The following is a 56,609-nucleotide window of genomic DNA, read 5'->3' on the forward strand; positions in this document are numbered from 1 at the left end:
GACCTGTCCGTGATCCCCTCTCTCGCCGCCCTGCCCGTGGCCCGCATCGACGCCGAGGTCGACGGGCGGTTGCGTGACGCCGGGGCCGCGCCCGAGCTGCGCGGGACGGCGGCCCTCGCCGTCGCCCGGCTCGTCTACCGGCAGTACGAGGAAGGGCTCGGCAGCGCGCGCTGGCGGGTCCTGGCCGCGGCCGGGGCCCGGCCGCAGCGGCTGATGTGGGCCGTCGGCTCCGGCGTCCCGTACGTCGAATCCCTGGTTGCCTGGGGCACCGTCAGCGCGATGTCCGAGGCCGCGCTCGGGGCCGTGGTGGAGCGGGGGCGGCTGCGGGGCGACACGCTGACCGGGCAGGACGGTGCGGCGCGGGCGGCCGTGGCGCGGCTGGAGCGGTGCGGGGTGTCGTTCGGTGAGGTCGCTAAGACGCTGGAGGCGGATAGCGCGAAGCACCGGGTGTCCTCCTGGCGGGCGTTGCGGGGGGTGGTGGGTGAGCGGCTGCGGGCCTGAGGGGGCGGGCGCGTGCGGGGTGCGGGGCCGGCGCCTCCGGGGCAGGGGTCCGGGACCGTATATTTACGGGCCCGTTCCCCTTGTTCCTTTTGCGCCCTCTTCCTCATCGGGCCCGCAAATACACGTCAGCGTCCCGGACCCCTGCCCCTGCGGCCCCGGCCCCTCCCGTCTCGTCGTCCACTGACCGCCGGTGGGTCGTCAGATCCTCACCGCGTGCCTCGACGGCCTTCTGTCCGGGAACGGCTTGCCCGTCAGTGTGGTGAGGGGGGCCGCCTTCACCGCTGTTTCCTCGTACTCCTCTTCCGGGTTCGAGAGGGCTATGATCGCGCCGCCCACTCCGTAGCGGACGTGGTTCTCGGTTACCACCGCCGTGCGGATCACCACGCTCAAGTCCGCTGCTCCTGTGAGGGAGAAGTAGCCGATCGCCCCCGAGTACACGCCCCGTGGGCCCTCTTCGAGGGCGTCGATGATCTGCATCGTGCGGATCTTGGGCGCTCCCGTCATCGAGCCCGGCGGGAAGGCCGCCCGCACGCAGTCGACCGCGGAGTGGTCCTCGCGCAGCTTCGCCCGTACGGTGCTGACCAGTTGGTGGGCCTTCGCGTAGCTCTCCACCCGGAAGACGTCCTTCGCCTCGACCGAGCCGATCCGCGCGCAGCGGCCCAGGTCGTTGCGGACCAGGTCCACGATCATCAGGTTCTCCGCGCGGTCCTTCTCGTCCGTCGCGAGGTCCGCCGCCAGTCGTGCGTCCTCCTGCGGCGTCGCGCCGCGCGGGCGCGTTCCCTTGATCGGGCTGGATTCCGCACGGCCTGTCGCGTCGATCCGCAGGAACCGCTCGGGCGACGTGCTGAGCACCGACAGCTCCCCGAAGCTCAGCAGGGCTCCGAAGGGGGCCGGGCTGGTGCGGCGCAGGAAGCGGTAGCCGTCCCAGGGGTCCAGCGTGCCGGTTGTTTCGGCCATGTTGGTCAGGCAGATCTCGTACGACTCCCCCGCCGCGATCTGCTCCTGGCACGTGTCGATCAGCCTGAGGTACGCGTCGCGGTCGTGGCGCAGCTCCAGGGCGCCGAGGGTGTCGGGGCGGCGGGCCGGAAAGGGGCGCATCCCGGTGAGCGCCGCGAGCCTGCGGGCCGTGGTGTCGAGCCAGGTGCGGGCCCCGGACTCGTCGCCGTCCTCGGCCAGGGCGAGGAGGTGGGTGGTGCCGGTCGCGTGGTCGAGGACGAGTGCCCGGTCGGCGAAGACCATCGTGGCGTCGGGATCGTCCGAGCGGTGGCCCCGTTCGCCGCCGCACTCGGCTTTGAGTCCGTAGCCGAGGTAGCCCACCCAGCCGAGCGCGAAGTCGAAGGGCAGGGGCGGTGCTTCGGTGCGGGTCGCGCGCAGGTCCCGGTCGAGCCAGTCCAGGAACCGTCCCGTGACCACTTCGGTGGTGTGCCGCGAGCGGACCGTCACCGTGCTGCTGTGGACGTCGGCGGTGGCCGTGCGGGCCAGCGGGCCGGATGCGTCCCCCATGATGGAGAACCTGCCCGTCCGCTCGTCCCGGCTGCTGCTGTCCAGCCAGTACGCGTGCGGGCCCCTGCGGAACAGGCGGTCGAAGGCCACCTCGTCGTTCCAGTTCGTCGGCAGCGTCGCGGTGATGATGCGCAGGCGGCGGATCCTCTGCGGTGCCTCTTCCGGCTTCGGGCGCCTGAGCTGCTTAGGCCGTGGCGCCTTGCCTTGTCCCTCGTGGCGTTCCGTCAGCCTTCTGAAGTTGTCCAGAATGCGGTGCCCGTGCTCGCTTCCGACCGACTCCGGGTGGAACTGCACGCCCCACAGCGGGCGCTCACGGTGCCGCAGTCCCATGATGATGCCGTCGGGCGTCCGCGCCGTCACCTCCAGGTCGGCGGGCAGCCTGCGGGCGGCGAGGGAGTGGTAGCGCACGGCCGGAAAAGGGGACGGCAGCCCCTCGAACAGGCCCGTGCCCTCGTGGACCACGGGCGAGACCCGGCCGTGGTACGGCTCCGGGGCCCGGCCGACTTCGCCCCCGTACAGCAGGGCGATGCCCTGGTGCCCGAGGCACACCCCGAGCGTGGGTATGCGGCCGTGCCGCAGGATTTCCGTGCAGATGCCGAAGTCCGCTTCCCGTTCCGGGGTTCCGGGGCCGGGTGAGATGACGACGTTGTCGAATGCGGCGAGGTGCTGGGGTTTCCAGGTCCGGTCGTCGTGTGTGACGACTTCCGGTTCCCGGCCGTTGACTTCGGCCAGGTAATGGAACAGGTTGTAGGTGAAGGAGTCGTAGTTGTCGACTAATAACGTACGCACGTTTCCCCCGTTTCGGCGTTATCGGACGACTTCCGGGCGGCGCGAGAATTCCGCCGCCGGCGTCACTTCCATCAGCAGGTGCTCGACCTCGTGCGGGCCTTCCCGTACAGCGGTGCGGCGGACCACGTCCAGCCGGCGGCCGCACGCGTCCGCGATCCGGTGCAGGGCGGGCACGTCCCCCCTGGTGCTGAAGTGCAGCAGGACCTTGCCGCCCGGGGCGAGCCGGTCCGGCGCCTCTTGCAGGAAGCGGCGGTGCGCGGCGTAGCCGGGGTCGACGTAGGCCCTCTCGTGCATGGTCCTGGGCCGGTAGTCCGGCGGCGCCAGGACGAAATTCGAGTGCCAGAAAACCGTGTCGAATCCCTCCTGGCCGGTGAGGCTTTCGAAGAGGTCGCTGTGCAGGCCGGACACCCTGTCCGGCACTCCGTGCCGGGCCGCGTTCATCTCGGTGTTCAGCACTGCCGCGGGATTGATGTCGGTCGCGATCACCCGGGTGCAGCCCGCCAGCGCCGCCGTCACCGCCACGACGCCCGTGCCGCAGCCGATCTCCAGGAGCGATCCCTTGCGGAGGACGGCGGATTCGGCGGTCTTTTCCGTCAGGTCCAGGAAATCCAGCGTGATTTCCGTCGCGGGCGAGTAAATCGGAGCAAACACCTCCGGTAACAGATCCCACTCGCGGCCGCACATCGCGAAAACGTCCGGCCGGTCCTCCCGCACGAGCGCCCGGCGGCTGCGCTCCAGAGAGAGCCTGTAGTCCCGTACCCCCGTCATACCGATCCCCCTGAATCAGCGACAACTCCCGGGTCCGGGCCCGGTGTTCATCAACCTTCACCTATAGGGACGCTAAAGAGGAAGGTGATCCAGTAACACACCCGCGAGTTTCGGCGGTGGTCCGGACACCACCGTGCGGGGCCCCGCCGCACGGCGGGACCCTCCTTGATCGGGAACGGTTGACGCGCCACTGCCGGTGTGCATAGCTTCCCGGCATACCGTGCCGCGGCTCTATCCGTGCGGCAGAGCGCACCGGACCCGGGGGGCATCGTGTCGCAAGGCATGTCCGAGGACGGCATATTCGCCGTGCTGGAGCTATTGGCCGCCGGGGCGCCGGCCCAGGAATACGAAGCCCTCGCGCAGCGGCTCCGCGCTTCCGGCGCGAGCGCCGCCGAGCTCGCGCGGCTCGGCCGGGCGGTGCGGCTCGGGCTGACCATACGGACCTGGACGGAGCGTCAGCAGCAGCGGGAGGCCGGCATGTCGGCCCTCATCGACACCGCGCGCGACCTGGCCACCCCGCACGACGTCGACACGCTCCTGAAGGTCATCCTGCGGCGCGCCCGGCTGCTGCTCGCCGTCGACATGTCGTACATCGGCATGTACGACGAGGGGGAACGGTACGTCACCATACGCGCCTCCGACGGCCACACCACCGCCTTCAACGTGGGCCTGAGGCTGCCCGGCGGCAGCGGGCTGGGCTCCGCCGTCATGTCCAACCCCTCCCCGTTCTGGACCCCGGACTACCTCGCCGACGAGCGCATCCAGCACAGCGGCGACATCGACTACGTGGTGAAGGCCGAGGGCCTGCAAGCCGTCCTCGCCGTCCCGCTGAACCGCGGCGCGCGCCCCTTCGGCACGCTGTACGTGGCCGAGCGCAAGGTCCGGCACTTCACCACGGACGAGATAGCGCTCCTCAGCTCGCTGGGCGACCTGGCCGGCGTGGCCATAGAGAAGGCCGAACTGCTGGACCGCACCACCGCCCTGGTGGCCGAGCTGGAGCAGCACTCCACGCGGGTCGAGGCCGGGCTGCGCAGCGCGCAGGAGCTCAGCGACACCCAGCACCGGCTCATCCAGCTGGTGCTGGGCGACTGCGACCTGGACGCCCTCGCCCGGGCCTCGGCCGGCGAGCTGAACGCCGCCGTCCAGGTGTGCGCCGCCAACGGCACGATCCTCTGCGCCTCCGGGCACGTACGGGACGAGGGCGCGGACCCCGAGTCGCTGCTCGTGCCCGCCGCCATGGACGCCCACGCCGCACGCGAGCCCGTCGCCCTCGACGACGGGCTGTGGGCCGTGCCGATCTCCGCGGGCACCGGCAGCAACCTCGGCACCCTGCTGCTGCGCCCCGACCGGCCCGGCGCCGTGCAGGACGAACGGCTGCTGCGGCTGGTCGCGCAGGTCATGGCCGTACAACTGCTGGTGGAGAGCAGCCGCACGGCGATCGCCGAAGGACAGGTCCGCGACGACTTCCTCGCCGACCTGCTGGCCAGCCCGCAGCGCCCGCCCCACCAGCTCGAACAGCACGCGCGGCGGCTCGGCATCGACCTGAGCAAGCCGCACGTCGTCGTCGTGGCCCGGCCCGAGGGCGACGCCCGCGGCAAGATGGCGATCTGGGCGTCGTCGTACGCGCACCGGCTCAGCGGGCTCAAGAGCATGCACAACGGCTGCGCGGTGCTGCTGCTGCCGGGCGGCGACGCGGGCGGCGCGGGCCGCGCCGTCTCCGCCGAGCTGTCGCCGCTCCTGGGCCACCCGGTGACGGTGAGCTCCGCCGGACCGGTCGCGGGCCCGGCCTCGGTGCACCACGCCTTCCAGGAGGCGCTGCGCTGCCTGGACGCGATGACGTCGCTCGGGGTGATCGGCCGGTCGGCGTCGGTGCGCGAGCTGGGCTTCCTCGGGGTGCTGCTCTCCGACAACCACGACGTCGAAGGGTTCGTCGACTCGGCCATAGGGCCCGTGATCGACTACGACCAGCAGCGGTTCACGGACCTGACGCGCACGCTGGAGACGTACTTCGAGGCGGGCGGCAGCCCGACGAACGCGGCCAAGAAGCTTCATGTGCACCCCAATACGGTGGCGCGGCGCCTGGAGCGGATCAGCGAGCTGCTGGGGCCGCAGTGGCAGCAGCCCGAGCGCGCCCTCGAAGTGCAGCTGGCCCTGCGGGTCTTCCGGGTGCGGCACAGCCTGCGGCTGGGCGAGCGGGGCGCGCCCGCCGAGGCCGGCGGCCCCCCGGAGGCTCAGGAGACGTAGCCGAGTTGCAGGCGCTCCTCCTCGGGCCGGCCGGTGAGCGCGGCCACGGCGTGGGCGGCGGAGGCCAGCGTGACGTGCCGGTGCCAGCCGCTGAACGCACGGCCCGCGAAGTCCCGGATGCCGACCTCGTCGGCGATCTCGGTGAAGTCCCGGTCGACCCGGTCCAGGAGCTTGCCCAGCCGGACGAGGGCGGCGGGCGGGACGTTGACCAGGTCCGTCAGCCACAGCTCGGCCGGCCAGCGCCGGCCGTTCTCCCCCACGCCCAGCAGGAGTAACTCCCGGCGGCGCGCCGGCCCGGGCACGGCCGCCGTGCGCAGCGCCGGCAGCCCCACGCGCACCGCCGCGATCAGCGAGGTCCGCACGACCCGCGACGGGCCGTGGTCGCGCCACATCACCGGGCGCCGCATGTCGCGCGCCGCCCCGAGGATCTGGTGGGCCGGCAGCGCCTCCGCACCGCGCCCCGGCACGGCCTGGCCGGACACGGTCAGCCGCAGCGAGGGGCTGACGCGGACCATGGCCGGCACGCCGCAGGCGCGCAGCCGCAGCAGGGCCGCCGGGGCGTCCATGTCACGGGCGTCCAGCACCAGGGGGCGCAGCGGCAGCCCCCAGTCGCGCATCATCCCCGTGTACGCCTCGACCGTGCACTCCCCCAGGGTCTCCGGGCGGACCGAGTCGGGGATGGCGGCCTGGCTGCGCCGGAGCCCGTCCTCCAGCCAGGCGTCGGACAGGTGCAGCCGCCAGTTGACGGGGGTACTGCGCTCGGCGGAGGCGGCCCAGACGCCGACGGCCTCCTGCGCGTTGAGCACCTGGCCGACGGCGGGGCAGAAGCGCCGGTCGACGCCCACCGAGTTGTCGCCGGCCTTGGGGATGACCATGGGGCGCACGACCCACGCGTGCGGCGGCGAGACCCGGGTGAGGTAGTGGGCGAGCGCGCGGCGCACGGGGATCCAGTCCCAGGTGGAGCTGGAGATGAAGTGGTGCAGGCTCTGCTCGGCGGCCTGGCCGCCGATGAGCGCCGCGATGTTGCGGATGGACTTGCGGCCCTGGGTGCCCAGCAGGCCGCGCACGTAGGCCTCGCCCCGGCGCCGCTGGTCGCTGCGCGGCAGGGAGGCGAAGAGGGCGGCGCACAGCTCGGCCAGGACGGCGTCCTGGGTCTCGGGGCGGGCCGGGGCGGAAACGGAAGGCCGGGCGGGCCGGGCAGGCCGTGCGGTCCGCCGGTGGAGAGCAACACCACTCATCGTCAATCCCCCATCTCGGCAGCTGGGTGGCTTTCTCCACGGTCCTGCCGCGCACCCCCCGCCGCCCAGGTGTCAAGGCCACCCGCATGCCCCTCCCGATGGTGGTCTCACCACCACCCGGGGGTCCGTGAGGGGCCGCACGGCGCCTTGGAGGGCCCCCGGTGTGTGCCCGGACCACCATTCCGGCGGCGGCGCGGGGGGCCACTCGGAGGACGGGGTCGGAGCGGCGCGGGGCGGTGCGGATACGGTGGTCCTGTGCACCGGTGCGGTCGGGCCCCTCGCGGCAGCCCGCACCGGGGACCGCGGGCAAGCATTCGGTATTCGGTCACGCGGTGCGCAAAAACCGGGAAGGAACACGTGAGCAGGTTGTTGGTGCAGGTCAGCGCGGTAGTCCGGAGCGTGGGGTAAGCGTCGTGCACATTGTGATCATGGGCTGCGGGCGCGTGGGCTCGGCCCTCGCCCAGACCCTTGAGAAGCAGGGTCACACGGTCGCCGTGATCGACCAGGACCCGACGGCCTTCCGCCGCCTGGGCTCCGGGTTCGGCGGCCGCCGCGTGACCGGCGTCGGCTTCGACCAGGACACCCTGCGCGAGGCGGGCATCGAGGAGGCGGGCGCGTTCGCGGCCGTCAGCAGCGGTGACAACTCCAACATCATCGCGGCCCGGGTGGCCCGCGAGATGTTCGGCGTCGAGAACGTGGCCGCGCGGATCTACGACCCGCGGCGCGCCGAGGTCTACCAGCGCCTCGGCATCCCCACCGTGGCGACCGTCCGCTGGACGGCCGACCAGATGCTGCGGCGGCTGCTGCCGTCCGGCGCGGAGCCGCTGTGGCGCGACCCGAGCGGCGGCGTGCAGCTCGCCGAGGTCCCGGCGTCCGAGGCCTGGGTCGGCCACAAGATCAGCAAGCTCCAGGAGGAGACCGGCGTGCGGGTGGCGTTCCTCACCCGGCTGGGTGAAGCGATGCTGCCGACGTCCTCGACGGTGTTGCAGGAAGGCGATCTGGTGCACGTGATGATGCGCACCGACGAGGTCGAGAAGGTCGAAGCGGCGTTCTCGCACGGCCCCGAGGAGGCGCACTGATGAGGGTCGCCATTGCCGGTGCCGGTGCCGTCGGCCGCTCCATCGCGGGCGAGCTGCTGGAGAACGGCCACGAGGTACTGCTCGTCGACAAGGCCCCGACCGCCATCTCGGTCGAGCGGGTGCCGCTCGCGGAGTGGCTGCTGGCCGACGCCTGCGAGATCACCTCGCTGGACGAGGCGGCGCTCCAGCGCTGCAACGTGGTCATCGCCGCCACGGGTGACGACAAGGTCAACCTGGTCGTCTCGCTGCTGGCCAAGACCGAGTACGGGGTGCCCCGGGTCGTGGCCCGGGTCAACAACCCCAAGAACGAGTGGCTGTTCAACGAGTCCTGGGGCGTCGACGTGGCCGTGTCCACGCCGCGCCTGATGTCCGCGCTGGTCGAGGAGGCCGTGAGCGTCGGCGACCTGGTGCGGCTCATGCGCTTCAGCCAGGGCGACGCGAACCTGGTCGAGCTGACGCTGCCGCCCGAGTCGGCCCTGGCCGGCACCCGCGTCGGCGACGTGGACTGGCCGGACGACACCTCGCTGGTCACGATCATCCGCGGCACCCGCGTGCTCACCCCCAGCCGGGAGGACGTGCTGGAGGCCGGCGACGAGCTGCTGTTCGTGGCCGCACCGGCGCGCGAGGAGCAGCTGGAGGTCCTGCTGTCGGCGACGCGCGAGGCCTAGCCCCGCGCCGTACCGTACGACGACGCCGGGCGGGCTCGGGATTCCGAGCCCGCCCGGCGTTTCGTGTTGTACGGGTCATACGGGGGAAGCTAGCTGCTTGTACGGAGGGCGCTAGCTGAGGGCCTTGCTGTTCTCCGCGCCTTCGGCGCGCTCCGCGGCCTCGGCCGCCTCCGCCGCCTCCATCTCCGCGATCACGTCGATCGGCGGCGGCGCCTTGGCCAGGAAGATCCAGGTCAGGTAGACCGACAGCAGCATCGGCGGGATGCCGAGGGCCACCTTCACCCAGCCGAGCTCGGTCGCGTCGCCCCACCAGTACAGCGGGAAGAGGATCGCCGACTTCGCCAGCAGGATCAGGCCCCAGGCCCAGCTCGCCTTGGTGTAGGCCACCTTGCGGCCGGGGTTGCGGGTGCGCCAGGAGAGGTTCTCCTTGAACACCGGGCCCAGGATCAGCCCGAGCAGCGGATAGCCCGCCAGCGACGTGACGATGTACGCCACGGCCAGGCCCAGGGTGTAGAGCATGCCCGGCAGGTGGAAGTTCTTGGCGTCGCCGGTCATCATCGCGAAGACCGCGCCGATGGCGACCCCGAAGACGCCGCTGAAGGCGTGCTTGACGGTGTCCTTGCGCAGCAGCCGGGCCACGCCCATCAGCAGCGACAGGCCCAGCGCGGCGATGGCCGCGGTGTGGATGTCCCGCTGGGCGGTGAAGATCGCCACGAAGACCAGGCCCGGCACGGTCGTCTCGACCATGCCCCGCACCCCGCCGAAGGCCTCGAACAGGGCCGCTTTGGTGGCCGCCGACGCGTCGGCGTCACCGCCCGTTCCCTGCTGGTCAACGATCGGCTTGTCGAGAGACGTCACCCGCTACTCCTGTCCGAGCGGTCGGAGTTCGTACTTGGGATTGAACAGCACCCGGCGGCCGCGGCTCATCGAGATCCGGCCGGAGGCGATCAGCTTACGGCCGGGCTCTATGCCGACGATGGAACGCCGGCCGAGCCACACGACGTCGAGCGCGGCCGAGCCGTCGAACAGCTCGGCCTCCAGAGCGGGGACTCCGGCGCGCGGACGCAGAGTGACGGTCCGCAGCGTACCGGTGACCTTGACTATCTGGCGGTCGTCGCAGTCGCATATCCGCGTGCAGCCCGCGGCCTCCGTGTCCTGCTGCAGCTCCGCGTCGTGCAGCTCCTCCTGGGAGGTTGACAGCCGGTCGAGCATCCGGCGGAAACGGCCGGTCGGCTTCTCGGAACGGGGTACGGCACTCATGAACCCAGCGTACCGGCAGCGACATGGGGCGCCGTTGGGTCCGGGGTCCGGGGCGGAGCCCCGGTCACATTTCGAACCGGTAACCCATCCCCGGCTCCGTGATGAAGTGCTTCGGGTGCGAAGGGTCACGTTCCAGCTTGCGCCGCAGCTGGGCCATGTACACCCGCAGGTAGTTCGTCTCCGTGCCGTACGAGGGCCCCCAGACCTCCTGGAGCAGCTGCTTCTGACTGACGAGACGTCCCGTATTGCGGACCAGGACCTCCAGCAGGTGCCACTCCGTCGGCGTCAGCCGCACGTCCCGCCCCTCGCGGTTGACCTTCTTCGCCGCGAGGTCGACCGTGAAGACCTCCGTCTCGACGATCGCGTCGTCCCCCGCGGCCGCGGGCCCCGTCGGCTCCGCGCGCCGCACCGCGGCCCGCAGCCGGGCCAGCAGCTCGTCCATGCCGAACGGCTTGGTGACGTAGTCGTCGGCGCCGGCGTCCAGCGCCTCGACCTTCTCGTCGGAGGTGTGGCGGGCCGAGAGCACCAGGATCGGGACCCGGGTCCAGCCCCGCAGCCCCTTGATCACCTCGACGCCGTCCATGTCAGGCAGGCCGAGGTCGAGGATGACCACGTCGGGGTGGCGGGCGGCGGCGAGCTGGAGCGCGGTCGCGCCGTCGGGCGCGGCGTCGACCTCGTACTTCCGCGCCTTGAGGTTGATCACGAGGGCGCGGACGATCTGCGGCTCGTCATCCACCACGAGCACCCGGTTCATCGGTATCCACCTCTGCTGGTCGTGCGGGCCCGTCCACGGGGCCCGGGGTCGGGGACTGCTGGTCTGTCGGTGTGCCGGGGAGGCCTCACGTGGTGGCCTGCGCCGGGAGGTCCCCGCGGACGGGGGCGACCCCCGCGGCGGCCCGCAAGGTGAGCACCATGGTCATGCCGCCGCCGGGCGTGTCCTCGGCGGCGAGGGTGCCGCCCATGGCCTCGGCGAAGCCGCGGGCGACGGCCAGGCCGAGGCCCACGCCGGCGCCCCGCGGCGCGTCCCCGTAGCGCTGGAAGGGCTCGAAGATGCGGTCCTTGGCGCTGTCGGGAACGCCGGGGCCGCGGTCGGCCACCCGGACCTCCACCCGGTCGCCCAGGGCGCTGGCGGCCACGTGGACGGGCGTCCCGCCGGGGCTGTACTTGACGGCGTTCTCGACGACGTTGGCGACGCTGCGCTCCAGCAGGCCCGGGTCGACGGCGACCATCGGCAGCGACTCGGGGATGTCGAGGGTGACGCTGCCCTCGGGGACGCCGCCCAGGGCCATGGGCACGACCTCGTCCAGGTCGATCTCCCGGATCAGCGGGGTGACCGTGCCGGTCTGGAGCCGCGACATGTCGAGGAGGTTGCCGACGAGGTGGTCGAGGCGGTCGGCGCCGTCCTCGATGCTCGCCAGCAGCTCGGCCTCGTCCTCCTCGGACCAGGCGACGTCGTCCGAGCGCAGGGACGTCACCGCGGCCTTGATCGCGGCGAGCGGGGTGCGCAGGTCGTGGCTGACGGCGGCGAGCAGGGCGACGCGGATGCGGTTGCCCTCGTCCAGGCGGCGGGCCCGCTCGGCCTCGCCGACCAGCCGCTGCCGGTCCAGGACGACGGCGGCCTGCGCGGCGAAGGCGGCGAGCACGCGGCGGTCCTCGGCGGGCAGGACGCGGCCGGAGAGGGCGAGCGCCATGTTGTCGCCGACGGGCATGTCGACGTCGGCGTCCTCGGGCCGCAGCAGGGGCTTGCCCGAGCTGGTCACGACGCTGGCCGCGCAGGTCCACGGGTCGACCTCGCTGGCGCGCTCCAGCAGGGCCACGGACTCCATCGCGAAGGTCTCCCGGACCCGCTCCAGCAGCGCGTCCAGGCTGGTGTCGCCGCGCAGGACGCTGCCGGCCAGGAAGGAGAGGATCTCGGACTCGGCGCGCAGCCGGGCCGCCTGGTGGGTGCGGCGCGCGGCCACGTCCACCACGGACGCCACGGAGACCGCGACGAAGACGAAGATCGTGATGGCGACGATGTTCTTGGGGTCGGTGATCGTCCAGCGGTGCAGGGGCTCGACGAAGAAGTAGTTCAGCAGCAGCGAGCCGAAGGCCGCGGACGCGAGGGACGGCAGCAGGCCGCCGAGGAGGGCCGCGGCCACCGTCATGCACAGGAACAGCAGCATGTCGTTGGCGAGGCCGAGGTCCGGGTCGATGTGCGTCAGCAGCAGGCTGAGCAGGGCGGGCCCGCCCAGGCCGACGAGCCAGCCCGCGACGATGCGGCCGCGGCCCAGGCGGGCGCCGCGCGCGACCGGCAGGCCGCGGCCCTTGGCGGCCTCCTCGTGCGTGACGATGTGCACGTCGAGGTCGGGCCCGGAGTCGCGGGCCACGGTCTGGCCCACGCCGGGGCCGAAGATGTACTGCCAGGTCTTGCGCCGGCTGGAGCCGAGCACGATCTGGGTGGCGTTCACGCCACGGGCGAACTCCAGCAGCGAGGCGGGCACGTCGTCCCCGATCACGTGGTGGAAGGTGCCGCCGAGGTCCTCGACCAGGGTGCGCTGGACGGCCAGCTCCTTCGGCGACGCCGAGGTGAGCCCGTCGCTGCGGGCGATGTAGACGGCGAGGATCTCGCTGCCGGAGCCCTTGGCGGCCATGCGCGCCGCGCGGCGGATCAGGGTGCGGCCCTCGGGGCCGCCGGTGAGGCCCACGACGATGCGCTCGCGGGCGTGCCAGATGGTGGAGACGCTGTGCTCGGTGCGGTACTGGCGCAGGTACTCGTCGACGCGGTCGGCCGTCCACAGCAGCGCGAGCTCGCGCAGCGCGGTCAGGTTGCCGGGCCGGAAGTAGTTGGAGAGGGCCGCGTCGACCTTGTCGGGCTTGTAGATGTTGCCGTGCGCCATGCGGCGGCGCAGCGCCTGCGGCGACATGTCGACCAGCTCTATCTGGTCGGCGCGGCGCACCACCTCGTCGGGCACGGTCTCCTGCTGCCGCACGCCCGTGATCGACTCGACGACGTCGCCGAGGGACTCCAGGTGCTGGATGTTGACCGTGGAGACGACGTCGACGCCCGCCTGGAGCAGCTCCTCGACGTCCTGCCAGCGCTTGGTGTTGCGCGAGCCGGGCACGTTGGTGTGGGCGAGCTCGTCGACGAGGACGACGGCGGGGCGGCGGGCGAGGACGGCGTCGATGTCCATCTCGGTGAAGACCGTCCCGCGGTAGGCGATCTCCCTGCGGGGCACCTCCTCCAGCCCGTGCAGCATCACCTCGGTGCGCGGCCGGCCGTGGTGCTCGACGAAGCCGACCACGGCGTCCGTGCCGCGCTCCACGCGGCGGTGGGCCTCGGAGAGCATCGCGTACGTCTTGCCGACGCCCGGTGCCGCGCCGAGGTAGATCCGAAGCTTGCCGCGTCCCATGGCCCCATTGTCTTTCACGCTCCGCGGTGGTGTCCGGCCGGTTCGTGACGGCCGGCAGTGCCGATGTGCCCGCACTGCCGCGTACGGCCGACCTTACGGCCAAAGTTCTGGACATATGGGGCACCCGGGGGTGCCGGGCGCGGTATTGACGCAGCTCTGACGCCGTATGCCGTGTCCTTCGCGGACCGCGTACGGCGGCATGATGGCCGTATGACCGACATCCGCACGGCCCACACCTCCGATCTGACCGGTAAGGAACTCTCCGCGGTCCGCGCCCTCGTGAACGAAGCGTTCGAAGGGGACTTCTCCGACGACGACTGGGACCACACCGTGGGCGGCATGCACGCCCTCGCGTGGGAGGACGGCGAGCTCATAGGCCACGGCTCGCTCGTGCAGCGGCGGCTCCTGCACGGCGGGCGCGCGCTGCGCACCGGCTACGTGGAGGCCGTCGCCGTCCGCGCGGACCGGCGCCGGCAGGGCGTGGCCTCGGCCGTGATGGCCGCGCTGGAGCGGGTTCTGCGGGACGGGGCGTACGAGGTGGGCGCGCTGGGCGCGGCGGACGAGGCGGTCCCGCTGTACGAGGGCCGCGGCTGGCAGCTGTGGCGCGGCCCGTCGTCGGTGCTCGCACCGACGGGCCTGCGGCGCACGGAGGAGGAGGACGGCTGCATCTACGTCCTCCCGCTCGGGGCGGCGCTGGACCTGGACGGCGCGGTGGCGTGCGACTGGCGTCCGGGGGACGTGTGGTAGCCCCGACGTCCCCCGCCGACAGGCGCGTCACCGGTCCGGAGCCCCGGGCCCTTCGCCGGGGCCGAGCCCCGCTCCCCGCCGCAACGGCGACCAGCCACACGTGCGCAACCCGGCGGTGCCCAACCGGCCCCAGGCCGCCGGGCACCGCCGGACACGCCCGTAGGGGCTGATCACCGCCGCGGCGGAAGACAGGGGCGGGCCCCACCCCTACCACCAGCCGGGCCGGCACCCCTCCCCCGCCGCAACGGCGCGCAACCACATGGCCGCAACCCGGCGGTGCCGAACCGGCCCCAGGCCGCCGGGCACCGCCGGACACGCCCGTAGGGGCTGATCACCGCCGCGGCGGAAGGTGCGTCGCCGGGCCGGCGGCTCGCCCTTGGGGCGCCGGCCCGCCGGCTGCGCCGGGCGCGGGCCCCGGGGCGTGGTCGCCCCGGAAGTCAGCGCGGCCGACGCGTCAGCGAGGCCTCGGAACCGGGCGGCGGCCCAGGAGGTCGGCCAGGCCCTGGCGGGTCGCGGCGACGAGGACGCGGTCCTGGCGCCGCAGCACGTAGTCGCCGGGCAGATCCCGTAGCAGGACCGTCTGCCGCCCGGACGCGTCCGGCCGCACCATGGTCAGCCCGAGCACCCGCCACGCCCCCGGCGCGAACGCGTCCGCGGCGGCGCGCCCCTCCAGCCCCGCGTGCCCCACGACCTCGATCGCGGCGATGAGGACGACGCTCCGCTCCACCGGCACCGCCCCCAGGATCTGACGCCCTATCATCGCGCTGGCGAAGGCCGGGGCGACCAGGAACGAGACGCTGCGGCTGCGCGTCCACGCCCGCGGGTACGTGTCGCGCAGGGTGCGGTAGACGGCCTTGGCGAAGCGGTCGTCGTAGAGCCGCATGACCACGCGGACGTCGGGCTTGACGGCCCGCGCGTACAGCGCGGCCTCCAGGTTGGTGATGTCGCTGCTGGTCAGCGCCATGAGCGTGCCGCTCTGGCCGATCTTGGCGGCCTCCAGGACGCCTTCCTCGGTGACGTCGCCGATGATCGTGGGCACGCGCAGGGAACGGGCGACCGCGACACCGCGCGCCTGCGGGTCGCGCTCGACGCAGACGACGGGGATGCCGAGCTCGCGCAGCCGGGCCAGCACACGGGTGCCGATCTTGCCGAGCCCGAGCAGCACCACGTGCCCGGAGAGGCCGCGCCGCGGGCGCCGCAGCGTGGAGGCGGAGCGGAAGGTGCCGAGGCCTTCCAGGGCGGCGGCCACGAGCAGGGGGAGCAGCAGCAGTCCGGTGAAGCCGGAGAGGAGCTGGAGGATCTGCCGGCCGTGGCCCTCGTGGATCGCGGGGTCGTTGATCGCGAAGAGGTCGAGCAGCGACAGGTAGACGGCGTGCGTCGGGTTGTTGCTGCTGACGCTCCAGGACGCGACGGCCAGCCCGCACACGGCGGCGATCAGCAGCCCGAGGGCCCAGCGCAGGCGCCGGGAGAAGAACGAGCCGAGCGGCAGGCCGCGGACGGTGGGCCGGCTCGGCGGCACGGACGGCACGTCCATCGGCACCGCCTCCAGGACGACCCGGGAGCGCCCCTCCGCGCCCGGCGGCGGCACGGCGCCGGGCAGCAGCAGGGGCCCGTCGGCCTCGGGACCGTAGGCGTCGGCGGGCCGCTGGGCCGGGGCGAGCAGGGCGACGGTGCACAGCTCCTGCGGCCGCCCGGGGGCGTCCGCCAGGGGCGGCCGCTCGGCGGCTCTCAGGAGCCTGCTGCCGACGTCGAAGACCCGGCTGTGCCCGGAGACGGCGGCGGTGACGAGGACGGGGGCGGCGGTGTCCGCGTCCGACAGGACGGTGGTGGTGGCGTCGGTGACGGGCTCGGCGTCCGACGTGGCGGCGGCCAGCAGGGCGGCCTGGTCGAGGACTTCCTCCAGGTGCTGGCCGAGCCGCCGGTTGTAGAGGCGGATGACGAGCCGGACGCGCGGGTTGAGGCGGCGGGCGAGCAGGGCCGCCTGGACGTTGGTCTCGTCGTCGTCGTAGACGAGGGCGAGCGCGGTGGCGTGGGCCACCCCCGCCTCGGCGAACGCCTCCTCGCCGGGCTCGGCCGCCTCCACGACCCGTACGAGGCCACTGCCGGCGGGGGCGGTGCCGTTGCGGTCGGGGGCGCCGGCGCGGCCGACGACTCCGGTGACACGCCCGAACAGGGCCGCGGCGCGGCCGACCATGGGCGCGGGGCGCCGCCGGGCCTCGCGCGCCGGCGGCAGGACGACGGTGACGCGCTCGCCGTACACGCCGGAGAGCTCGGCGGCGAGCCGGTGCACGAGCCCGTCGTCACCGCACACCACCATGTGCGGTGCGTCCGGCGTGACTTGGGGCTGCTGGTTCAGTGTGGCCACACCGTCAGCCTGCCCTGCGCCGGTCGAACATTCACCGGAATTGGTACGGAGATACGGGGCATACCGGATCGGCGGGGCCGGAGCACAACCCTCCACCCCCGGAACCCGCCCCTCCACGGACCGCGCTCCGGAGCGCACGCCCGCCGCGTCTCCGGAGCACCCGCCCGCCACGCACCGCGGCCCGCCCTCTCACAAGGAGAGGGCGGGCCGCATGTCAGTTCGCGCCGGGTGTCACTGCTTCCCGCCGGTCCCGGCGAGCTCCCGCAGGGCGATGTTCAGCTTCAGGACGTTGACGCGCTCCTCGCCCATGAAGCCGAGGACGCGGCCGTCCACGTGGTCCTCGACGAGCTTCTCGACCTTGTCCGCCGGCAGGCCGTTGGCCTCGGCGACGCGCTTGGCCTGGAGCCGGGCGTACGCCGGCGAGATGTCCGGGTCGAGGCCCGAGGCGGAGGCGGTCAGCGCGTCCACCGGTACGGCCGACGGCTCGACGTGGTTGAACGCGGCGGCGTCCGCCCGCCGCTGCTTGACGGCGTCCAGCAGGGTCTTGCTGTCCGCGGCCAGGTTGGAGGCGCCGGAGACGATCAGCTTGTACCGGGTGTTCTCGGCGTTCGGGCCGGCCGCCGACGGGCGGGGCTGGAAGAACTTCGGGTCCGGCAGCGGGTTGCCGTCCTTGTCCTTCTTGTCGAGCGTGTAGCTCTGGCCGAGCCGCTCGGAGCCCACGGACTTGCCGTCCACCGTGACCTCGGAGCCGTTGGCCTTGCCGTGGAAGGCCGCCTGGGCGATGCCGGTGACGACCAGCGGGTAGATCACCCCGCAGACCACCGTGAGGACGAGCAGGGCGCGGAGCCCCGCGCCGACCAGGCGGGCCGTGCTGCGTACGGAGTTGTTCATGGTGACGTCACCCGATGCCAGGGATGAGGGAGATGAGCAGGTCGATGATCTTGATGCCGATGAACGGGGAGATCAGGCCGCCCAGTCCGTAGATCAAGAGGTTGCGCCGGAGCATGGCGTCCGCGCTCATCGGCCGGTAGCGCACGCCCTTGAGGGCGAGCGGCACCAGCGCGACGATGATCAGCGCGTTGAAGATGACCGCCGAGAGGATGGCCGACTCGGGCGAGGACAGGCTCATGATGTTGAGCTTGTCCAGGCCGGGGTAGGCCACCGCGAACATCGCCGGGATGATGGCGAAGTACTTGGCGACGTCGTTGGCGATCGAGAAGGTCGTCAGGGCGCCGCGCGTGATGAGCAGCTGCTTGCCGATCTCGACGATCTCGATGAGCTTGGTGGGGTTGGAGTCCAGGTCCACCATGTTCCCGGCCTCCTTGGCGGCCGAGGTGCCGGTGTTCATGGCCACGCCCACGTCGGCCTGCGCGAGCGCGGGGGCGTCGTTCGTGCCGTCGCCCGTCATCGCCACGAGCTTGCCGCCGGCCTGCTCGCGCTTGATGAGCGCCATCTTGTCCTCGGGCGTCGCCTCGGCGAGGAAGTCGTCGACGCCGGCCTCCTCCGCGATGGCCTTGGCCGTCAGCGGGTTGTCACCCGTGATCATGACGGTCTTGATGCCCATGGCGCGCAGCTCGTCGAACCGCTCGCGCATGCCCTCCTTGACGACGTCCTTGAGGTGGATGACACCGAGGACGCGGGCGCCCCGGGCGTCCTCCACGGCGACCAGCAGCGGGGTGCCGCCGGCCTGGGAGATGTCGTCGGTGAGCGTACGGGCGTCCTCGGCGACGGTGCCGCCCTGCTCCTCGACCCAGGCGAGGACCGAACCGGTCGCGCCCTTGCGGACCTTGCGGCCGTCCACGTCGACGCCGGACATCCGGGTCTGGGCGGTGAAGGGGATCCACTCGGCGCCCACGAGCTCGCCCTCGTGGCGCTCGCGCAGGCCGTACTTCTCCTTGGCGAGGACGACGATGGAGCGGCCCTCGGGCGTCTCGTCGGCGAGCGAGGAGAGCTGGGCGGCGTCGGCGACCTCGGCGGCCGTGGTGCCCTTGACGGGCACGAACTCGGCGGCCTGGCGGTTGCCGTAGGTGATGGTGCCGGTCTTGTCGAGCAGCAGCGTCGAGACGTCGCCCGCGGCCTCCACCGCGCGCCCGGACATCGCCAGGACGTTGCGCTGCACCAGCCGGTCCATGCCCGCGATGCCGATCGCGGACAGCAGGGCGCCGATGGTGGTCGGGATGAGGCAGACCAGCAGCGCCGCCAGGATGATCATCGACTGCTCGGCGCCCGCGTAGATCGCGAACGGCTGGAGCGTGATGACGGCCAGCAGGAAGACGATCGTCAGCGAGGCGAGCAGGATGTTCAGCGCGATCTCGTTGGGCGTCTTCTGCCGGGCCGCGCCCTCGACCAGGTTGATCATGCGGTCGATGAAGGTCTCGCCGGGCTTCGTCGTGATCTTGATGACGATGCGGTCGGAGAGGACCTTGGTGCCGCCGGTGACCGCCGAGCGGTCGCCGCCGGACTCGCGGATGACCGGGGCCGACTCGCCGGTGATGGCCGACTCGTCGACGGAGGCGACGCCCTCGACGACGTCGCCGTCGCCCGGGATGATGTCGCCGGCCTCGCAGACGACCAGGTCGCCCACGCGCAGGTCGGTGCCGGGCACCGACTCCTCGGTGTCGCCGGCGAGGCGCCGGGCCACCGTGTCGGTCTTGGCCTTGCGCAGCGTGTCGGCCTGGGCCTTGCCGCGGCCCTCGGCGACCGCCTCGGCCAGGTTGGCGAAGAGGACGGTCAGCCACAGCCACACCGTGATCGCCCAGCCGAACCACGAGCCGGGGTCCTTCAGCGCCAGCACGGTGGTGACCACCGAGCCGATCAGGACCACGAACATCACCGGGGCCTTGACCATCACCCGGGGGTCGAGCTTGCGGAAGGCGTCCGGCAGCGACTTCAGCAGCTGGGCCGGGTCGAAGAGGCCGCCGGAGACCCGGCCGGGATCCGGGGAGCCCTGCGGGCGGGCCTCCTCCTCGGACGCGGTACGGACAGGGGTGGTCGTGCTCATGAGAGTCCCTCCGCCATCGGGCCAAGGGCCAGGGCCGGGAAGTAGGTCAAGCCGGTGATGATGAGGATCGCGCCGACGAGCAGGCCCGCGAAGAGCGGCTTCTCCGTGCGCAGGGTGCCGGCGGTCTCGGGGACGGGCGTCTGCTCGGCCAGCGAGCCGGCCAGCGCCAGGACGAAGACCATCGGCAGGAAGCGGCCGAGCAGCATGGCGAGGCCGATCGTGGTGTTGTACCAGGGCGTGTTGGCGTTCAGGCCGGCGAAGGCGGAGCCGTTGTTGTTGGCGCCGGAGGTGAACGCGTAGAGGACCTCGGAGAAGCCGTGGGCGCCGCTGCCGTCCACCGAGTTGCCCTTGACGTTCAGGATCGACTCGGGCGGCCCGGACAGCGCCATGGACAGGGCGGTGAAGCCCAGCACCAGGGTCGGGGTGATGAGGATGTAGCACGCGGCGAGCTTGATCTCGCGGGTGCCGATCTTCTTGCCGAGGTACTCGGGCGTCCGGCCGACCATCAGGCCCGCGATGAAGACCGCGATGATCGCCATGACGAGCATGCCGTAGAGGCCGGAGCCGACGCCGCCGGGCGCGATCTCGCCCAGCATCATGCTCAGCAGCGTGATGCCGCCGCCGAGGCCGGTGTAGGAGGAGTGGAAGGAGTCCACCGCGCCGGTCGAGGTGAGCGTCGTGGTGGTGGCGAAGATGGCCGAGGCGCCGACGCCGAAGCGCTGCTCCTTGCCCTCCATCGCGCCGCCCGCCGCCTGGAGCGCGGGACCGTGGTGCGCGTACTCGGTCCACATCATCAGGGCGGTGAAGCCGAGCCAGATGACGCCCATCGCGGCCAGGATCGCGTAACCCTGCTTGACGTTGCCGACGAGCTTGCCGAAGGTCCGGGTCAGCGCGAAGGGGATGACGAGGATCAGGAAGATCTCGAAGAGGTTGGAGAAGGCGTCGGGGTTCTCGAACGGGTGGGCGGAGTTGGCGTTGAAGTAGCCGCCGCCGTTGGTGCCGAGCTCCTTGATGACCTCCTGCGAGGCCACGGCGCCGCCGTTGACCTGCTGGGTGCCCCCGGCGAGCTGACCTATCTCGTGGATGCCGGAGAAGTTCTGGATGGCGCCGCAGGCGACCAGGACGACCGCGCCGACCACCGAGAGCGGCAGCAGGATGCGGACGGTGCCGCGCACGAGGTCGGCCCAGAAGTTGCCGAGCTCGCCGGTGCGCGACCGGGCGAAGCCGCGGACGAGCGCGACGGCCACGGCCATGCCCACGGCCGCGGAGACGAAGTTCTGCACGGCGAGGCCGAGCGTCTGGACGGCGTGGCCCATGGCCTGCTCACCCGAGTACGACTGCCAGTTGGTGTTGGCGACGAACGAGGCGGCGGTGTTGAACGCCTGGTCCGGGCTGATCGCGGTGAAGCCCAGCGACAGCGAGTCGGGCAGGACGCCCTGGATCCGCTGGAGCAGGTACAGGAAGAGGACGCCGACGGCGGAGAACGCGAGGACGCCGCGCAGGTACGCGGGCCAGCGCATCCCGGCGTCCGGGTCGGCGCCGATGGTGCGGTAGATCAGCTTCTCGGCGCGCAGGTGCTTGCCGGAGCTGTAGACCCCGGCCATGAAGTCGCCGAGCGGGCGGTACGACAGCGCCAGCGCCGCGATGAGCGCGAGGAGCTGGAGGACTCCGGAGAGTACGGGGCTCATATCTGTGCTCAGAACCTCTCCGGGAAGACGAGGGCGAGGATCAGGTAGCCCAGCAGGGCGACGGCCACGACCAGGCCGACGATGTTCTCGGCAGTCACAGCTTCGTCACCCCCTTGGCGACGAGAGCCACCAGCGCGAAGACCGCGAGCGTGGTGACGACGAAGGCCACGTCGGCCATCGTGTGCTCCTAGAGAGGGTTCGGATATGAACGGACCATCACAGGAAACCGTTCGCGGACCCTCCCGGGCGCTCCGTTGACGCCCTCTATACGGCCATTAGCGCCCCCTTGACGGAATCCATATGGATCCGCCTTTGACCTGCAAAAACGCCGCTGGGCCGCAACCCCGGTCAGGGGTTGCGGCCCAGCGGAAGGCCGTAATCCAGCCGCCGGCGAGGGTGTTCGCCGGTGGCTGCGCGCGTCCGTCAGCGCACTTCGGTGATCTCCGGACCGCGCTCCAGGCGGTCCACGCCGCCCGCGAAGCGCGAGCGGTCGTCGTCCGTCTGCTGGAGGCCCTCGGCGACCATCTGGGCGTCCTCGGGCAGCTTCAGGACGATCGGGTCGCGGGGAGCCATCGGGGACTCGCCGCGGACGACGACGGTGTCCCGGAAGATCTGCTCCAGCAGGCCGGCGGTCTGCGGCTGCACCGCGCCCTGGCCGGAGATCACGCCGCGCAGGAACCAGCGCGGCCCGTCGCACCCGATGAAGCGCACCATCTGCACGCCCTGCGTGCCGTCCGGCAGCGCCACGGGCACCTGGGCCCGCAGCTCCCAGCCGAGCGGCCCCTGGACCTCGTCCACGACACCGCCCTGCTGGGTGATGCCGGAGGCGATCTCCTCGCGGACCTCGCCCCAGATGCCCTCGCGCTTGGGGGCGGCGAAGCCCTGGAGCTGCACGGCGCTGTCGCGGAGCACGACGGTGGCGGCGACGATCGCGTCACCGGCGACCTCCACGCGCAGCTCCATGCCCTCGACGCCCGGCACGAACAGGCCGCCCAGGTCGACCCGGCCCTCGGCGGGGTCGCGGACCTCGGAGAGGTCCCACGGCCCGTCGGGGCGCGGCTCCGGCTCCAGCCGGACCCGGCTCCCGGCCTCGGAGTCCGACGCGGCCGGCGACTCCTCAGCCAAATCCTCGGAGGTCACGTCGTCGGGACGGGAGTCCTCGACCACGTCCTCACTGCGCTTGCGGCGACGACCGAACACGTCACTGTCCTTCCCGGTCGCTGGCGACCGAAGCGAATCCATACCCCACGGCAGCGTGGCCACCGGTGGACCCGAAGCCCCCTTCGGCCCGTGCCGAGCCCGGAAGCTCCGCGACCTCGTGGAAGCGGACCTTCTCTACTTGCTGGACGACCAACTGGGCGATGCGGTCGAACCTCTCGAACCGGACGGTCTCCCGCGGGTCCAGATTGACCACAATCACCTTGATCTCTCCACGGTACCCGGCATCGATGGTCCCCGGGGCATTCACCATGGAGACTCCGCACCGGGCGGCGAGGCCCGAACGCGGGTGCACGAAGGCCGCGTAGCCGTCCGGCAGCGCGATGGAGACGCCCGTCGGCAGCACCATCCGCTCCCCCGGGGCCAGCTCGGCGGCCTCGGTGGTCACGAGGTCGCAGCCGGCGTCACCGGGGTGACCGTAGGAGGGGAGGGGCACCTCGGGGTCCACTCGGCGGATGAGGACGTCCAAGGGTTGACGCGTCACGGGTTCACCTCGAAAGCTCGCGCGACCTTCACCTGGTCGGGGTTGGCCAGCGTGGCCTGGATCTCTGCGGGACGGCCGTGCTCGATGAAGTGGTCGACCTTGACCTCGACGAACACCGCTTCGGCGCGGAGTGCGAGCGGGCCCTCGGGCCCGCCGATCCGGCCGGTGGCCGCGGCGTAGATCTTACGGCCGTGCACGGCCGTCACCTCGGCGTGCAGGTGGAGCACGGTGTCCACGGGCACGGGCAGCAGGAAGTCGGTCTCCAGCCGGCCGGTCACCGCGATCACCCGCAGCATCCAGCCCAGCGAGCCCAGCGTCTCGTCCAGCGCCGTCGCCAGCACCCCGCCGTGGGCGAGGCCGGGGGCGCCCTGGTGCGCTTCCTTGACCCGGAACTCCGCGGAGACGCACACGCCGTCGCCGGCCCGCACCTCGACGTGCAGCCCGTGCGGGACGCCGGGGCCGCAGCCGAAGCAGTACTCGTAGTGCGACCCGATGGTCTCGCCGGGCGCGGGCGCGTCGGGGTGCCGCACGGGGGGCACGGCCCCGTCCGGCGGCGTCGGCGCTGTCGTTCGTCCACTCACAGGGGCTGACCTTACCCGCGCGGGCGGGGCCCGGTCCCGCTCGTGTCAAGCTTGGGCCCATGCAGGCTTACGAAGAACGTCTGACCGCGCCCCGTTCCTGGTGGTTCATCGCGGTTCTGACCGGGGTGGCGATGGCGCTGATCCTGCTGCCCCTGGGGACGGTGCCCATGCTCGCCGGCCTCGTGGGCGGCGGCGCCCTGGCGGCCACGGCGGTCAGCTCGTACGGCTCGGTGCGCATCCGCGTGGTGGGCGGCGCGCTGGTCGCGGGCGACGCCCGGATCCCGGTCAAGGCGCTGGGGACGCCGCAGGTGCTGGACGCCGAAGAGGCCCGCGCCTGGCGCACGTACAAGGCCGACACCCGCGCCTTCATGCTGCTGCGGGGCTACGTGCCCACGGCGCTGCGGATCGAGATCACCGATCCGTCCGACCCGACGCCCTACGTCTACCTCTCCACGCGCTCCCCCGAGCGGCTGGCCGCCGCGCTGACGGCGGTACGGGCTTCCTGACGGGCTTACGGGCTTCCCTGGCGCAGTGGTGGCAGTACGGGCTCGCTGAGGGGGCTTCCCGGCGGGTTCGACGGCTCTCCCGGCGGTACGGGAAGGGCCGGGCCCCGGGCCCGGCCCAGAGGCCGCTACAGGAGCGGAAGAGGGCCCTCAGGGCCCTCGGGGAGCGCCTCCCACGGCACCTGCCGAGCGCGCAGGTCCTTGCGGACCTTGGCCGCCAGCCTTCTGGTGTCGCGGCGGTTCATCACCGCACCCACGGTCGCGCCGATCATGAAGGGCGTGAGGCTGGGCAGATTGCGGAACGTGCGCTTGAGGATCTGCTGGCGCAGCTCGCGCTTGAGCTGGCCGCCCAGGGCCGCGTTGACGGTGGTGGGGGCCGTGACGTCGATGCCGCGCTCGTCAGCCCAGGCGGCCAGATAGGCCAGGGAGCGCTGCCGGAGGTTGCCGGGAGCCCTCAGGCCGTACACCTCGTGGAGCTCGGCGATCAGCTTGAACTCCACGGCGGCGACGCCGGCGATCTCCGCCGCCAGTTCGGCGGGCATCGCGGGCGGCACCGGCAGCATCGCCGCGGCACCGACTCCGGCGCCCACCGTGGAGGTGCCGTGGGCCGCGCCCGCCACCAGCTTGTCGGCGAGCTCCTCCGGGCCGAGGCCCGGGAACTGGGCCCGCAGCGTCGCGAGGTCCCGCACGGGGATGCGCGGGGCGTTCGCGATGATCCGGTCGGCAAGGGCGGTCAGGCCCGCCCGTGCTCCCCGGCCGCCCTTGGCGGCGCCACGGCCGACCGCGGCGGCGAGCGAGGCCGTGCGGCCCCGCTCGACGTGATTGCCGGCCGTGTCACCAGGGGCGGATGCGTCCTGCCGTGCGGCGTCCCCGCCGGGCCCGGTGGTCAGTTCGGGCTGCCGGGAGCGCCGCTTCCGGAACGGGGTCGAGCCTGCCATCGCAGACCCGGTCCTCAGTCGCAGTCGCGGCAGATCGGCTGGCCGTTCTTCTCGCGCGCCAGCTGGCTGCGGTGGTGCACGAGGAAGCAGCTCATGCAGGTGAACTCGTCGGCCTGCTTGGGCAGGACCCGGACGGCCAGCTCCTCGTTGGAGAGGTCCGCGCCGGGCAGCTCCATGCCCTCCGCGGCCTCGAAGTCGTCCACGTCTACGGTCGACGCCGACTTGTCGTTCCGGCGGGCCTTGAGCTCTTCAAGGCTGTCCGAGTCGACGTCGTCGTCGGTCTTGCGTGGGGTGTCGTAGTCCGTTGCCATGTCGCTCTCCCCCTCTGGGTGTCTGCGGTGTCTCCAGCGCACGTAACGCGTGAGAGGCCGGACTTGTGCCCGACCCGAGGCGGAGATTTTGCCTCACATCAAGGTCTGTTACTCAATCGACACCCAACCGCACACCTGAAGAGGTGATGGGGTTGGATGGCGAACCGGACCGTACACGGTCCGGATGCCGCATGCGGATGCGCCATCACGTGTACTTCCCGTGATCACGACCAGCAGAAACCCCCATTTTCCCGGCGTTCCGGCGAGTCCATTGATCACGGAGAGTGGATGGCCGGAAGTTTGCGTGTGTGAGCGATTCCACACATCCACAGCAAGGGGCGGAACGTGAAAATTCCGCCCAAAGCGAACCTACGGCCGCCCTATTCTCGCAGAAATTTTCAGGTGGGCAGGACCACTCTCATGATCAACCCGCCTCCCTCGCGCGGCACCGCGGTGATCCGCCCGCCGTGCGCGCGGGCCACCGAGCGCACGATCGAGAGCCCCAGGCCGACGCCCTTGTCGCTGCCCGTGCGCTCCGTACGGAGCCTGCGGAACGGCTCGAAGATGTTGTCCAGCTCGTACGCGGGGACCACCGGGCCGGTGTTCTCCACCACCAGCACCGCCTGCCCCGGCTGCGCCTCGGTGGTGACCTCGACCCAGCCGTCCGGGGCGTTGTAGCGCACGGCGTTCTGCACGAGGTTCAGCGCGATCCGCTCCAGCAGCACGCCGTTGCCCTGGACCACGGCGGGCTGCCGCGTGCCGCGCAGCTCCACGCCCTTGCCCTGGGCCTCCGAGCGCGTCTGGTCCAGCGCCCTGGACGCCACCTCGGCGAGGTCCACGGGCTTGCGGTCGACGATCTCGTTGTCGCTGCGGGCGAGCAGCAGCAGGCCCTCCACCAGCTGCTCGCTGCGCTCGTTCGTGGCCAGCAGCGTCTTGCCGAGCTGCTGGAGCTCCGGCGGCGCCCCGGGGTCGGAGAGGGTGACCTCCAGCAGCGTGCGGTTGATCGCGAGCGGCGTGCGCAGCTCGTGCGAGGCGTTGGCCACGAACCGCTGCTGCGCGGTGAAGGCCCGCTCCAGCCGGTCCAGCATCTCGTCGAAGGTGTCGGACAGCTCCTTCAACTCATCCTCCGGCCCGCCCAGTTCGATGCGCCGGGAGAGGTCGGTGGCGGCCACCCGGCGGGCGGTCCGCGTCATCTTGCCCAGCGGCGAGAGGACCCGGCCGGCCATGGCGTAGCCGAAGGCGAAGGCGATCACGGCGAGGCCCAGGAGGGCCAGCAGGGAGCGCTTGAGGAGGCCGTCGAGGGCGATGGCCCGCTGGTGCTCCATGCACAGCCGCAGGCCGTTCATGAAGGCGTCGCTGTTGGTCGCGGAGCCCTGGGGCAGGCTCCGGCAGCTGGCACTGGTCTCGACGTTGGCGTTGAGGATCCGGAACGGCAGCTGGTTGCCCTGGGTGAGGGCGTCGGCCGCCAGCAGATAGATGATCGTCAGCAGCAGCACGCCCGCCATCAGGAACATCCCGCCGTACAGCAGGGTCAGCCGTATCCGGATGGTGGGGCGCAGCCAGGGGAACGGGCGCACGACGGGCTGCCGCGGGTCCCAGGTGGGCTTGGGGGGCGCTGCGGGGGGTGCGGGCGCGGGGGAGGTGGACATCAGGGTCAGATCCGGTATCCGGAGCCCGGCACGGTGACGATCACCGGGGGCTCGCCGAGCTTGCGGCGCAGGGTCATCACGGTGACCCGGACGACGTTGGTGAAGGGGTCGGTGTTCTCGTCCCAGGCCTTCTCCAGGAGCTGCTCGGCCGAGACGACCGCGCCCTCGCTGCGCATGAGGACCTCCAGGACGGCGAACTCCTTGGGGGCGAGCTGGACCTCCCGGCCGTCGCGGAAGACCTCGCGGCGGTTGGGGTCGAGCTTGATGCCGGCGCGCTCCAGGACGGGCGGCAGGGCCACGGTCGTGCGGCGGCCGAGGGCCCGCACGCGGGCGGTGAGCTCGCTGAAGGCGAAGGGCTTGGGCAGGTAGTCGTCGGCGCCGATCTCCAGGCCCTCCACGCGGTCGCTGACGTCGCCGGAGGCGGTGAGCATCAGGACGCGGGTGGGGATGCCGAGCTCGACGACCTTGCGGCACACGTCGTCGCCGTGGACGAGGGGCAGGTCGCGGTCGAGGACGATCACGTCGTAGTCGTTGACGGCGATGCGCTCCAGAGCGGCGGCACCGTCGTACACGACGTCGACCGCCATGGCCTCCCGGCGCAGTCCGGTGGCGACGGCATCGGCGAGCAGCTGCTCGTCCTCGACGACGAGTACGCGCACGGCGTTGATCCTTCCCTTTGGGCCCGGGCGGGCAGGCTGGAGATACCCCTGTGGGTTCCTCCATCCTGCCTCGAACCTCGGTAAACCGGCTGTAAGGGGCGCCGGGGCCGACCTGCCGGCCGGTCGTTCCGGATCGCCGCCGGGGTGCGGCTCCGAGCTGTTTCCGGTCCGCTCGTGGATTGGTTCCGGACGGGAGGTTTCCCCGCGCATGGGGCTGGGGAAGACGTCTGCACACCCGCGATCACGCCCAGTGGCGGCACGCCACTACGGCACGCCCGCCCGATCCAGGGGCAGGGGCGCGATCGATTCGCCGTCGGCACACCCCCGTGCCATCGACCCACGACGAGGGGGCGCAGCACCATGGACGCGTTCACCGCTGGCATTCTGCAGCGCATAGAGACCACCCGCAGCGACCGGGACCAGGCCCGCAAGCTGGGCGATGAGTACACGGCCGAGGTGGAGCAGTCCGCCCTGGACGATCTCCACCGCCTGGCCGCGGAGCACGGCGTCAAGGTCTCGGCCGCCTGATCCTGATCCGGCGGCGACGCCCCGGCACCCACGTGGGTGCCGGGGCGTCGTCATGCCCGGGGGAAGGCCCCTGAGGGCCCTGGGAGGGGCGCTCAGCCCTGCCAGGCCCCCAGCTCCTCCAGCCGGCCTTGCAGCCGCTCGAAGAGGGCCGGCGGGGCCGCCACCGTGAGCTCCGTGGAGGCGGGCTCGCCCGGGCGGCCGCCCGTCAGTGCCCCGGCCTCGCGGGCGATCAGCGCGCCCGCCGCGTAGTCCCAGGGGTTCAGGCCGCGCTCGTAGTAGCCGTCGAGCCGGCCGCAGGCCACGTCGCACAGGTCGATCGCGGCCGACCCGCCGCGCCGGATGTCGCGCACCTGCGGCAGCAGGGAGCGCAGGACCTCCGCCTGGGCGGCGCGGCGCGAGGCGAGGTAGCCGAAGCCGGTGCCGATGAGGGCCTGGTCGAGGCCGGGCGCGGGCCGTACGGCCAGCCGCCGCTCGCCCAGGAAGGCGCCCTGGCCGAGCACCGCGTGGTAGGTCTCGCCGCGCATCGGGGCGGCCACGACGCCGACGACGGCCTCGCCGTCGATCTCGGCGGCTATCGACACGCACCAGGACGGCAGGCCGTAGAGGTAGTTCACGGTGCCGTCGACGGGGTCGATGACCCACCGGACGCCGGTGCTGCCCTCGCTGCTGGCGCCCTCCTCCCCCAGCAGGCCGTCGCCGGGGCGGCGCTCGGCGAGGAAGCCGGTGATCAGCTTCTCGGCGGCGATGTCCATCTCGGTGACGACGTCGATCGGGCTGGTCTTCGTCGCGGCGACGCCCAGGTCCGCCGGGCGGCCGTCGCGGAGCAGCGCTCCGGCGCGGCCGGCGGCCTCAAGGGCTACGGCCAGGAGTTCTGCCTTCAGAGTGTCGCTCACGGTGCTGGTGCTCCTTGGACGGATTGGACGGAAAGGGCGGGCGTACGGGAAGGGTCAGGCGTACGGGCTGTCGGCTCCGGCGGCGGCCGGGCGAGGGGCCCTGGCCGGGCAGCAGCCGACGGGACAGAGGTCGTGCGAGGGGCCGAGGGCCCCCAGGGCGCACCGCGCGGGGTGCTCGCCGCGCTCGGTCGCGGCGCGCTCCAGGACGAGCTCGCGGACGGCGGCGGCGAAGCGGGGGTCGGCGCCGACGGTCGCCGCGCGGGCGACCGGCAGGCCGAGCTCCGCGGCCTTGGCGGTGGCCTCGGTGTCGAGGTCGTACTTGACCTCCATGTGGTCCGAGACGAAGCCGATGGGGACCATGACGACGGCAGGGACGCCGGCGGCGTGGGAGGCCTCCAGGTGGTCGCAGATGTCGGGTTCGAGCCAGGGGATGTGCGGGGCGCCGCTGCGGGACTGGTAGACGAGCTGCCAGGGGTGCTCCCGGCCGGTCTCCGCGCGGACCGCCTCCGCGATCGTGCGGGCCACGTCGAGGTGCTGGGCGACGTAGGCGCCGCCGTCGCCGTGGCCCTCCGCCGGGCCGGAGGAGTCCGCGGCGGCGGTGGGGATGGAGTGGGTGGTGAACGCGAGGCGGGCGCCCTCGCGGACGGCCTCGGGCAGCTCGGAGAGGGCCGCGAGGACGGCGTCGGCCATGGGGCGGACGAAGCCGGGGTGGTTGAAGTAGTGCCGCAGCTTGTCGACGCGGGGCGGGGTGACGCCCTCGGCCTCCAGGGCGGCGAGCGCGTCCGCGAGGTTCTCGCGGTACTGGCGGCAGCCCGAGTACGAGGCGTAGGCGCTGGTGGCGAGGGTGAGGACGCGGCGCCGGCCGTCGGCGGCGATCTCGCGCAGGGTGTCGGTCAGGTACGGCGCCCAGTTGCGGTTGCCCCAGTAGACCGGGAGGTCGGTGCCGTGCTCGGCGAACTCCTTGCGCAGGGCGCCGAGCAGCGCCCTGTTCTGGTCATTGATGGGGCTGACGCCGCCGAAGAGGAAGTAGTGCTGACCGACCTCCTTGAGGCGCTCGCGGGGGATGCCGCGCCCGCGCGTGACGTTCTCCAGAAAAGGAACGACGTCGTCCGGGCCCTCGGGACCGCCGAAGGAGAGCAACAGCAGGGCGTCGTAGGGGGCGTGCGCTGGCTGATCCGACATGAGTCCGATCCTGCCACTCGTCACTGACCGGCAGGAAATGGCGGTGCGCCGCACAAACGTACCCCCGTAAGCTGTATCAGCCACCTACATCCCTTACGGCACCCTCGATCCGTCCCGTCCCCGACCTCCCTGGGAGCCGTCGTTGTCCAGTCCGTACCGCGCGATCTTCGCCGTCCCCGGAAGCAAGGGCTTCTCGGCCGCCGGCCTGCTGGGCCGGATGCCGCTGTCCATGTTCGGCATCGGCGTGGTCACGATGGTCTCCCAGATCACCGGCCGCTACGGCCTGGCGGGTGCCCTCTCGGCCACCCTGGCGATCTCGGCGGCCGTGGTCGGGCCGCAGATATCCCGGCTCGTCGACCGGCACGGGCAGCGCCGGGTGCTGCGCCCGGCGACGCTCGTGGCCCTGGCCGCCGCCGTGGGGCTGCTGCTGAGCGCGCAGCAGCGCTGGCCGGACTGGACGCTGTTCCTCTTCTCGGCGTGCTGCGGGTGCGTGCCGAACGTGGGCTCCATGGTGCGGGCCCGCTGGGCGGCCCTGTACGGAGGCAGCCCGCAGCTCCACACGGCCTACGCCTTCGAGTCCGTCGTCGACGAGGTGTGCTTCATCGTCGGCCCGATCCTGTCGATCGGGCTCTGCACACAGTGGTTCCCGGAGGCCGGCCCCCTGCTGGCCACCTGCTTCCTCGCGGTCGGGGTGTTCTGGCTGACCGCGCAGCGCGGCACCGAGCCCGAGCCGCACCCGCAGGCGAAGGGGGCGCGCGGCGGTGCGCTGCGCTCGCCCGGCCTCCAGGTCCTGGTGGTGGCCTTCACCGCGACGGGCATGATCTTCGGCACCTGCGACGTGGTGACCGTCGCCTTCGCCGACGAGCAGGGGCACAAGAGCATGGCGAGCGTGGTGCTCGCGACGTACGCGCTGGGCTCCTGCGCGGCGGGGGTGGTTTTCGGACTCCTGCCGCTGAAGGGGGAGCTGGCCCGCCGCTGGCTCCTGGGCGTGTGTGCGATGGCCGTGAGTATGATCCCCCTCCTACTGGTCGGGAGCCTGCCGTTCCTGGCCGTGGCGCTCTTTGTCTCGGGGCTGTCGATCGCGCCGACCATGGTGTCGACGATGGCCCTGGTCGAACAGCACGTACCGCGCGCGCAGCTGACCGAGGGCATGACCTGGACGAGCACGGGGCTCGCGGTCGGCGTGGCGCTGGGGTCGTCGGCCGCCGGCTGGGTGGTGGACACCCGCGGCGCGGCCGCGGGGTACGAGGTGTCCGCGGTGGCGGGGGCGCTCGCGGCGGCGGTCGCGCTCCTGGGGTACCGCCGGCTCCGCACGCAGGCAGAGCAGCGGCCGGGGGCACCTGTGCCGCAGGCAAGGGGAGGGTCTGACGCGCATGACGGAGACGACCGGAACGACGGCCGGCACGAAGGCCGGGACGAGCGCAGCAAGGGCATCGTCGCCTAGGGCGGCCGGATCGCCCCCGTGGCGCAACTGGGCGGGGAACGTCAGCGCCCGCCCCGCGCGCACGGCGGCCCCGGCGACCGCCGGGGAGGTCGCGGCGGCGGTCGTCCGGGCCGCCTCGGACGGCCTGAAGGTGAAGGCGGCCGGCACCGGCCACTCGTTCACCGCAGCGGCCGCCACCGACGGCCTGCTGCTGCGCCCCGAGCGCCTTACGGGCCTGCGCGCGGTCGACCGCGCGGCGGGCACCGTGACGGTGGGGGCCGGCACCACGCTCCGGCAGCTGAACGAGATGCTGTCCGCGCACGGCCTGTCGCTGGCCAACATGGGCGACATCATGGAGCAGACCGTCTCCGGCGCCGTCAGCACCGGCACCCACGGCACCGGACGCACCTCGGCCTCGCTCTCGGCCCAGGTCCGCGGCCTGGAGCTGGTCACCGCGGACGGCTCGGTGCTCGCCTGCTCCGCCGACGAGAACCCGGAGGTCTTCGCGGCCGCCCGGCTGGGGCTCGGCGCCCTCGGAGTGATCACCGCGCTGACCTTCGCCGTGGAGCCGGAGTTCCTGCTCCGGGCCCGCGAGGAGCCGATGCCGCTCGACCGGGTTACGGCCGAGTTCGACCAGCTGGTCGCCGAGAACGAGCACTTCGAGTTCTACTGGTTCCCGCACACCAGCAGCTGTGTCACCAAGCGCAACAACCGCAGCGCGGGCCCCGCCGCCCCGCCCGGCCGGATCGGCGCCTTCGTCGAGGACGAGCTGCTCTCGAACGGTCTCTTCGGCGCCCTGTGCGCCGTGGGCCGCGCCGTCCCCGCCGCGATACCGGGCATCGCCCGCATCGCCGGCCGCGCCCTCTCCGCCCGCACGTACACGGACGTCCCGTACAAGGTCTTCACCAGCCCGCGCCGGGTCCGCTTCCTGGAGATGGAATACGCACTGCCGCGAGAGGCCGCGCTGCCGGCGCTGCGCGAGCTGCGGGCCGCGATCGAGCGCTCGCGGCTGCGCGTGGCCTTCCCCGTGGAGGTCCGCACGGCTCCGGCGGACGACATCCCCCTGTCCACGGCCTCCGGCCGGGAGACCGCCTACATCGCCGTGCACATGTACCGCGGCACGCCCTACCAGGCCTACTTCCGGGCCGCCGAGCAGATCATGACGGCGCACGGCGGCCGGCCGCACTGGGGCAAGCTGCACAGCCGCGACGCGGGGCACCTCGCGGCGGCGTACCCGCGCTTCGAGGAGTTCACCGCGATACGGGACCGGCTGGACCCGCAGCGCGTGTTCGGCAACGACTACTTGCGGCGCGTGCTGGGGGCGTAGACCCCACCCCCACAAGTGCACCCCGCGCCCCGTAAGGGGCGCGGGGCTGTATCGATCTGCGGCTCCGCCGCGCGGGCGCGACCAGCCACACACGGCCCGCAGCCGAGGGAGCACCCGGCCGGGCCGCGCCCTACGAGACCGTGCCGGCCGAGGCCGCGCCAGCCGCCGCGTTCTGGCCCTGAGCCGGCGGCTTGGGCGTCGTCTGCCCACCCGTGGCGCCGGCCCCGCTCGTGCTGCCGCCCTTGCCGTCGCCGCCCGTGCCGCCGTCCGGGGACGTGGACGGGTTCGGCGAGGGGTCCGGCTTGGTGCTGGGCGTGGAGCCGCCGGAGGACGGGGACGTCGACGGGTCGGGCGACTGCTTGCCCGGGTCGCCGCCCTGGCGGGACGCGTCCGGGTCCGGCGTGGAGCCGGTGCCCCCGCCGGGCCGGTGCTGCTCGCCGCTGTCGCCGTCACCGTCGCCGTCGTGGGAGCGGCCGGGACCCGGGCTCCGGTCGGGCGCCGGGTCCTGCTTCTTCTGCGACTTCCCGCCGTCGAAGATCTGGCCGACCGTGGTCGAGCCGCCGCCGTCCGCGCTCGAACCCTTGACCAGCTCGACCGCGGTGACCGTGCCCATGGCGAGCACGAAGACCGCGCCGGCCGCGATCAGGGGGCGCTTCCAGCCGCGCACCCGTGTGCCGTGGGTCGTGGCCGGGGTGTACGTGTCGGTGTACGGGCCGGGGTGCGCGGCGGCGTGCGTGTCGCCGTACGCAGAGGAGTGTTCGTCGGCGCGCGCCCCAGGATGCGCGCCCGCGTGCGCGCCACCAGGCTCCGGCGCCTGTCGCCCCGTGTACACCAGCCGTGTCGCCGCGTCGCCGTCCGCCGCGGGCAGCATCTGCGTCGCATCGGCCTGCGGGAGCGCGCGGGTCGCGTCGTCGTGCGCTGTACCCCGGCCGGCGGGCCCGCCGCCCCGTACGGCCGCGGCCGCACGGCTGACCGCCCGGCCCGCGTCCTGCACGGGCACCTGGCGCATGGTCGGCTTCGCCGACTGCGCGGTCGCCTCGCGGAGCTGTTCCCCGGTCCGCTTGAACAAGTGCTGGAAGATCGTGCCGCCCGAGGTGGCCACGACGCTCACGACACCGGCGCCGATGACCGTGCCGTACACCCCGAGCTTGCCCGCGAGCAGTGCGGCGATCACCGCCGCGAGGGCGCTGCCGGCGACCTGCGCGAGGCTCAGGTCCAGACGCTTGTTCTTCGCTTTTGCCTCGCTTTCGCCTTTGTCGTCCATCTCCTGCCTCTGTGTAGCCCTTGGGTCTGCCTTGTAGCTAGAAGAGACATTCGAGCGTAACGAACAGTTCCGAATCTGGCGATTGTGTGAACCTCGACACCCGTGCAAGCGGCTCCGCACTCGATAGGTACGATCAACTCCCTTCTCCCGCGTGAACTTCGATGGCGCGCCATTCCACCCCCAGTGGCCCGAATGGAGTACTGTGGCGAGCCCTGGCCCCGGTGTCCCGTCCGGCTGCCCGGACCCAACGGGCGGGGCCCCAGCGGCTCTCACCCCCGTCAACTCGGCAATGTTGTGGCAGGCTGCACCCGGGCAGGCCACACTCGACTAGCGGAAGCAGCGACGCACGTGACGTCGGCAGGCACCACCCGGGAGGTCCCCATGCCCGAACTGCGTGTCGTGGCCGTCTCCAACGACGGCACACGGCTGGTGCTCAAGGCTGCGGACAGCACGGAGTACACCCTTCCCATCGACGAGCGGCTGCGCGCCGCCGTGCGCAACGACCGTGCGCGCCTGGGGCAGATCGAGATCGAGGTGGAGAGCCATCTCCGCCCCCGCGACATCCAGGCGCGGATACGCGCGGGAGCCTCCGCGGAGGAAGTCGCGCAGCTCGCGGGCATCCCCGTCGAGCGGGTGCGGCGGTTCGAGGGCCCGGTCCTGGCCGAGCGCGCGTTCATGGCCGAGCGCGCCCGCAAGACGGCCGTGCGCCGCCCCGGCGAGAACACCGGCCCGCTCCTCGGCGAGACCGTGGCCGAGCGGCTCATGCTGCGCGGGGCCGAGAAGGACACCGCGCAGTGGGACTCCTGGCGCCGGGACGACGGCACGTGGGAGGTCCTGCTCGTCTACCGGGCGGCAGGTGAGCCCCATGCGGCGAGCTGGTCGTACGACCCGCCGAGGCGGATCGTTCAAGCGATGGACGACGAGGCCCGCGCGCTCATCGGCGAGACCGACGACACGCCCGAGCCGAGCTTCCCGTTCGTGCCCCGGATCGCCCGGCTGCCCCGGGACCGGCCCCTCGACCGGTCGCTGGACCGGCAGCAGGCGTCGTCCGGCCCTCCGGCCCCGCCTGAGCCGGAGGCCGAGTCCGCAGAGGAGCCCGGCAAAGAGCGGGATTCGCTGACGAGCCTGCTCGAAGCGGTGCCCAGTTTCCGCGGTGACATGGTCGTGCCCGAAACGGCTTCGGCCGCGGCCGCGCAGGCCGCTGACGAATCGTCCGAGGTGCCGGAGGCCGTCGAGCCGCCGGCACCGGCCGCAAGTGCGGGAGCCGCGTACGCGGACGTCCTCATGCCGCGGTCCGTGGCCGGTCACCGCGACCGGCTGACCGGCACGACGGACCGTCAGGCCGAGGCGGACGGGGTCCGGCCGGGCCGGCGCGCGGCGGTCCCCAGCTGGGACGAGATCGTCTTCGGCACCCGCCGCAAGAAACAGGAGTAACGCCTACGAGAGTGACTCCCCGTCAAGCCCCCGGCTCCGTCCGGGGGCGTCGGCGGCAGCGCGCCCGGCCCGAAGCCGGGCCGGAAGGCCGTACATGCGGCCGGCTCGGCACCGCCGGTCCGCGCCGCGGGGGTTTTCCACCGCCGCGGCGGAAGAGAACGCGGGCGCCCGGCACCCCTCGTACGCGCGGTCGGCCCGGCATCGCCGTCCGGCTGCGCGTAGGGAAGCAGACGCCCGGCATCCTCCCGCTGCCGCGGCGGCGCTCGACCACGACGGTCCTGCCCGGCGGTGCCGTCCGGCCCCCGGCACGGGAGCACGCGCCGGACCGCCGGGCCACCGGCTCAGCCCGGCTGCGGGCCCGTGGCGACGGGGCGGGACGGGTCGGAGGACCACTCGCTCCAGGAGCCGACGTACAGCGCCGCCGGAATCCCCGCCACGGCCAGCGCCAGCACCTCCTGTGCCGCGGAGACCCCCGAGCCGCAGTAGACACCCACCTCGGTGCCGTCCGCGGCCCCCAGCGCCGCGAAGCGGGCCGCCAGTTCGGCGGCGGGGCGCAGCAGCCCGTCCTCGGCCACGTTCTCCGTGGTCGGTGCGGAGACCGCGCCCGGGATGTGGCCCGCGACGGCGTCGATCGGCTCGGCCTCGCCCCGGTAGCGCTCCCCCGCCCGCGCGTCCAGCAGCAGCCCGCGGCGGGCCAGCGCCGCCGCGCCGTCCGCGTCGAGCAGCGGCAGCGCCCCCGGCGCGGGGACGAAGTCGCCCTCGCGCACGGCCGTCCGCCCGTCCGTGACCGGCCCGCCCTGCGCCCGCCAGGCGGCGAGTCCGCCGTCGAGGACCCGTACGGACGGGTGCCCGGCCCAGCGCAGCATCCACCACGCCCGCGCGGCCGCCCAGCCCTGGCCCCCGTCGTAGACGACGACGTCGCCGGAGGAGCCGACGCCCGCCCGGCGCATCGCCGCGCCGAAGACGGCGAGGTCCGGCAGCGGGTGCCGGCCGTCCTTGCCCGCGGGCCCGGCGAGCTCGCCCTCCAGCTCGACGTAGACCGCGCCGGGAATGTGCCCCGCCTCGTACTCGGGCCGCCCGGGCGGACCCCCGAGCTGGTAGCGGACGTCCAGCAGGACCGGCGGCTGCCCGCCCGCCGACGCGGTCATGAGTTCGACTGCGGTGATGATGGCATTCATGGCCCCCATCCTGGCGTAGTCGGACGTGCGGTCAACCGGCCTCTGGCGGGGCCGCGCACACCTGATCGATACTGGGCGCCCCCGCCCTCCGCAGCTTGCGCGGGCGCCGGAACGGTACGGCCCGGCGATTGCGGGCATTCTCCTGCGGGAACCCGGGAATCCCGGCGCGGCCGGGGGGCGCGTGACGGCCGGTGGTGCAACCATCTGGTCGTGCCCCGTCCCGTACCACCTCCGCGCGCCGCGGCCCGGCGCGGGACGCGCGGCCACCACGATGGTCCGAGGAGAGAGTGACATGACCGAGGTTTGGGGCTCCCCCCGGCCAGGAGCACGTGAGGCCCGGCGCGCGCCGGGCACCCCGTGCTGGACGAGTCTCCTGGCGCACGACCTGGAGTCGATCCAGGACTTCTACGGCGGTCTGTTCGGCTGGGCCTTCTACAGCCCCGGGCCGCGCCAGCTGGGGCCCTACGTCCGCGCCACGGTCGACGGCCGCGACGTGGCCGGCCTCGGGGAGCTCGCGCCGGGCGTACGGCTGCCGACCGCGTGGGCCACGTACCTCGCCGGCGACGACGCGGACGAGGCCGCGGAGTGGATCCGCTGCCTCGGCGGCACGGTCGGGGTGGGCCCGCTGGCCGCGGAGGACGCGGGGCGGCTGGTGCTCGCCAGCGACCCGGCGGGCGCGCCGTTCGGCATCTGGCAGGGCCAGAAGCTGACCGGCACGCAGCTGACGGGCGTGCCGGGCACGCCCGCTTGGCACGAGCTGGTGACCCGCAGGGCGTCCGCCGTCGTCGGCTTCTACCGGGCCCTGTTCGGCTACGACGTCAAGCCGGCGGACGCGGAGACCAGCGACTACCTGACGCTCCAGCTCGGCGACAAGCCGGTCGCGGCGATCCGCGGGGCCGGGACGGCGCTGCGGAGCCCGCACTGGATGACGTACTTCGAGGTCGCGGACACCGACGCCGCGGCGCTGCGCGTGGAGGAGCTGGGGGGCCGGGTGCTGCGGCCGCCGCACGAGGGGCCGGCCGGCCGGGTGGCCACGGTCGCCGACCCCGAGGGGGCCGTCTTTACTCTGCTGCGGACAGTCCGCTGACCGGGTCCCCGGCGGAGTCGGGGTCCACGGGCAGCACGTCGGGCGAGAGCGCCGCGGCGCGGGCCGCGGCGGCCGTCAGCCTGCGGCGGTGGTGGCGCCGGCACAGCACTTCGTAACCGACCACGGTCTCGGGCTGGTTGACGTCGCCGACGACGACCTGCGCGCCCTCGACGACCATCTGCCCGCCCACCGTACGGGCGTTGTGCGTGGCGCGCGCGCCGCACCAGCACAGCGCCTCGACCTGGAGCACCTCGATGCGGTCGGCGAGTTCGACCAGGCGCCGGGAGCCGGGGAAGAGCCTGGTGCGGAAGTCGGTGGTGATGCCGAAGGCGAAGACGTCGAGCTCGAGGTCGTCGACGATCCGGGCGAGCTGGTCGACCTGATCGGGGTCGAGGAACTGCGCCTCGTCGGCTATGACGTAGTCGGCGCGGCGGCCCGCGGAGAGGTGGGCGACGATGTGCGCGTAGAAGTCGAACCCCTCGCCCGCCTCGACGGAGTCGGTGACCAGGCCGAGCCGCGAGGAGAGCTTGCCCGCGCCGGCGCGGTCGTTGCGGGTGTAGATCATCCCTTGCAGTCCGCGGGCCGAGCGGTTGTGCTCGATCTGCAGAGCGAGGGTGCTCTTTCCGCAGTCCATCGTTCCGGAGAAGAACACCAGCTCGGGCATGGGGAAGCCAATGCCTTTCATAGGTCGGGGCGTTGTGGGGGGCGTCGGGTGAGCGTACGTACGGATCGGGGTCGTACGGGGTTACGGGTCAGGGCCGCACTTCGAGGAGCGGCACGAGCTGCTCCACGGGCGTCATGGAGCCGTGCAGCCCCACCATCGCGGATTCGTTCGGCTCGGTCTCGGTGGCGACGATCGCGATGTCGTCGCGGGCGGCGGCGACCACGTCACCGATCCGGCCGTAGACGCGGTCGTCGACGCCGTCGCCGGGCCGGCCGAACCAGCCCGCCTCGATGGCCTCGTCGCGGCTCGCGATCCACATCTGCTCGCCCAGGACCTCCCGCCACACGGCGAGGACGTCGGCGGCGGCGCCGGGCACGGCGTAGACGTGGCGGGCGCGTGCCTCGCCGCCGAGCAGGGCGACGCCCGCGCGGAGCTCCCAGTCCTCGTCGAAGTCGATGCGCGACTCCGGGTCGAACGGGATGTCGATCATGCCGTGGTCGGCGGTGACGTACAGGGCGGAGCGGGGCGGCAGCTGCTCGGCGAGGCGCTGGGCGAGGCGGTCGACGTACATCAACTGGCCGCGCCACTCGTCGGAGTCGACGCCGAAGCGGTGCCCCTTGCCGTCGACGTCGCTGTAGTACGTGTAGACGAGCGAGCGGTCCGCGGCGCCGAGCCGGTCGGCGGCGAAGTCCATCCGCTCCTCGCCGGAGAGCCGGCCGTGGAACGTGCCGCCGCTCAGCGCGATCTTCGTCAGCGGGGTGTGCTGGAAGTCCGGGGCGGAGACCTGGCAGGTGTGCACGCCGGCCGCGTCCGCGAGCTGGAAGACCGTCGGGTACGGCTGCCAGGCGTGCGGGTCGGTCCAGGGGCGCCAGCGCAGCTGGTTCATCAGCTGCCCCGTGGCCGGGTCGGCCACCGTGTAGCCGGGCAGGCCGTGGGCGCCCGGCGGCAGGCCCGTGCCGACCGAGGCGAGGGAGGTCGCCGTGGTCGACGGGAAGCCCGCGGTCAGCGGGGCGGAACCGGTCGTCAGCGAGTGCAGGAACGGCGCCTCGGCGGGATGGGCGCGCAGCAGCTCCCAGCCGAGGCCGTCGATCAGGAACACGCACACGCGGTCGGCCGGGGTGAGCTCCAGGCCCGTGGAGAAGCCGGGGACCCCCATGCCTGCCGCGACGGCGGGCAGCAGATCGGCCAGCGAGCCCGTGCCGTAGCGGGGCAGCGGGGCCGTGCGGGGGTCGAGCGGGGCGGGCTCGTGCCAGGCGGAGCCCGCCGTCATCGCGTAGGACATCAGCGGGTGGTCGGCGCGGTCGCCGCAGTGGCTTCGGAGAGCGCCTGGGCGAAGGCCAGGGTCTGGCGGACGGTGTCCGGGCCGTCGCCGGCCTCGCTGACGCGCAGGCTCAGGTCGTCGGCCGTGGAGGAGCCGGTGTAGCCGTGGTCGGCGTCGCAGTTGGGGTCGCCGCAGGCCGCGGGCTCCAGGTCGATCCGGGACACCGCGCCCCAGCCGATGTTCAGCACGACCTCGCGGGGCAGGGTGCCCGGCGTGTACGACTCGGGGTTGGCGACGACGCGGCTCAGCACGACCGAGGAGATCCGCTCCAGCTTCACGGACTCCGTGGAGGTGGTGGCGTACGGGGACGGGGACGTGCCGTCGGCGGCCTGCTCGTCGGTGTGGCTGACGATGAAGCGGGTGCCGGTGAGGACGAGGACCGTGACGTGGCGGCGGACCTCGTTGGAGTCGAACGTCGTCTCCTGGTGCACCAGGTACGACACGACCGGCTCCCCGCCCACTGCGGCCTCCACCGCCTCGGCCACGAGGGCCGGGTAGTAGCCGCTGCGCTCGATCGCCGCGCGCAGCCCTTGGGTCGTCGTACCGGTCTTCGCCATAAGCCCATCCTAAGGGGCCCACGGGCCCCAGCCGCCCGATGCGCCCGCGCCGCCGCCACCCGGCCCGCCCCAATGGGACAGGCATCACACGGAGCCCTCCCTTCCGCCGTCCGCAGTACGAATCCGGCCCCGCCTCTCACTCCCGCCGCCGCGGCGAGCACCCCCCACGAAGCGGACCGGCGGTGCCGAACCGGCCGTACCAGCGGCGGGACGGCACCGCCGGAAGGCAACATCGTGGCTCAGCACCGCTGCGGCGGGCATGGGGTTGCCCGGCAGGGCCCGGAGGCAGGACCGGCGGTGCCCGACCGGCCGCACCGGAGGTGGGCCCGCCGCCGCGGCGAACAACCCCCACCGTGGTGGTCGGCGGTGCCCGCCCCCGCCTCAGGCCGCACGGCCCGGTGCGACCCGGTGGGCTGTTGCCGTCAGATCACCGGGAGGCTGCGAGGGCCCAGGTCCGTGCGGGCCGGGGCCGGGGAGAGGCGGATCGTGGCGCCGAGGACGTGGACGCCCCGGGGCGCGACGATCACCGGTTCCAGGTCGGCTCCGACGACCTCCGGGTGGTCGTCGACGAGCCGGGAGACCCGTAGCAGCAGCTCCTCCAGCGCCCGCGTGTCCACCGGCGCCGCACCGCGCCAGCCGAACAGCAGCGGCGCGGTGCGGATCGAGCGGATCTGCTCGGCGGCGTCCCGGTCGGTCACGGGGACGAGCCGGTGCGCGGTGTCGCCGAGCAGCAGCGACGGCGCCCCGGCCAGCCCGAAGGACAGGACCGCGCCCGCCGCCGGGTCGATCGCCGCCCGCACCACCGTGTCGACGCCGCGCGGCGCCATGGACTGGACGACGAGCCGGGTCTCCTCGGGCTTGCCGAGGAGCTCGGTCAATTCGGCGTACGCGCGGCGCAGTTCCGCCTCGCCGCCGAGGTCGAGCCGGACGCCCCCGAGGTCGGCGCGGTGGCGCAGGTGCGGGGCCGTGGGCTTGAGGGTGACGGGGAAGCCGAGCCGCCCGGCCGCCCGCACCGCGCTGTCGGGGTCGGGCGCCGGCAGGGCGGGCAGCACGGCGATCCCGTACCGGGCGAGGAGCCGCTGCGTGTCGGGCGCGGAGAGGGTGACCGCACGGGGCCCCTCGGGCGGCGGTGCGAGGACGGCGCCGTGGGCCTCCAGGAGCACCTCGATGTCCGCGGCGGCGCCCGCCTCGTCGATGTCGTCGTACTCCGGCACCCGCCCCGGCTCGGCGGCCAGCCGCCGCCAGCGTGCGTAACGCGCGGCCTCGGCGAGGGCCCGTACGGCCCGCTCGGCGGCGGGGTAGGCGGGGATCCGTACGGCCGCGCCCCCGCCGCCCGCGGCGTCAGGCGCCGGCGGCTCGGCGAGGGCTTCCGCGAGCCCGGGGATCTCCAGGTGCACGACGGTGACCGGCTTCGCGGCGGGCGAAGCGGCGACCGCCTCCCGCAGCGCCCCGGCGAGGTCGGCCGCGGAGGCGTCCCCGACCCACGGGATGGCGGTGACGACGACGGCGTCGCACTCCTCGTCCGCCAGGGCCCCGGCCAGCGCCCGGCGGAAGTCGGCGGGCCGGGCGCCGGTGGTCAGGTCGTAGGGCGGCTGGGGCCGCAGCCCGTCCGTGAGGCAGGCGTCGTAGGTGAGCAGGGCGAGGGACTCGGAGTTGCCGAGGATGGCGACGCGCGGGCCCGCGGGCAGCGGCTGGGAGGCGAGGAGCAGCCCGGTGTCGGCGAGCTCGGTGACCGTGTCGACGCGGATGACGCCGGCCTGCCGGAGCAGGTCGGAGACGGTGGCGTCGGGGATCCGGGTGGTGGGCACGGCGTGCCCGGTGGGCGCGGCGCCGCCGTGCCGGGCGCCCTTGACGACGACGACCGGCTTGCGGGCGGCGGTGCGCCGGGCGAGCCGCGTGAACTTGCGGGGGTTGCCGATGGACTCCAGGTACATGAGCACGAGGTCGGTGTCGGGGTCGTCGTGCCAGTACTGCAAGAAGTCGTTGCCGGAGACGTCCGCGCGGTTGCCGGCGGAGACGAAGGTGGAGATGCCGACGAGCCCGGCGGCGCGGCGGTGCAGCCCGGAGAGCAGGGCGATGCCGATGGCCCCGGACTGGCTGAAGAGCCCTATGCGCCCGGCGGCGGGCAGCTCGGGCGACAGGGAGGCGTTCAGGCGGACGCCGGCGGCGGTGTTGATGAGACCGAAGGCGTTGGGCCCGATGATGCGCATCCCGTACGAGCGGGCCTGGCGCACCAGCTCGCGCTGCCGGTGGCGCCCGTCGGCGCCGCTCTCGCCGTACCCCGCGGAGAGGACGACGAGCCCCTGGACGCCGTGCTCGCCGCACTCGGCGACGACGGAGGGCACCTGCCCGGCGGGCACGGCGACGACGGCGAGGTCGACGGGCCCGTCGATGCCGAGGACGGAGCGGTGGGCGGGCACGCCCTCGGGTTCGAGCCGGGTGACGTCCTCGGGGAAGGCGTGGTTGACGGCGTGCACCCGCCCGGTGAAGCCGCCGGCGAGCAGATTGCGCAGGACGGTGCGCCCCATGCCGCCGGGCGCCCGGCCGGTGCCGATGACGGCGACGGAGCCGGGCGCGATCAGCCGCTGGACCGAGCGGGCCTCGGCGCGCTGCTCGCGGGCCCGCTGGACGGCCAGCGAGCGGTCGGTGGGCTCCAGGTCCAGCTGGAGGCGGACGACGCCGTCCTCGAAGCTGCGTTTCTGGGTGTAGCCCGCGTCCGTGAACACCTTGATCATCTTGGTGTTGGCGGGCAGCACCTCCGCGGTGAAGCGCCGGATGCCGCGCTCCCGGGCGACGGCCGCGATGTGCTCCAGGAGGGCGGAGGCGACTCCGCGGCCCTGGTGGGCGTCCTGGACGAGGAAGGCGACCTCGGCCTCGTCGGCGGGCCCGGACGCCGGCATGCCGCGGCCGTCGATGCGGTCGTAGCGGACGGTGGCGATGAACTCGCCGCCGACGGTGGCGGCGAGGCCGACCCGGTCCACGTAGTCGTGATGGGTGAAGCGGTGCACGTCCCGGTCGGAGAGGCGGGGGTAGGGGGCGAAGAAGCGGTAGTACTTCGACTCGTCCGAGACCTGCTCGTAGAAGCTCACGAGCCGCTGCGCGTCGTCCGGCGCGATGGGGCGCAGATGGGCGGTGCCGCCGTCGCGCAGCACGACGTCGGCTTCCCAGTGGGCGGGGTAGGCGTGCTCGTGCCCGGACTGCGCCGGCGTCGTCTGCATGGGGCCAGCGTAAGGCCGGGCGCTGACAGCCGGAGCGCTGCTGCGGAGCACTCCGGGCACCGTGAGACACTGGTCTAGACAACCCCTACGACTTGAAGGGCAACACCATGGCTGAGCGCCGCGTCAACGTCGGCTGGGCCGAGGGCCTGCACGCCCGTCCCGCGTCGATCTTCGTCCGTGCGGCGACCGCCGCCGGCGTCCCCATGACGATCGCCAAGGCCGACGGTTCCCCCGTCAACGCCGGCTCCATGCTGGCCGTGCTGGGCCTGGGCGCCCAGGGTGGCGAGGAGATCGTCCTGGCGAGCGACGCCGAGGGTGCCGAGGCTGCTCTGGACCGCCTGGCGAAGCTGGTCGCCGAGGGCCTTGAGGAGCTCCCGGAGACCGTCTGATTCGACGGAATCGCACGCGGCGGGGCCGCGGCGGCCGATGGAGGCCGCCGCGGCCCCGTTGTCGTTCCTGAGCGAAATCCATGGCATTCCCGCCGTGACGGCAGGGCATTCCATAGGCGCGAGTTCAGCCGGCAAGTATTTCCTTCGGTAACTCGCGGACGCTAATGCGCGCACGCGCTTCAAGAACCGGCGATCACCGTTCTCACACCGGGCGCCGCATTCCCCTTCCGCGCCGCCGGCACTGCGCGCCGCAGCCGGAATTCCCCCGGCACCCGGTCCGCGCGGGCCGCGGCGATCGCCCGGGCCCGCTCGGCGTCGCCGCGGGCCACGGCGTCCACGAGGGCGCCGAGCAGCTCCCACGTGTCGACGGGCCGCACCGGCGGCTCCGCCGCGTACACCCAGGCGATCTTCAGCCGCAGCTGGGTGAGCAGCCCCGCGATGCTGGGGCTGCCGGACGCCTGGGCGAGCGTCTCGTCGAACCAGTCGCCCAGCGGCCGCAGCTCGCCCGTACGGCCGCCCCGGGCCCGCTCCTGGCCCAGCCTGACCAGCCCGCGCAACACCTTCAGGTGCGCCTCCGTGCGGCGCTGCGCGGCGCGCGCGGCGCCCAGCGGCTCCAGCAGGGCGCGCACTTCCAGCAGATCCGCGGCCTCCTGCTCCGTGGGCTCGGCGACGCACGCGCCGGCGTGCCGCCGGGTGGTCACGAACCCCTCCGAGGCGAGGGTGCGCAGCGCCTCGCGCACGGGCACGCGGGAGACGCCGTAGCGGCGCGCGAGGACTTCCTCGGTGAGCCGGCTGCCGGGCGGAAACGTGCCGGAAACAATGTCGTCACGAATCGCCGTGCACACGGCATGCGCGGAAATCCGGCGGCTCTCCTGAGCCGCTGTCCCCTCACCGTTCACGTACGGCCCCGCATGGGTGGACCTCCGGATAACCCCCGCGAAACGCGGCCGATTGACGTTTGTTCAGCGACTCTATTGCAGCGGCCCGCGATTTCCGACGGCGCACGGGAAGTCATCGATATGTTTTGGCCAACACGGGGGCGGGGGCGGGGCGGTCCGGGCACGGCGAAGGCCCCGGCCGGTGGGCCGGGGCCTTCGTCAGGCGATGGGGCGCGCGGGGCGCCGCCGGGCGCGGTGCGTCAGAGGGAGACGCCGTGCTCGGAGAGGTACGCGACGGGGTCGATGTCGGTGCCGTAGACGGCGCCCGTGCGGGCCTCGAAGTGCAGGTGCGGGCCGGTGACGTTGCCCGTGGCGCCGGAGAGGCCGATCTGCTGGCCGGCGGTGACGCTCTGGCCGACGGAGACGTCGATGGACGACAGGTGGCCGTACTGCGTGTACGTGCCGTCGTTGTGCTTGATGACGACGTTGTTGCCGTACGCGCCGCCCCAGCCCGCCTCGACGATGGTGCCGGCGCCCACGGCCTGGACCGACGTGCCGGTCTCGGCGTGGAAGTCGACGCCGGTGTGGCTGCCGGAGGACCACAGGCCGCTGGAGGCCTTGTAGGACGTGGAGACGTACGAGCCGGCGATCGGCGAGACGAAGGTGTTGAGGCGCTTGCGCTCCTGCTCGCGGGCGACGCGCTCCTGCTCCTTGCGCTCGGCCTCGGCCTTGCGCTTGGCCTCGTCGTCGGCCTTCTTGACGTCGGCGGCCTGCTGCTTGGCGGCGGTCTCGGCGTCGTGGACGGCCGTGGACTCGGCGGCGGCGCTGCTCTGGACCTGAGCCTGCTCGCCGATGCGGCCGGCGGTGTCCTCGCCGATGACGACGGCCTGGGTCAGGCCCGTGTCCTCGGTGGAACGGTGGACGTCGTCGGTGGTGGCGGCCAGCGCCGGGGCGGCGAAGCCCGCGACGACACCGGTGGCGGCGAGGGTGGCTATGCCCGCCGCGTTCGCGCTGACGCGAACGGCGCGGCTCGGCTTGCGGTGTTTCCCGGTGGCACGAGTGAACGCCATGGGTGAGGCTGGTCCTTTCCTTCCCTCTCGCCTACCGGGTTAGCTGACGGGTTCGGAGCAGGAAGGTCTCCTACGGATCCCTCCGGAAAGGGGTCCGATTCACCCCAGGGACACTTGGGTCCCCGGCTCCCCTGGCTCGCGCCGTACGGGGACTCGGCGATGCCTGCCCGGGCCGCGGATGCGACGCACATCTGACGGACAGACGCTTTGACGCTAGACGCCGTCACTTTCGATCGGCAAACAGAAGCCCCATTTTGTGGCCCACGCCACAGTGCAGACGTGCAACCACTCCGCTAAACCGGACATTTGGCAGGCACGCGCGCCTGCCGGGCGCGCGTGCCTGCCGGTTGACGGCGGGTCGGCGGGGCGGCCCGCCGCCGGGGGTCAGCCCGTGATCACGGTCACGTCGCCGATGCCGAGGGCCCGGACGGGCTCCTCGATCTGCGCGGCGTCACCGACGAGCACCGTGACCAGCCGGTCGACCGGGAAGGCGTTGACGACGGCGGCCGTGGCCTCCACCGTGCCCGTCGCCGCGAGGCGCTCGTACAGCCGCGCCTGGAAGTCGTCCGGGAGGTGCTGCTCGACCTGGTCGGCCAGCGTCCCGGCGACGGCCGCCGCCGTCTCGTACTTGAGCGGGGCGACGCCGACGAGGTTCTGCACGGCGGAGTCGCGCTCCTCGTCCTTGAGCCCACCGGCGGCGAGGGTGCGCAGCACCGTCCACAGGTCCTCCAGCGCGGGGCCGGTGGAGGCGGTGTCCACCGAGCCGCTGATGGCCAGCATGGCCGCGCCGGTGCCCTCCGGGGAGGACAGCAGCACCTGGCCGAAGGCCCGGACGCCGTAGGTGTAGCCCTTCTCCTCGCGCAGGACGCGGTCCAGGCGGGAGGTGAGGGTGCCGCCGAGGCAGTACGTGCCGACGGACTGGGCGGGCCACACCGCGTCGTGCCGGTCGGCGCCGACGCGGCCGATGAGGAGCTGCGTCTGGACCGCGCCGGGGCGGTCCACGATGACGACGCGGCCGGTGTCGTCGGCGCTGACCGGCGGGAGCGGGTGCGGCTCGGCCGGGGAGCCCGTCCAGGCGCCGAGCGAGTCGGCGAGGGCCGCGTCGAGGTCGATGCCGGTGAAGTCGCCGACGACCACGGCGGTCGTGGTGGCGGGCCGGACGTGGGCCTCGTAGAAGGCGCGCACGGAGGCGGCGTCGATGCGGGCGACGGTCTCCTCGGTGCCCTGGCGGGGGCGGGACATCCGCGAGCCGGCCGGGAAGAGCTCCTTGGAGAGCGCCATGGCGGCCCGGCGGGAGGGGTTGGCCAGCTCGTGCGGGATCTCGTCCAGGCGGTTGCCCACCAGGCGCTCGACCTCGTTGTCCGGGAAGGCCGGGGCGCGCAGGGCGTCGGCGACGAGGCCGAGCGCCTTGGCGAGCCGGGAGGCCGGGACCTCCAGGGAGAGGCGCACGCCGGGGTGGTCGGCGTGGGCGTCGAGGGTGGCGCCGCAGCGCTCCAGCTCGGCGGTGAACTCCTCGGCGGTGTGCTTGTCGGTGCCCTCGGACAGGGCGCGCGCCATGATGGTGGCGACGCCGTCGAGGTCCTTGGGCTCGGCGTCCAGGGGAGCCACCACGTTGATGTCCACGGCGACGACCTGCTGGCCGGGGCGGTGGCAGCGCAGCACCGTCAGGCCGTTGGGGAGCGTGCCGCGCTCGGGCGCGGGGAAGGCCCAGGGGGCCGCGGGCCCGGCCTGGGGTCGCGGGTGGAAGTCCATGGAGGGCTGTGCGGGGTCAGCGGCCACGGCGTCGCTCACTTGGCCGTCTCCTCTTCTGCTTCGGCGGTCTCGTCGGCGGCGGGGGTGGTGGGCTCGTACACCAGCACGGCGCGGTTGTCGGGGCGCAGGCGGGCCTGGGCGACCTGCTGCACCTCCTGGGGGGTGATGTCCAGGACGCGCTGCACGGCGGTGAGGGCGAGCTGGGGGTCGCCGAACAGCACCGCGAAGCGGCACAGTTCGTCGGCGCGGCCGCTGACGGTCGCGAGCCGGTCCAGCCACTCGCGCTCCAGCTGGGCCTGCGCGCGCTCCATCTCCGCCGGGGTCGGGCCCTCGGCGGCGAAGCGGGCCAGCTCCTCGTCGACGGCGGCCTCGATGTCGGCGACCTCGGCGCCGCCGGAGGCCTTGACGTCCAGCCAGCCCAGCGAGGGGGCGCCGGCGAGGCGCAGCAGGCCGAAGCCGGCGGCGACGGCCGTGCGGTCGTGGCGGACGAGGCGGTTGTGGAGCCGGGAGGACTCGCCGCCGCCGAGGACGGTGACGGCCAGGTCGGCGGCGTCGGCCTCGCGGGAGCCGTCCTGCGGGAGCCGGTAGGCGGCCATCATGGCGCGCGCCGGGACCTCTTCGCGGACGACCTGGCGCAGCTCCTCGCCGATGGTGACGGGGAGGCTGCCGTCGCGCGGGGGCTGCTTGCCGTCGTGCGCGGGGATGGAGCCGAAGTACTTCTCGATCCAGGCGAGCGTCTGCTCGGGGTCGATGTCGCCGACGACCGACAGGACGGCGTTGCCCGGCGCGTAGTACGTGCGGAAGAAGGCGCGGGCGTCCTCCAGGGAGGCCGCGTCCAGGTCGGCCATGGAGCCGATCGGGGTGTGGTGGTACGGGTGGCCGTCGGGGAAGACCATGGCGGTCAGCCGCTCGAAGGCGGTGCCGTAGGGGACGTTGTCGTAGCGCTGGCGGCGCTCGTTCTTGACGACGTCGCGCTGGTTCTCCATCGACTCGTCGTCGAGGGCGGTGAGCAGGGAGCCCATCCGGTCGGCCTCGAGCCACAGGGCCAGCTCCAGCTGGTGGGCCGGCATGGTCTCGAAGTAGTTGGTGCGCTCGAAGCTGGTGGTGCCGTTGAGGGAGCCGCCGGCGCCCTGCACCAGCTCGAAATGGCCGTTCCCCTTGACCTGGGCCGAGCCCTGGAACATAAGGTGCTCGAAGAGGTGGGCGAGGCCTGTGCGGCCCTTGACCTCGTGCCGCGAGCCGACGTCGTACCAGAGGCAGACGGCGGCGACCGGGGTCAGGTGGTCTTCGGAGAGCACCACCCGCAGGCCGTTGGCCAGGCGGTGCTCGGTCGCTGTCAGGCCGCCGGTACCGGCCTGTTGCGTGGCCGTGTGACCCATGGGCATGTACGTCCCTTCGATCGCTTGAAATCTCGCGCCCGTGCGCGACGACTCGTGCGCGATGGCTCGCGTGATGAACAGTGCTGTCACTGTATGCAAGCGCGCTGACATCCGGCGAAGTTCCCGGCGCGGTGCCCCCTTACGGACGGGTCGTGTCCGGTGTTGTCAGTGGCGCGGTCCACAATGGTCCGCGTCAGCACCCTGCCTCGGCAATCGATCGAAGGAGCCGCAGCCGCGATGGCCCGCCGCAGCACGAAGACCCCGCCGCCGGAGAACTTCGAGGAGCGCATCCTCGACATCGACGTCGTCGACGAGATGCAGGGTTCCTTCCTCGAGTACGCCTACTCCGTCATCTACTCCCGGGCCCTGCCCGACGCGCGCGACGGCCTCAAGCCCGTCCACCGCCGCATCCTCTACCAGATGAACGAGATGGGCCTGCGCCCCGACCGCGGCTACGTGAAGTGTGCCCGCGTCGTCGGCGAGGTGATGGGAAAGCTCCACCCGCACGGTGACGCCTCCATCTACGACGCCCTGGTGCGCATGGCGCAGCCGTTCTCCATGCGCGTGCCGCTGGTCGACGGCCACGGCAACTTCGGCTCGCTCGGCAACGACGACCCGCCCGCGGCCATGCGTTACACCGAAGCCCGTATGGCGTCGGCCACGTCCTTGATGACGGAGTCCATCGAAGAGGACACGGTCGATTTCACGCCGAACTACGACGGCAGCGAGCGGGAGCCCGTCGCCCTGCCCGCCGCCTATCCGAACCTGCTGGTCAACGGCTCGTCCGGAATCGCGGTCGGCATGGCGACGAACATGCCGCCGCACAACCTCGGCGAGGTCGTCGCCGCCGCCCGGCACCTGATCAAGCACCCGGGCGCCGATCTCGACACGCTGATGAAGTTCATCCCCGGCCCGGACCTGCCCACGGGCGGCCGGATCGTCGGCCTGAGCGGCGTCCGCGACGCGTACGAGACCGGCCGCGGCACCTTCAAGATCCGCGCCACGGTCGCCGTGGAGAACGTGACGGCCCGCCGCAAGGGCCTGGTGGTCACCGAGCTGCCCTTCGCGGTCGGCCCCGAGAAGGTCATCTCCAAGATCAAGGACCTGGTCGGCTCGAAGAAGCTCCAGGGCATCGCCGACGTCAAGGACCTCACCGACCGCGCCCACGGCCTGCGCCTGGTCATCGAGGTCAAGAACGGCTTCAACCCCGAGGCCGTCCTGGAGCAGCTCTACAAGCTCACGCCGATGGAGGAGTCCTTCGGCATCAACAACGTGGCGCTGGTCGACGGCCAGCCGCTGACCCTGGGCCTCAAGGAGCTCCTGGAGGTCTACGTCGACCACCGCTTCGAGGTGGTGCGGCGGCGCAGCGAGTTCCGGCGCGGCAAGCGGCGCGACCGGCTGCACCTGGTCGAGGGCCTGCTGGTGGCGCTGCTCGACATCGACGAGGTCATCAGGATCATTCGATCGAGTGAGAACGCGGCGCAGGCCAAGGAGGCCCTGATCGCCCGCTTCTCCCTCTCCGAGGTGCAGACGCAGTACATCCTCGACACCCCGCTGCGCCGGCTGACGAAGTTCGACCGCATCGAGCTGGAGGCCGAGCGCGACCGGCTCACCGAGGAGATCGAGAAGCTGACGCGGATCCTGGAGTCCGACACGGAGCTGCGCAGGCTGGTCTCGAACGAACTGGGCGACGTGGCGAAGAAGTTCGGCACCGACCGCCGTACGGTCCTGCTGGAGTCGGCGGGCGCTCCGGCGTCAGCGGTGCCGCTCCAGGTCGCCGACGACCCGTGCCGCGTCCTGATGTCCTCCACCGGCCTGCTGGCCCGTACGGCCACGGGCGAGCCGTTCACGCCGGCCGCGGGCGAGGCCAAGCGCGTCAAGCACGACGTGATCGTCTCGGCGGTGCCGGCGACGGCCCTGGGCGAGGTGGGGGCGGTGACGTCGGCCGGGCGGCTGCTGCGGGTGCGGGTGATCGACCTTCCGCAGCTGCCGGAGACGGCGGCGGCGCCCAGCCTGTCGGGCGGCGCGCCGGTGCCGGAGTTCCTGTCCCTGGAGGACGGTGAGACGGTCGTCTGCCTCACCACGCTGGACGAGTCCTCGCCGGGGCTCGCGATCGGCACGGAGCAGGGCGTCGTCAAGCGCGTGGTCCCGGACTATCCGGCCAACAAGGACGAGCTGGAGGTCATCTCCCTCAAGGAGGGCGACCGGATCGTCGGCGCGGCCGAGCTGCGGACGGGCGAGGAGGATCTGGTCTTCCTCACGGACGACGCCCAGTTGCTGCGCTACCAGGCCTCGCAGGTGCGTCCGCAGGGCCGCCCGGCGGGCGGCATGGCGGGCGTCAAGCTGTCCGCGGGCGCGAAGGTGATCTCGTTCACGGCCATCGACCCGGCGGCCGACGCGGTGGTCTTCACCCGGGCCGGGGCGCGGGGCGGCATGGGCGGTGCCACGGAAGGCACGGCGAAGCTGACGCCGTTCGACCAGTACCCGCGCAAGGGGCGGGCGACGGGCGGGGTGCGCTGCCAGCGCTTCCTCAAGGGCGAGGACTGCCTGGTGATGGCCTGGGCGGGGCCGGCCCCGGCGCGCGCCGCGGATGCCAAGGGCGTCCCGGTGGAGCTGCCGGAGACCGACCCGCGCCGTGACGGCTCGGGCACGCCCCTGGCGAAGCCGGTGAGCGCGCTCGCGGGCCCGGTGTAAGAAGCGGGGGGCGGGGGCGCCCGCGGAGGGCGCCCCCGTCAGGCCTGTGCGTACGTCAGGCCTGTGTGTACGTCACGCCTGCGCGTACGTCAGGCCTGTGCGTGCGTCACGCCTGTGCGTAGCGCAGGACTCCCCACATGGTGTGCTCCTCGGCGAGGGGCTCCCCCGGGGTGACGCGGCAGCGCTCCAGACCGGCCCGCAGCGCCCCGGCGTCGACTCCCCTCCCGATCAGTACGAGCTGGGTGAGCCGTTCCTCGGCGCGGGCCCAGGACGAGGGGTAGAAGCGCAGGAAGTCGCCCACGGCGTGCACGGCGAACTTGTGCTTGTGCCCGGCTATGCCGAAGTACACGAAGCCCTTGATGCGGTAAAGGCCCTCCGGCCGGCTGTCGAGGAACTCCATCAGCCGCCGCGGGTCCACGGGCTCCGCGGAGACGAACTCGATGCTCTCGTAGGCGGCGTGCAGGTGCCCGCTGTGGTCGCAGCCGTCGTGGCAGTCATGGCAGTCGTGGCCGTGGCTGTCGTCCTCGTCGGCGGCGTGCAGGTCCTCGAAGGACAGCTGCCGCACCGCGGCCGTGTCCTCCTCGCGCGGCTTGCGGTCGAAGAGCAGCTCCGGGTCGACGCGCCCGTAGGACGCCGGTACGACGGGCGTGCCGGGGCTGAGCTCCGCCAGTTCGGCGAGGAGGTCCCGGCGGGCCTCGTCGCCGATCCTGTCGGCCTTGTTGAGGACGACGAGGTCGGCGATCGCCACGTGCCGGTCGAGCTCGGGGTGGCGGGCGCGGGTGGCGGCGAACTCCGCCGCGTCGACGACCTCGACGAGCCCTCCGTAGACGATGTCCTTGTTGTCGCTGGCGAGGATCATCCGGATGAGCTCCTGCGGCTCCGCGAGCCCGCTGGCCTCGATGACGATGACGTCGATGCGGGCCGCCGGGCGGGACAGCTTGTCGAGGAAGCCGTCGAGCTCGCTGGTGTCCACGGCGCAGCAAAGGCAGCCGTTGCCGAGCGAGACCATCGAGTCGACCTGCCCGGCGACGCTCATGGCGTCGATCTCGATGCTGCCGAAGTCGTTGACGACCGCCCCGATGCGGGTGCCCCCGCTTCTCCCCAGGAGGTGGTTGAGGAGGGTGGTCTTGCCCGATCCCAGGAATCCTGCGAGCACGATGACCGGGATCTGTCGCTTGGCCACGGGGGGCGCCTCCATCGTCAGTCGAGCGCGGCGGGGACCGGCTGGGGCGGGGTCGGGCCCGTGTACCGGGCCGCCGGGCGGATGATCTTCGAGTCTTCCGCCTGCTCCAGGATATTGGCGCTCCAGCCGACGACGCGGGCCGCGCAGAAGGTGGGGGTGAACATCTCGCGCGGCAGCCCGCACAGCTCCATGACGACGCCGGCGTAGAACTCGACGTTGGTGTGGAGCTCCCGGCCGGGCTTGAGCCGGGCGAGGATCTCCACCACGCGCGCCTCGACCTCGACGGCGAAGTCCACGAGGCCGCCGCCGAACTCCTGGGCGATGCCGCGGAGCATCCGGGAGCGGGGGTCCTCGGTGCGGTAGACGGGGTGCCCGAAGCCCATGATCCGTTCTCCGGCGAGGACGCGGTCGCGGATCCAGTCGTCGATGCGGTCCGGCGTGCCGATGGCGTCGAGGGTGTCCAGGGCCCGGCTGGGGGCACCGCCGTGCAGGGGCCCGGACAGTGCGCCGACCGCGCCGCACAGGCAGGCGGTGAGGTCCGCGCCGGTGGAGGCGATGACGCGGGCGGTGAACGTCGAGGCGTTGAAGCCGTGGTCGATGGTGGAGACGAGGTACTGCTCGACGGCGCGGGCCCGCCGGGCGTCCGGCTCGGCCCCGGTGAGCATGTAGAGGTAGTTGGCGGCGTGGGGCAGGTCGTCGCGCGGCTCGACGGGCTCCAGGCCCTGTCCGAGCCGGTGCAGGGCCGTGAGCAGGGTGGGTACGGCGGCGCAGGCGGCGAGCGCGTCGGCCTCGCGCCGGTCGGCGGTGGTGTCGTAGAGGGGGCGGAGGCCGGCGGAGGCGCCGAGCAGCGACAGCGCGGTGCGGAGCCCCGCGAGCGGACCGGAGCGGGCGCCGGCGCGGGCGATGCCCGGCAGGGCCTCGCGCACGTCCTGCGGCAGGTGGCGCAGGGCGGCGGTCTCGGCGGCGAAGCGGGCGCGCTGCTGCGCGTCCGGCAGGGACCCGCGGAACATCAGGTGCCAGACGTCCTCGAAGGAGCGCGTCTGCGCGAGTTCGACGGCCGAGTACTGGCGGTAGTGGTAGAAGCCCTCCTGTCCGCGGACGTCTCCGAGCGCGGTGTCGGTGACGACGACGCCGGCGAGTCCACGGGGCACGTCGGTGATCGGCATGGCTGCCTCCTCAGCAGGTGATCGATAGCAGGTGATCGATCAAATCTTGATGCGACTGTCCATGCTTGACTCAATACTTGTCAATGTTGATTCCGATCAATGTATGGAGGGGTGGATAGCGTGTACCCCATGGCGGATCACAGAACCGGCGGCGGCGAAGCGCACGCCGGAGTGGAAGACCGGCGGCTGACCACGCGCGAGGTCGCCGAGCGGCTCGGCGTGAAGCCGGAGACGGTCTACGCGTACGTAAGCCGCGGCCAGCTCAGCAGCAGCCGCGGGGCCGGCGGGCGCGGCAGCACCTTCGACGCGCGCGAGGTCGACGCCCTCCTGCGGCGCAACAGGCGCGAGACGGCGTTCGGCGGCGAGACGGCCATCCGTACGGGTGTCACCCTCATCGACAAGGACCGGTACTACTACCGGGGGGTGGACGCCACCGCCCTGGCGGAGCGGTACACGTACGAGGAAGTCGCGGACTGGCTGTGGACGGGCCGGCTGCGGCGCGGCACGCGGTTCGCCGCCCCGCACGACGCGCTGATCGCGGCGCTCCGCGCCGTGGGGTCCCTGCCCGCGCACAGCGGGCCCGCCGACCGGCTGCGGGTGGCCGCGATCGCGGCGGCGGCCGCCGACCCGATGCGCTTCGACCTCTCGCCGCAGGCCGTGCTCGGCACTGCCCGCGGCTTGATCCCCACGCTGGTCGACGCCCTGCCGGCCGCCGGGCCGCTGCCCCGGGAGGACGGCGGCGGGCCGCTCCCCCGCCGGCTGTGGTCACGGCTGACCGCGCAGGCGCCCGACGCGGCGTCACTGCGCGTCCTGGAGGCGGCCCTCGTCCTGCTCATCGACCACGACCTGGCCGTGTCCACGCTCGCGGTGCGGGTGGCCGCCTCCGCCCGCTCCCACCCCTACGCGGTCGTCACGGCCGGCCTCGGCGTCGTGGAGAGCCCGCTGCACGGCGCCGCGAGCGGGCTGGCGCACCGGATGCTGACGGAGGTGCTGGAGCGGGGCAGCGCGGGCGCGGTCGTGGCCGACCACCTGCGCGGCGGGCGCCGCGTGCCCGGCCTCGGCCACCGGCTCTACAAGGGACCCGACCCCCGCGCCACGGCCCTCTTCGCCCGGCTGGAGGCCGTGCCGGCCGCCGCCGACGCCCTCGCGGCGGCCCGGGAGGTCGAGGCGACGACGGCCCGGCACGTACCCCTGCACGCCAACGTGGACCTCGCCCTGGCCGTGCTGTCCGTCTCCGCGCAGATGCCGCCCGAGGCCGGGGAGACCGTCTTCGCGGTGGCCCGTACGGCCGGCTGGATCGCGCACGCCCTGGAGGAGTACGGGGAGCGCCCCATGCGGATGCGGCCCTCGGGCGCCTACTCCGGCCCCACGCCGCCCCAGCCCCTGCCCTGACTTCTGCCCGAGGGACGCTTTCAGGCCACCCCACGGACTTCAGCCGTCCGGCCGTCCCGTCACACGAACAACGGCAACTCAGGTTAGGCTTACCTTCGTGAGTACGTGCGCGACCGCCTCCCGCCAGCTCGCCGAGCCCCTGGCCGGCACCGCCGCCCCCGCGCGGACGTGGCTGCTCATCGAGCAGCCCGGGCCCTGGGGCGCGGACGCGCTGACCACAAGTCACCTCGACCCCGCCGTCGGCCGGGCGCTCGACGCGGCCGCGGAGGGCACGGGCGTCCGCATCGCGCTGATCCGCCGCCCCGGCCGGCACGCCGACTGCCACCAGCCCGGCACCCACCGCGTGTTCGCCGCCCACACCGCCCCGGGCCGCTCCTGGATCCGCACCACCGCGGTCGCCGACCCCGCGGAGCTGACCCGGCTGGACCTCGCCGCACTCGGCGCGGGCGAGCACGGCGGCCTCTGGGAGGCCTACGAGGGCGACCCGCTCGTGTTCGTGTGCACCAACGGCAAGCGCGACCGCTGCTGCGCCCTGCTGGGCCGCCCCCTCGCCGCCGAACTGGCCGCGTCCGGGGCGGAGGCCTGGGAGGTCACCCACATCGGCGGCCACCGCTTCTCCCCGACGCTCTTCGTCCTCCCGTACGGCTACGCGTACGGCCGGGTCACCGCCCACGGCGTCAAGGACGTCCTGGAGGCGGTGCGCGACCGCCGGATCGTCACCGGCGACTGCCGGGGCCGCTCGGCCTGGGAGCGCCCGGCCCAGGCGGCCGAGCTGGCGGTGCGCGAGCTGACCGGCGAGGAGGACGCGGACGCCTTCGACGTGACGCGCACCGAGGGCGCAGCTCCGCACTGGTCGGTCACCGTCGCCCACACCGACGGCCGGGCCTGGCGGGTGGCCGTCGAACAGGGCGCTGCGGAGCCCGCCCGGCCGGAGAGCTGCGGGCGTGCGCCGGGCATGCCCGCACGGATGGACGTCATATCCGTCACTCCCCTCCGTACGGACGTCCCCGCAGAGGCGTTTGCCGGTCCGCGCCCTTCAGGTCC

Annotated in this window: 48 protein-coding genes and 1 riboswitch (2 of these 49 only partly in view); of the genes, 15 read left to right on the top strand and 33 right to left on the bottom strand. The window is 73.1% G+C overall.

Annotation, left to right across the window (positions count from 1 at the left end; genetic code table 11):
- On the top strand, positions 1 to 501 hold the 3' end of the coding sequence (locus D7231_RS15100) for a transaldolase family protein (protein WP_120755924.1). Its footprint begins 597 nt before the window's first position; only the last 501 of its 1,098 coding nucleotides appear in the window; its start codon lies beyond the left edge, outside the window; it ends in the stop codon at positions 499 to 501.
- Between the two features lie 198 nt (positions 502 to 699).
- Here the strand turns inward: D7231_RS15100 and pabB are convergent, their stop codons facing one another.
- The gene (gene pabB / locus D7231_RS15105; protein WP_120755925.1) at positions 700 to 2,793 is read right to left on the bottom strand and encodes an aminodeoxychorismate synthase component I; all 2,094 of its coding nucleotides are present in this window, start codon (positions 2,791 to 2,793) and stop codon (positions 700 to 702) included.
- Positions 2,794 to 2,811: 18 nt separating this feature from the next.
- A complete protein-coding gene (locus tag D7231_RS15110; protein WP_241999721.1) occupies positions 2,812 to 3,444 on the bottom strand; it encodes a 50S ribosomal protein L11 methyltransferase in 633 nt (210 codons plus the stop codon).
- A gap of 399 nt (positions 3,445 to 3,843) precedes the next feature.
- Between D7231_RS15110 and D7231_RS15115 the strand changes: the two genes are divergently transcribed.
- Positions 3,844 to 5,805 (top strand): helix-turn-helix domain-containing protein, encoded by a 1,962-nt coding sequence (locus D7231_RS15115; protein ID WP_120755927.1) that lies wholly within the window; start codon positions 3,844 to 3,846, stop codon positions 5,803 to 5,805.
- On the opposite strand, the gene D7231_RS15120 is transcribed toward D7231_RS15115, so the two are convergent.
- On the bottom strand, positions 5,793 to 7,043 hold the full coding sequence (locus tag D7231_RS15120; protein ID WP_228774366.1) for an IS701 family transposase: 1,251 nt from the start codon (positions 7,041 to 7,043) through the stop codon (positions 5,793 to 5,795). The genes D7231_RS15115 and D7231_RS15120 overlap by 13 nt on opposite strands.
- A gap of 413 nt (positions 7,044 to 7,456) precedes the next feature.
- Here D7231_RS15120 and D7231_RS15125 point away from each other — a divergent pair, with 413 nt between their 5' ends.
- Together D7231_RS15125 and D7231_RS15130 are read left to right on the top strand one after the other, a co-directional pair.
- Positions 7,457 to 8,122 carry a potassium channel family protein gene (locus tag D7231_RS15125; RefSeq protein WP_120755928.1) on the top strand — a complete coding sequence of 222 codons (666 nt, stop codon included), beginning with the start codon at positions 7,457 to 7,459 and terminating at the stop codon, positions 8,120 to 8,122.
- Positions 8,122 to 8,790: a potassium channel family protein gene (locus tag D7231_RS15130; RefSeq protein WP_120755929.1), complete on the top strand. Its 669-nt coding sequence runs from the start codon at positions 8,122 to 8,124 to the stop codon at positions 8,788 to 8,790. The genes D7231_RS15125 and D7231_RS15130 overlap by 1 nt, the downstream gene beginning before the upstream one ends.
- A gap of 111 nt (positions 8,791 to 8,901) precedes the next feature.
- Here the strand turns inward: D7231_RS15130 and D7231_RS15135 are convergent, their stop codons facing one another.
- The 4 genes from D7231_RS15135 to D7231_RS15150 form a co-directional block, all read right to left on the bottom strand.
- Complete coding sequence (locus D7231_RS15135) at positions 8,902 to 9,648, bottom strand: DUF3159 domain-containing protein (RefSeq protein ID WP_120755930.1); 747 nt, start codon at positions 9,646 to 9,648, stop codon at positions 8,902 to 8,904.
- Between the two features lie 3 nt (positions 9,649 to 9,651).
- On the bottom strand, positions 9,652 to 10,050 hold the full coding sequence (locus D7231_RS15140) for an OB-fold nucleic acid binding domain-containing protein (RefSeq protein ID WP_078660120.1): 399 nt from the start codon (positions 10,048 to 10,050) through the stop codon (positions 9,652 to 9,654).
- Between the two features lie 64 nt (positions 10,051 to 10,114).
- Entirely contained in the window at positions 10,115 to 10,804 is a 690-nt protein-coding gene (locus D7231_RS15145) for a response regulator (RefSeq protein ID WP_030366096.1), read from the bottom strand.
- Between the two features lie 85 nt (positions 10,805 to 10,889).
- Positions 10,890 to 13,442: a sensor histidine kinase gene (locus D7231_RS15150; RefSeq protein ID WP_120755931.1), complete on the bottom strand. Its 2,553-nt coding sequence runs from the start codon at positions 13,440 to 13,442 to the stop codon at positions 10,890 to 10,892.
- A 210-nt stretch (positions 13,443 to 13,652) separates the two neighbouring features.
- On the opposite strand from D7231_RS15150, the gene D7231_RS15155 reads away from it, so the two are divergent.
- Positions 13,653 to 14,189 (top strand): GNAT family N-acetyltransferase, encoded by a 537-nt coding sequence (locus D7231_RS15155; RefSeq protein WP_120755932.1) that lies wholly within the window; start codon positions 13,653 to 13,655, stop codon positions 14,187 to 14,189.
- Positions 14,190 to 14,643: 454 nt separating this feature from the next.
- Here the strand turns inward: D7231_RS15155 and D7231_RS15160 are convergent, their stop codons facing one another.
- The 8 genes from D7231_RS15160 to D7231_RS15195 form a co-directional block, all read right to left on the bottom strand.
- A complete protein-coding gene (locus D7231_RS15160) occupies positions 14,644 to 16,506 on the bottom strand; it encodes an NAD(P)-binding protein (RefSeq protein WP_120755933.1) in 1,863 nt (620 codons plus the stop codon).
- A 279-nt stretch (positions 16,507 to 16,785) separates the two neighbouring features.
- Complete coding sequence (kdpC, locus tag D7231_RS15165; RefSeq protein ID WP_120755934.1) at positions 16,786 to 17,445, bottom strand: potassium-transporting ATPase subunit KdpC; 660 nt, start codon at positions 17,443 to 17,445, stop codon at positions 16,786 to 16,788.
- A 7-nt stretch (positions 17,446 to 17,452) separates the two neighbouring features.
- Positions 17,453 to 19,555, bottom strand: coding sequence for a potassium-transporting ATPase subunit KdpB (kdpB, locus tag D7231_RS15170; protein ID WP_120755935.1), 2,103 nt, complete (start codon positions 19,553 to 19,555; stop codon positions 17,453 to 17,455).
- A complete protein-coding gene (gene kdpA, locus D7231_RS15175) occupies positions 19,552 to 21,243 on the bottom strand; it encodes a potassium-transporting ATPase subunit KdpA (protein WP_120755936.1) in 1,692 nt (563 codons plus the stop codon). Before kdpA ends, kdpB begins: the two co-directional genes overlap by 4 nt.
- 8 nt (positions 21,244 to 21,251) lie before the next feature.
- Complete coding sequence (gene kdpF / locus D7231_RS15180) at positions 21,252 to 21,341, bottom strand: K(+)-transporting ATPase subunit F (protein WP_043188605.1); 90 nt, start codon at positions 21,339 to 21,341, stop codon at positions 21,252 to 21,254.
- Positions 21,342 to 21,666: 325 nt separating this feature from the next.
- Positions 21,667 to 22,443, bottom strand: coding sequence for a DUF3710 domain-containing protein (locus D7231_RS15185; protein WP_241999722.1), 777 nt, complete (start codon positions 22,441 to 22,443; stop codon positions 21,667 to 21,669).
- Position 22,444: 1 nt separating this feature from the next.
- Complete coding sequence (gene dut, locus D7231_RS15190) at positions 22,445 to 22,945, bottom strand: dUTP diphosphatase (protein WP_058042151.1); 501 nt, start codon at positions 22,943 to 22,945, stop codon at positions 22,445 to 22,447.
- Positions 22,942 to 23,526: a PaaI family thioesterase gene (locus D7231_RS15195; protein ID WP_120755938.1), complete on the bottom strand. Its 585-nt coding sequence runs from the start codon at positions 23,524 to 23,526 to the stop codon at positions 22,942 to 22,944. Before D7231_RS15195 ends, dut begins: the two co-directional genes overlap by 4 nt.
- Positions 23,527 to 23,585: 59 nt before the next feature.
- Between D7231_RS15195 and D7231_RS15200 the strand changes: the two genes are divergently transcribed.
- The gene (locus tag D7231_RS15200) at positions 23,586 to 24,032 is read left to right on the top strand and encodes a DUF3093 domain-containing protein (protein ID WP_120755939.1); all 447 of its coding nucleotides are present in this window, start codon (positions 23,586 to 23,588) and stop codon (positions 24,030 to 24,032) included.
- A gap of 125 nt (positions 24,033 to 24,157) precedes the next feature.
- Here D7231_RS15200 and D7231_RS15205 read toward each other — a convergent pair whose 3' ends face one another.
- The 4 genes from D7231_RS15205 to D7231_RS15220 form a co-directional block, all read right to left on the bottom strand.
- On the bottom strand, positions 24,158 to 24,967 hold the full coding sequence (locus D7231_RS15205; protein WP_120755940.1) for a hypothetical protein: 810 nt from the start codon (positions 24,965 to 24,967) through the stop codon (positions 24,158 to 24,160).
- Between the two features lie 14 nt (positions 24,968 to 24,981).
- A complete protein-coding gene (locus D7231_RS15210; RefSeq protein ID WP_030366107.1) occupies positions 24,982 to 25,278 on the bottom strand; it encodes a DUF4193 domain-containing protein in 297 nt (98 codons plus the stop codon).
- Between the two features lie 398 nt (positions 25,279 to 25,676).
- Positions 25,677 to 26,927, bottom strand: coding sequence for a sensor histidine kinase (locus D7231_RS15215; RefSeq protein ID WP_120755941.1), 1,251 nt, complete (start codon positions 26,925 to 26,927; stop codon positions 25,677 to 25,679).
- A gap of 5 nt (positions 26,928 to 26,932) precedes the next feature.
- Positions 26,933 to 27,586 (bottom strand): response regulator transcription factor, encoded by a 654-nt coding sequence (locus tag D7231_RS15220; protein WP_030368611.1) that lies wholly within the window; start codon positions 27,584 to 27,586, stop codon positions 26,933 to 26,935.
- Positions 27,587 to 27,946: 360 nt separating this feature from the next.
- Between D7231_RS15220 and D7231_RS37035 the strand changes: the two genes are divergently transcribed.
- Positions 27,947 to 28,114, top strand: a complete 168-nt coding sequence (locus D7231_RS37035) for a hypothetical protein (protein WP_194960225.1) — start codon at positions 27,947 to 27,949, stop codon at positions 28,112 to 28,114.
- A 92-nt stretch (positions 28,115 to 28,206) separates the two neighbouring features.
- Here D7231_RS37035 and D7231_RS15225 read toward each other — a convergent pair whose 3' ends face one another.
- Positions 28,207 to 29,007, bottom strand: a complete 801-nt coding sequence (locus tag D7231_RS15225; RefSeq protein ID WP_120755942.1) for an inositol monophosphatase family protein — start codon at positions 29,005 to 29,007, stop codon at positions 28,207 to 28,209.
- Between the two features lie 54 nt (positions 29,008 to 29,061).
- Complete coding sequence (locus D7231_RS15230; RefSeq protein ID WP_120755943.1) at positions 29,062 to 30,189, bottom strand: ferrochelatase; 1,128 nt, start codon at positions 30,187 to 30,189, stop codon at positions 29,062 to 29,064.
- A 142-nt stretch (positions 30,190 to 30,331) separates the two neighbouring features.
- Here D7231_RS15230 and D7231_RS15235 point away from each other — a divergent pair, with 142 nt between their 5' ends.
- Both D7231_RS15235 and D7231_RS15240 read left to right on the top strand, forming a co-directional pair.
- The gene (locus D7231_RS15235) at positions 30,332 to 31,633 is read left to right on the top strand and encodes an MFS transporter (RefSeq protein ID WP_120755944.1); all 1,302 of its coding nucleotides are present in this window, start codon (positions 30,332 to 30,334) and stop codon (positions 31,631 to 31,633) included.
- Positions 31,563 to 32,939, top strand: coding sequence for a D-arabinono-1,4-lactone oxidase (locus D7231_RS15240; protein ID WP_120755945.1), 1,377 nt, complete (start codon positions 31,563 to 31,565; stop codon positions 32,937 to 32,939). The genes D7231_RS15235 and D7231_RS15240 overlap by 71 nt, the downstream gene beginning before the upstream one ends.
- A 130-nt stretch (positions 32,940 to 33,069) precedes the next feature.
- Here the strand turns inward: D7231_RS15240 and D7231_RS15245 are convergent, their stop codons facing one another.
- The gene (locus D7231_RS15245; protein ID WP_120755946.1) at positions 33,070 to 34,203 is read right to left on the bottom strand and encodes a hypothetical protein; all 1,134 of its coding nucleotides are present in this window, start codon (positions 34,201 to 34,203) and stop codon (positions 33,070 to 33,072) included.
- 381 nt (positions 34,204 to 34,584) lie between these two features.
- On the opposite strand from D7231_RS15245, the gene sepH reads away from it, so the two are divergent.
- On the top strand, positions 34,585 to 35,637 hold the full coding sequence (gene sepH / locus D7231_RS15250; protein WP_120755947.1) for a septation protein SepH: 1,053 nt from the start codon (positions 34,585 to 34,587) through the stop codon (positions 35,635 to 35,637).
- Between the two features lie 341 nt (positions 35,638 to 35,978).
- Here sepH and D7231_RS15255 read toward each other — a convergent pair whose 3' ends face one another.
- Positions 35,979 to 36,815, bottom strand: a complete 837-nt coding sequence (locus tag D7231_RS15255; protein WP_120755948.1) for a sulfurtransferase — start codon at positions 36,813 to 36,815, stop codon at positions 35,979 to 35,981.
- Positions 36,816 to 37,107: 292 nt separating this feature from the next.
- Here D7231_RS15255 and D7231_RS15260 point away from each other — a divergent pair, with 292 nt between their 5' ends.
- A complete protein-coding gene (locus tag D7231_RS15260) occupies positions 37,108 to 37,902 on the top strand; it encodes a VOC family protein (RefSeq protein ID WP_120755949.1) in 795 nt (264 codons plus the stop codon).
- On the opposite strand, the gene D7231_RS15265 is transcribed toward D7231_RS15260, so the two are convergent.
- The 4 genes from D7231_RS15265 to D7231_RS15280 all read right to left on the bottom strand — a co-directional run bounded on the left by D7231_RS15265 (position 37,877) and on the right by D7231_RS15280 (position 43,662).
- Positions 37,877 to 38,566, bottom strand: a complete 690-nt coding sequence (locus D7231_RS15265; protein WP_120755950.1) for a thymidine kinase — start codon at positions 38,564 to 38,566, stop codon at positions 37,877 to 37,879. The two genes, D7231_RS15260 and D7231_RS15265, sit on opposite strands and share 26 nt — an antisense overlap.
- An 88-nt stretch (positions 38,567 to 38,654) precedes the next feature.
- On the bottom strand, positions 38,655 to 39,848 hold the full coding sequence (locus tag D7231_RS15270) for an alkaline phosphatase family protein (protein ID WP_120755951.1): 1,194 nt from the start codon (positions 39,846 to 39,848) through the stop codon (positions 38,655 to 38,657).
- The gene (locus D7231_RS15275; protein ID WP_120755952.1) at positions 39,848 to 40,444 is read right to left on the bottom strand and encodes a DUF5998 family protein; all 597 of its coding nucleotides are present in this window, start codon (positions 40,442 to 40,444) and stop codon (positions 39,848 to 39,850) included. Before D7231_RS15275 ends, D7231_RS15270 begins: the two co-directional genes overlap by 1 nt.
- A 422-nt stretch (positions 40,445 to 40,866) precedes the next feature.
- Positions 40,867 to 43,662 (bottom strand): bifunctional acetate--CoA ligase family protein/GNAT family N-acetyltransferase, encoded by a 2,796-nt coding sequence (locus D7231_RS15280; protein WP_120755953.1) that lies wholly within the window; start codon positions 43,660 to 43,662, stop codon positions 40,867 to 40,869.
- Positions 43,663 to 43,769: 107 nt separating this feature from the next.
- Between D7231_RS15280 and D7231_RS15285 the strand changes: the two genes are divergently transcribed.
- On the top strand, positions 43,770 to 44,051 hold the full coding sequence (locus tag D7231_RS15285; protein WP_120756056.1) for an HPr family phosphocarrier protein: 282 nt from the start codon (positions 43,770 to 43,772) through the stop codon (positions 44,049 to 44,051).
- 179 nt (positions 44,052 to 44,230) lie between these two features.
- On the opposite strand, the gene D7231_RS15290 is transcribed toward D7231_RS15285, so the two are convergent.
- From D7231_RS15290 to D7231_RS15305, 4 genes are all read right to left on the bottom strand, one after another.
- The gene (locus D7231_RS15290; protein ID WP_391474697.1) at positions 44,231 to 44,896 is read right to left on the bottom strand and encodes a GntR family transcriptional regulator; all 666 of its coding nucleotides are present in this window, start codon (positions 44,894 to 44,896) and stop codon (positions 44,231 to 44,233) included.
- Between the two features lie 293 nt (positions 44,897 to 45,189).
- Positions 45,190 to 45,999, bottom strand: coding sequence for a M23 family metallopeptidase (locus D7231_RS15295; protein ID WP_120755955.1), 810 nt, complete (start codon positions 45,997 to 45,999; stop codon positions 45,190 to 45,192).
- Positions 46,000 to 46,012: 13 nt separating this feature from the next.
- Positions 46,013 to 46,168: riboswitch (cyclic di-AMP (ydaO/yuaA leader) on the bottom strand.
- A 215-nt stretch (positions 46,169 to 46,383) separates the two neighbouring features.
- Entirely contained in the window at positions 46,384 to 47,751 is a 1,368-nt protein-coding gene (locus tag D7231_RS15300) for a M16 family metallopeptidase (RefSeq protein ID WP_120756057.1), read from the bottom strand.
- 35 nt (positions 47,752 to 47,786) lie between these two features.
- Positions 47,787 to 49,130, bottom strand: a complete 1,344-nt coding sequence (locus D7231_RS15305; RefSeq protein ID WP_120755956.1) for a M16 family metallopeptidase — start codon at positions 49,128 to 49,130, stop codon at positions 47,787 to 47,789.
- A 237-nt stretch (positions 49,131 to 49,367) separates the two neighbouring features.
- Between D7231_RS15305 and D7231_RS15310 the strand changes: the two genes are divergently transcribed.
- Positions 49,368 to 51,824: a DNA gyrase/topoisomerase IV subunit A gene (locus D7231_RS15310; RefSeq protein WP_120755957.1), complete on the top strand. Its 2,457-nt coding sequence runs from the start codon at positions 49,368 to 49,370 to the stop codon at positions 51,822 to 51,824.
- A 106-nt stretch (positions 51,825 to 51,930) separates the two neighbouring features.
- Here the strand turns inward: D7231_RS15310 and D7231_RS15315 are convergent, their stop codons facing one another.
- Positions 51,931 to 53,007 (bottom strand): CobW family GTP-binding protein, encoded by a 1,077-nt coding sequence (locus tag D7231_RS15315; RefSeq protein ID WP_241999723.1) that lies wholly within the window; start codon positions 53,005 to 53,007, stop codon positions 51,931 to 51,933.
- Between the two features lie 17 nt (positions 53,008 to 53,024).
- Positions 53,025 to 54,173: a citrate synthase/methylcitrate synthase gene (locus tag D7231_RS15320; protein WP_120755959.1), complete on the bottom strand. Its 1,149-nt coding sequence runs from the start codon at positions 54,171 to 54,173 to the stop codon at positions 53,025 to 53,027.
- A gap of 129 nt (positions 54,174 to 54,302) precedes the next feature.
- Between D7231_RS15320 and D7231_RS15325 the strand changes: the two genes are divergently transcribed.
- Both D7231_RS15325 and D7231_RS15330 read left to right on the top strand, forming a co-directional pair.
- A complete protein-coding gene (locus tag D7231_RS15325) occupies positions 54,303 to 55,565 on the top strand; it encodes a citrate synthase (protein ID WP_120755960.1) in 1,263 nt (420 codons plus the stop codon).
- A gap of 97 nt (positions 55,566 to 55,662) precedes the next feature.
- On the top strand, positions 55,663 to 56,609 hold the 5' portion of the coding sequence (locus D7231_RS15330; RefSeq protein WP_120755961.1) for a sucrase ferredoxin. The gene runs 25 nt beyond the window's last position; only the first 947 of its 972 coding nucleotides appear in the window; it begins with the start codon at positions 55,663 to 55,665; the stop codon falls past the right edge of the window.

This window comes from Streptomyces klenkii, assembly GCF_003626645.1.
GTDB classification, from domain to species: Bacteria; Actinomycetota; Actinomycetes; order Streptomycetales; family Streptomycetaceae; genus Streptomyces; species Streptomyces klenkii.

Bases quoted from the DNA above. Each gene is read 5' to 3' on its own strand.
- D7231_RS15115 (WP_120755927.1), top strand. From the start codon at position 3,844: ATGTCCGAGGACGGCATATTCGCCGTGCTGGAGCTATTGGCCGCCGGG.
- D7231_RS15120 (WP_228774366.1), bottom strand. From the start codon at position 7,043: ATGAGTGGTGTTGCTCTCCACCGGCGGACCGCACGGCCTGCCCGGCCC.
- D7231_RS15130 (WP_120755929.1), top strand. From the start codon at position 8,122: ATGAGGGTCGCCATTGCCGGTGCCGGTGCCGTCGGCCGCTCCATCGCG.
- D7231_RS15140 (WP_078660120.1), bottom strand. From the start codon at position 10,050: ATGAGTGCCGTACCCCGTTCCGAGAAGCCGACCGGCCGTTTCCGCCGG.
- D7231_RS15145 (WP_030366096.1), bottom strand. From the start codon at position 10,804: ATGAACCGGGTGCTCGTGGTGGATGACGAGCCGCAGATCGTCCGCGCC.
- D7231_RS15150 (WP_120755931.1), bottom strand. From the start codon at position 13,442: ATGGGACGCGGCAAGCTTCGGATCTACCTCGGCGCGGCACCGGGCGTC.
- D7231_RS15155 (WP_120755932.1), top strand. From the start codon at position 13,653: ATGACCGACATCCGCACGGCCCACACCTCCGATCTGACCGGTAAGGAA.
- D7231_RS15160 (WP_120755933.1), bottom strand. From the start codon at position 16,506: ATGGTGGTGTGCGGTGACGACGGGCTCGTGCACCGGCTCGCCGCCGAG.
- kdpC (WP_120755934.1), bottom strand. From the start codon at position 17,445: ATGAACAACTCCGTACGCAGCACGGCCCGCCTGGTCGGCGCGGGGCTC.
- kdpB (WP_120755935.1), bottom strand. From the start codon at position 19,555: ATGAGCACGACCACCCCTGTCCGTACCGCGTCCGAGGAGGAGGCCCGC.
- kdpA (WP_120755936.1), bottom strand. From the start codon at position 21,243: ATGAGCCCCGTACTCTCCGGAGTCCTCCAGCTCCTCGCGCTCATCGCG.
- D7231_RS15200 (WP_120755939.1), top strand. From the start codon at position 23,586: ATGCAGGCTTACGAAGAACGTCTGACCGCGCCCCGTTCCTGGTGGTTC.
- D7231_RS15205 (WP_120755940.1), bottom strand. From the start codon at position 24,967: ATGGCAGGCTCGACCCCGTTCCGGAAGCGGCGCTCCCGGCAGCCCGAA.
- D7231_RS15210 (WP_030366107.1), bottom strand. From the start codon at position 25,278: ATGGCAACGGACTACGACACCCCACGCAAGACCGACGACGACGTCGAC.
- D7231_RS15215 (WP_120755941.1), bottom strand. From the start codon at position 26,927: ATGTCCACCTCCCCCGCGCCCGCACCCCCCGCAGCGCCCCCCAAGCCC.
- D7231_RS37035 (WP_194960225.1), top strand. From the start codon at position 27,947: ATGGACGCGTTCACCGCTGGCATTCTGCAGCGCATAGAGACCACCCGC.
- D7231_RS15230 (WP_120755943.1), bottom strand. From the start codon at position 30,189: ATGTCGGATCAGCCAGCGCACGCCCCCTACGACGCCCTGCTGTTGCTC.
- D7231_RS15240 (WP_120755945.1), top strand. From the start codon at position 31,563: ATGACGGAGACGACCGGAACGACGGCCGGCACGAAGGCCGGGACGAGC.
- D7231_RS15245 (WP_120755946.1), bottom strand. From the start codon at position 34,203: ATGGACGACAAAGGCGAAAGCGAGGCAAAAGCGAAGAACAAGCGTCTG.
- sepH (WP_120755947.1), top strand. From the start codon at position 34,585: ATGCCCGAACTGCGTGTCGTGGCCGTCTCCAACGACGGCACACGGCTG.
- D7231_RS15255 (WP_120755948.1), bottom strand. From the start codon at position 36,815: ATGAATGCCATCATCACCGCAGTCGAACTCATGACCGCGTCGGCGGGC.
- D7231_RS15260 (WP_120755949.1), top strand. From the start codon at position 37,108: ATGACCGAGGTTTGGGGCTCCCCCCGGCCAGGAGCACGTGAGGCCCGG.
- D7231_RS15265 (WP_120755950.1), bottom strand. From the start codon at position 38,566: ATGCCCGAGCTGGTGTTCTTCTCCGGAACGATGGACTGCGGAAAGAGC.
- D7231_RS15270 (WP_120755951.1), bottom strand. From the start codon at position 39,848: ATGTCCTACGCGATGACGGCGGGCTCCGCCTGGCACGAGCCCGCCCCG.
- D7231_RS15275 (WP_120755952.1), bottom strand. From the start codon at position 40,444: ATGGCGAAGACCGGTACGACGACCCAAGGGCTGCGCGCGGCGATCGAG.
- D7231_RS15280 (WP_120755953.1), bottom strand. From the start codon at position 43,662: ATGCAGACGACGCCGGCGCAGTCCGGGCACGAGCACGCCTACCCCGCC.
- D7231_RS15285 (WP_120756056.1), top strand. From the start codon at position 43,770: ATGGCTGAGCGCCGCGTCAACGTCGGCTGGGCCGAGGGCCTGCACGCC.
- D7231_RS15295 (WP_120755955.1), bottom strand. From the start codon at position 45,999: ATGGCGTTCACTCGTGCCACCGGGAAACACCGCAAGCCGAGCCGCGCC.
- D7231_RS15300 (WP_120756057.1), bottom strand. From the start codon at position 47,751: ATGGACTTCCACCCGCGACCCCAGGCCGGGCCCGCGGCCCCCTGGGCC.
- D7231_RS15305 (WP_120755956.1), bottom strand. From the start codon at position 49,130: ATGGGTCACACGGCCACGCAACAGGCCGGTACCGGCGGCCTGACAGCG.
- D7231_RS15310 (WP_120755957.1), top strand. From the start codon at position 49,368: ATGGCCCGCCGCAGCACGAAGACCCCGCCGCCGGAGAACTTCGAGGAG.
- D7231_RS15320 (WP_120755959.1), bottom strand. From the start codon at position 54,173: ATGCCGATCACCGACGTGCCCCGTGGACTCGCCGGCGTCGTCGTCACC.
- D7231_RS15325 (WP_120755960.1), top strand. From the start codon at position 54,303: ATGGCGGATCACAGAACCGGCGGCGGCGAAGCGCACGCCGGAGTGGAA.